The organism is Paenibacillus sp. IHB B 3415, assembly GCF_000802655.2.
Lineage (GTDB): Bacteria > Bacillota > Bacilli > Paenibacillales > Paenibacillaceae > Paenibacillus_AQ > Paenibacillus_AQ phytohabitans.
In genome coordinates, this window is sequence record NZ_JUEI01000007.1 from 115,344 (window position 1) to 173,014 (window position 57,671).

The following is a 57,671-nucleotide window of genomic DNA, read 5'->3' on the forward strand; positions in this document are numbered from 1 at the left end:
CCACCCTGCTGCTGTCCTCCATCGCAACCCCGGTGTTCGCCGACGCAGACCGCACGCCGCCACAGACACAGGCTCCCGCAGTTACCTTAAGCGCTGCCTCCGCACCTATGCAAGGCAGTATCATGATTGCCTCCCGTTTCCCCGACTTGCTGAACCTTGCAGAACGCTACGCGCCGGAAACCGTTCAGGACTGGACCGACACGCTCAGCAGATACAATAAGGCCCTCCGCCTTAATGTACAGGTGCTAACCCTGGATACAACAGGAGAAGTTACCGCTCCAGCCGTGCAACTGGCCACACCTGTAGCCTTGACAGCAGCCATACCTTCCCTTGCCGGTTCAGCACCGGCAGCCGATCTTCAGCTTGTCGGAACAGACGGGACCCTCAGTGTCTTCGCAACAGGAACAGCGGCTTCATCCACTGCAGATTTCACCGTGTTTGCAGCACCTGACAGCCTCTCGTCCGCAGGACTCACAGACTCTGGCTCCATAACAGCTGCTGCAGCCCCGGCTCTGCTCCCGATGACAGAAGATAACGGATTCTTCAAGGCACAGGCTGCACTGGCTGAAGCCGTAGAATCCAAAGATGCCACAGCGGTCAAGCACGCACTGGGCGGGCTGCTGGAACAGTACAAGGACCTTACCAAAAAGCTTGAAGAAGCGAAGTAAGCACGGAATAACGCGTCTATAGCAGCAGGAGATACAAAAAGCAGGCCAAGGGCGGGTACCTTTGGCCTGCTTTTCGTTTAGACAATCTTTCGTCAGGAGAGCGCAGCTACCGATTCAGGGGTAAACGCCTGAAGCTCACTCAGCCGTCCGTCACGGATTTTGACCGCCCAGGCGGGATCTCCGAGCAGCGCCCGTCCCACAGCCACCAGATCAAACTCATTGTTGTTCAGCCGCTCCACTAGTCCCTCCAGTCCCGGATGAGTCTGGCCTTCCCCTTCGGCGGGATCACTGTCCATGCCAACCGCCCCGACCGTAATGGTCGTCTTGCCTGTCAGCTTCTTCACCCAGCCGGCAAAGCTAAGATCCGAGCCGGCAAATTCGGGTTCCCAGAAACGGCGTACTGAGCAGTGGAAGATATCTACTCCGGCGTCCACCAGAACGTTCAGCAGTTCCTTCAGCTGTTCCGGTGTGTCCGCCAGTCTGGCAGCGTAATCGCCCATTTTCCATTGGGACAGACGCATGGCTACCGGATAATCCGGACCTACCGCAGCACGTACAGCTTCGACTATCTGAGCAGCAAACCGGGCGCGCTTCACCAGATCGCCGCCGTAACGGTCTGTCCGCTGATTGGTCTTCGCCCACAAGAACTGGTCAATCAGAAAGCCATGGGCTCCGTGAAGCTCTATGCCATCGAACCCGGCTTCTTTGGCATGAAGCGCTGCAGCCGCGTAAGCCTGAATCACATCTGCTATTTCGTCCTCTGACATCGGCTCGCCTGCCTTGTTCCCCTCCAGATCCAGTCCGGACGGACCGATGGACAGGGCTTCCGGGTTAGGCTGGGAACCATTCGGGCGGATCATGCCCATATGCACGATTTGCGGGAAAATTTTGCCCCCTGCTTCATGCACCTGTCTGACCACTTCCGCCCAGCCGTTCAATGCTGCTTCTCCATAAAGCCTAGGCAATCTGGACTCACTGGTTGCTGAAGGATGGTCAATTATGGCTCCTTCGGTTATCACAAGACCGACACCGTTCTCGGCACGGCGGCGGTAATAAGCAGCTACATCCGGTCCCGGCACACCTTCAGGCGAGAAGGCACGGGCCATCGGCGACATGACAATTCGTGTCGGCAAGGTCAGTTGATGGATCGTATAAGGCTGAAACAAGGCTTGGATGGAATGATTGTTGTTCTGCGGATGACTCATGAACCGCACCTCCAATATTATTTTGGCACCCGCAGTTAAGGGGTACGAATGCAATATTAGCAATGCCACCTGCCTCATTCAACCAACAATCCGCGCCTTCTGTTGCTTAAGCGAAATGCAAAATGTATTGTTGGTTATCAAGGGATAACTTGGTTGGCGCAGCCGCAGATGTTTATAATAGTTAGAGCATTAGTTACCGAAGGGAGCATGGATAGAGGATGCCCAGTATACTTTCACCGAACCCGAACGACCCGCGCGTCATCCGGACACGCCAGTTAATTCTGGACTCATTCGCCGAGCAGTTAAATACCATGGACTTCAATGCAATTACCGTACAGGATATCACGCGAAAAGCCACGATTAACCGGGCCACATTCTATGCTCATTTCCCTGATAAATACGCACTGCTTGAATCGTTCTTATCAGATGCCTTCACGGAGCTTGTCCTCCGCAAAATCGATGACCAGGCAGCCTTGACCGAGGAAACGCTCTATACGCTGGTTGCCGCTCTTTGCGATTATCACGAATCCAGCCATCACTGCCTGAAGAAATATGACTCACTGGCGCTGATTATTGAAGAAAATATTAAGCTGCAGCTGGAGCAGCTGCTGCAAAGGCTGCTGTCCGGAGTAGACAGCACAGCGGATAGCCGCACACTGCAAACGGCTGCAACCCTCCTAAGCTGGTCAATCTACGGGGTTACCTATCGCTGGAATAAGGAGGGCCGGCATGAATCCGCTGCTGCGCTGGCCGGCAGATTAGTGCCATTGATGAATAACGGAGTATCCCTGCTGACTCCCGCTGGGGGAGAGTAAGAAGCACGGTTCCGCTAAAAAACCTTCGGAGATTGTCCCCCGCCCGGCAGGCAGCACATTCTTTCCGGCCCCAGGTCGTCCCGGTGAAATCAAGTGCACTAATTTTTGCTCTTCTTTTCCTCCTTTTGGTAGAATTTAGTGGAATTAGAGGGATTTATCCCCTTGAGTTTTCCATACAGCTCACTTTCGGCGAAATTAAAGGGATTTATCCCTTTGATTTCCGCATACAGCTCACTTTCAGCGGAATTAGAGGGATTTATCCCTTTGATTTCACCATACAGCCTACTTTCAGCGGAATTAGAGGGATTTATCCCTTTGATTTCCGCATACAGCCTACTTTCAGCGGAATTAGAGGGATTTATCCCTTTGATTCCACCATGCTGCCGACTTCTGGAGGATTCAGTGGGATCCCTGATTCAAGGAGAAGTTCTTCCTTCAGTCGGAAACGGATCTGCGCCAATTTCCAAAGAAAAGTATCCGGGGCATTATGCACGTTGTATCCACAACAGACGAATATCATAATTTCCTACATAATCAAAAAGGAGCGCAGCCGTTCTGCGCTCCGCACCTCCACCGCTACTTCCGCTTCCGCTTCTTCCGCTTGCCGCCACCCTTTGTCCCGTTCTGGCTGGAATGCCTGCCGCTCTTATCCGTGCGGTTATGTCGTTCCTCCAACCGTCCCTGATGACGATCCGTCCATTCCTCCGCAGCCTCCATCTGTGCTCTGCCTCCAGGCACCTTAACCTGCAGGGAAGGCTGTCGCCTGCGCCCGGATTCTCTCCCCTTACGCAGTGCTCCCACCGCATAAATGCCTGAGAACACCAGAACAAACATAATTCCTGCGGCCAGACCTCCCCCTTGTCCCGGAATCAGCGGCATGCTGGCGAGTATGGCGACCAGACTTCCCATTGCAATCCATGAGCTGTACGGATAGCCGCGTAACCCGCGCTGGCCCTTGAAGGGTCCTCCGTTGCGCCGGCGCAGCCGGTAGTGGCTGGCCATGATGATGAAGTAGGAGAACAGCAGCGCGAAGCCGCCGGAGCTGACCAGAAACAGGTAGACTCCCTGCGGCAAAAGCATACTCAGTCCAAGCCCGGCCAGCATTGCACCGCCGGAAATGAGGATGCCCCGGTACGGGATATCCGTACGGTCCTGCATCCAGGCCGGAGTATGCCCTTCCTCCGCCAATGAGCGGAGCATCCGGCCCAGGCCGAATACGGAGGCCAGCATCGTTGACAAAATAGCGGACACCAGGACGATATTCATCACCGTCCCAGTCCAGCCGAGGCCATACAGGCTGAGAGCAGACACAAACGGACTGATCTGTTCAGAGACCAGAGTCCGGGGCAGCAGCAGAAACAATGCGGTCATCGCCGCCAGATAGAGGCTGACCAGCAGCAGGATTGTCCGCCGGATCGCTCTGGGGATGGTGACTCCGGGATTGCCTGTCTCCGAGGCTGCCAGTCCCAGTACTTCAAATCCCGCATAGGTAAACATCACCATGAGCATGCTGCCCGCGATACCGGCAATCCCCCCGGGGAACAGGCTCTGGCCGCGCACAACTTGAATACCGGCCGCGCCTTCGCCCCTGGTTCCAAATCCGGCTACTATAGCCACCGCGATCACGATGAAAGCAACAATGGCCAGCAGCTTGAAGGCTGCCAGTCCGATCTCCAGCTTGCCCAGCCGTTCTGCCCCGAGCAGATTGAGCAGTGTTACCAGAACAATGATCCCCGAGCCCACCAGCGCCAGCGGCAGCGCTGGAAACCAGCCCCGCAGCAGAATGGATACTGCCGTCGCTTCACTGGACATCGCGAGCACAAGGCCTGTCCAGTATACCCAGCCGACCGTGAATCCCGCTCCCCGGCCGAACGCCTGCTCGGTGTACGTGCGGAATGAGCCGGGTGCCGGATTCGCCACCGTCATTTCCGACAGCGCGGAGAGGATGAGATAGACCAGAACCCCTCCGATTACATAAGCCAGCAGCACAGACGGGCCTGCCGCCCGGATCGCCACGGAAGACCCCAGGAAGAAAGAGCCGCCGACCACGGTCCCCAGGGCGAGCATCGTCAGCTGCCATACAGATAATCCTTTTTTGCCCGGGTTCCCGGACTTCCGCAGCTTCTCCAGCCTCACCAGCTTCTCCACCTTCTCACGCTTCACCTGACTACCTTGTTTTCCTTCCTCCATAATCCTGCCTCCCGGTTTGAGATAACAGAAGTATCTGCATATTCCGGGGAAATTAGCCAGGCTGCCTGAGGGAGAATGATAATTGGCGAGATTTTGCGGGACTCCCGGTATCCCTTATTAGTGCACTTAGCGGCGCGAATACATCGGATAGGGATAAAAAGCTGCCGCCGCCTGCTGGGCTATGTATGAAGGCATGCCCTTGGCGGCTTTACCCGCATTCATACCTTCCGTCATACCGTTATATGGCATCGCCTGTGCATTGGGATGGAGGGTATTCTCTGCGGCACCGGAAATAACGCATCCCGGAGGCGGACCAAGAATAACCGATTCCTTCAGCGGCGCAACCGCCTTGGCATAATCCTCTTCTTTGATACAATAAGCCCGCTGGATCACCTCTTTGGGAACTGCTCGCATGTATTCGGTTTATCGCGTACATTTAGCTCGTCTACTCTATCACTTGCACATTGTATTCGGTTTATCGCATACATTTAGCTCGTCTACCCTATCACTTGCACATTGTATTCGGTTTTTCGCATACATTTGGCTCGTCTTGCCTATCACTAGCACATTGTATTTGGTTTTTCGCATACATTTGGCTCATCTACTCTATCATCGGCACATTGTATTCGGTTTTTCGCATACATTTGGCTCATCTACCCTATCGTTCTCTTAAGCCCCCAAGCAAGACGTACGAATCAGATCGCACACTGGGCAGGCGGCTCAGAACCGCTTTTTAAAGAATGTAGAGCGCCCCAATTCAGTTTTTGGACATACCGGTCACCGAGTGACAGCCTGCCTTTCGCGTCTAAAGCATGTTCCTTGTAAGAATTGGATTATTAAATCATATTCATCCTTTGGACATATCTGCTCCAAATTTCAATGTATCTTATCCATCACAGATGAATAATATCATTTCCCATTTTAGATAAAACAAATATTCATGCTGAAACCCTCAATCCGAACACAACAAAGGCTGACCCAGGCAGCCATATCATGGCCTACCAGGTCAGCCCAGACTTCATTTCATTACCGCTCGAACAGCGTGACGCAGTTGCGGCCTTCCGCTTTGGATTGATAGAGCGCATCATCGCCCAGCTTGTAGATATCCTCCTCGCGGAGTCCGTCGACAAGAACGGCCGCTACGCCGATGGACACGGTAATTCTTCCGTATTCCGGGCTAAGCTCATGCAGAATCCGCAGCTCCGCGATGCTTCTTCTGATTGCTTCGGCATATTCCCGCGACTGCTGAGGAGTGAACCCGGCCACCACAATGCCGAACTCTTCTCCGCCCAGGCGGAACGCAACACCGTCCGCCCGTTCAGCCAGCTCATTCAGCAGCTGGCCGACTCTCCGCAATACAGTATCGCCCTCGTAATGGCCGTAGGTATCATTGTATTTTTTGAAATAGTCTATGTCGAGCATCAGGTAGGTCAAATGCCGTTTGTCTGCAGCTGCCTTCTCTACCTCGTCCAGGAACAGCTTATTGAAGTATCTGCGGTTATACAGCCCGGTCAGCTCGTCGGTAATCGAGATTTGCTCGATCAGACCGATATATTTGTTCAATTCCTCGTTGTTGAACTCCAATTCCTTGGTCCGTTCCACCACGAGCTCCTCCAGATGCTCCTTATGCCGCCGCAGCTCCTCTTCCGCCTTCTTGCGCTCGGTAATATCCTTCACAGTCCCCTGAATCGCCGGTTTGTCCATATACATGATCCGGATGACCTTGTGGATCACAATGACTTCACGGGTCTTGTCCTTGTGAACAAGCCGGGTCTCATATTCATCAGGCACCTGCTTGCCTTCAACTCTTCTTGCATAATAGTGCGATACTTTGTCCTTCTCGGAGGGGCTGAGGAAGTTCTCGAAGGGCTGATCCAGCATCTCATCCATCTCATACCCCAGCATCTGCGCCAGGGCCTCGTTGACATATTTACACCGCTTGTCCTGGGTAATGAATACCCCGTCCTGCAGATTGTTCACCAGTTCACGGTATTTCTCTTCCGACCGCTCCAGCTCTGTGTAGAGGCTGGCATTCTCCAGGGAGAATACCATTTCTCTGGATAACAGATTAATGATCTTCATCCGTTCCTTGGTGAACACGCCGGTAACCAGGTTATTCTCCAGATAGATAATCGCAATCGTCTTATTCTGGTTGATCAGCGGCATACATACCATGGATTTCGGCTGGTGCTTCACAATATAAGGATCGTTCACAAACATTGTCTCCGAAAAAGCATCATTGTAAATCAGGCTCTCCCGGCTCTCTTCCACCTGCCTGATAATAGAGACCGGCAAATTATCCAGCCGGGACGACTCATGAATAGCGACCGAAATTCTGTCAGTATCGGCTTTATATTCACCCTCCACCAGAAGATTCGCCTGGGAGGTCATCAGAATACAGCCCCGCTGGGCACCGGCATTCTTGATGACAATCTCCATGAGCGCTTCCAGCAGATTGTTCAGCTCAATCTCCTTGGAGATTGCCTGGGAAGCGAGGATCATTGAATTCAGATCAATGCTCTCGGTGTAGTCCGTAACCGTCCGGCCATGGAGGAATTCCTTCGTGTTAATTTTTTTGACAATGGAAGAGTAGCGCTCGTTAATGAACCTGATCTTCTCTTTGGCGCCCCAGACCGAATAATAGTATACAGATTGTCTGAGCAAATAAGCGGCGAACTCATTGAACTCCTTATGATAATAGAACCGGGCTGCCAGCTCATTGCCCAGCGCCTTATAGCGTACAAAGCTTCCTTGCTCACTGGTCTCAATCGCCAAATCATAATAGCGGCTTGCCTGATTATCGTTCCTGCTGATTCTAGCCCATTCGGCCTTCATCAGATATTCATGCTGGCGGAAGGTTCCCGGCGCATTCCTGGCCCATTTGCGGACCCGCCCGTACTCTTTACGCATTCTGGATTTGGCTTTACGTTTGCCGTTCACACTTAAATCCTTATAGGCATAAGCCAGATTCAGGAAAGTATACAGGGCGAATTCCTCCATAAAAGCAGAACCGGCCAGCGTTCCGATGATCGGGTAGGCCTTATCGATATACTCCAGTGCTTCATGATGCTTCTCATAAGTGAACAGCAGTTTCATTTTATAAATATAATAGATCGCAATTCCCGAATAATACCGCGCTTCTTCCAGCTGGCTCAAATAGGCCTCTTCACTAAATGACTCACTGTTGAAGGAAGTCCGGTCCGGCAGCTCGCCTGCAAGACTGCGGAAATACTGGCGGGCCAGCTGCGCTGTGGCAAGCGATTCCTTATATTTCGTATTCTCAATCATAGAGATCGTACGGGTACTCTCCTGAAGCGTAGTCGCGATGTCCATCGACGGGTTCCAGAGATTCACATAGAATGCGGAATGGGCAAGATAGAGCAGATCCCCTGTCCGCAGACTGGCTTCAATCGAGGTGCCGAACCAGTCCTGCAGCGTATCCCAGGGCTCGGTCCAGGCATGGCTGAACAGCGTATACAATACATGTGCCGCGCCTTTCCACTGCAAATCATTGAACCTGTCGTTAATCCTGATCCCGAGCCGCCCGAATTCAAAGGCCCCTCTGGTATCTCCGAAGCCGGACAATAACATGGCATATCCGATAAAAGCAAGCGCCGACTCGGGCGAGTTGCCGTATTTCAGGGTCAGGCCGACCTTTTTGAGCACCACCAGTCCAAACAGCGAAGTTTCCCCTGATATAAAAGATGGCGGGATAAAATTAATCAACAGCCGCATGACCAGCTTCATCTCCGGATCTTTCATTTCCGGCGATGTAAAAATCCCTTCCGGCGTTCTTCCCCGCAGCGCAGCCTTGATCACCAGCAGCTCCTTCAATACGGAGGCCATTCCCACCTTGGCGGGAATCCGGATTCCCAGCGCCTGCAACCCTTGTCTGCCTGAAGCGATCGATTCCGGCATCATACCCAGATACATATAATGATTGGCCTGCATTTCGTAAATTTCCGCGAGTGCGATTCGGTCTGTAGTATGTTTCTGCAAAAGAGTGCAGGCCTGATCCGCCTGTTCTACATGGTGGGTGAGATAGCCGCATTCCGCATACAGTCTGTAGATCTCCGCAGTCTGCTCCCTGTCCGCCAGCCAAGAATTCTCCGGCAGCAGCGTTATTGCCGCCTCCAGCAGGATGAATGCAGAATCATACCCGTAGCCCGCCTTGGCTTTCTGCGCTGCACGGAGATTAAGAGCGATCACATCCTCAATTTCAGAGCGCTCGCTGATAAATTCCAGGCCTTTGTTCATGTGTGCTGCAATGTCAACGATCTTGTCCTCGGCATCCCCGTTGCCACAAATCTTCAGCAGAAGACGCCCGATGCTAAGATGCAGCCTTTTTCCCCGTTCAGCGTCAAGCATCTGATAGAAGGCCTGCTGAATCCGGTCATGGGCAAATTTCAGCCGGATTTCCGTCTGCAGCGGTGCCGCCCCTGCTTCACTCAGCGTCCCGGAGAATATGGCATAGCGGTGGTCCGCAGGAAGAATATACTCCTCGTGTACGGCCCGGCTGATGGCAGCTGCAATTACCTCCGGCGGTTCTTCACCGATCAGGGTAAGCATGCCATAATCGAATACATTGCCGACGGCCGAGCTTAACATTAAGATCCTGCGGACATCTGCCGGCAAATTCTGCAGCTGCCCCACCAGGAAATCAACGACATTCTCATTGACCGGCAGCGCCTCAATCCGCTCCAGGTCCCAGTTCCATTCCCCGCTCAGCTTATCAAAAACAAAAAAACCGCGTTTATGCAGATCCTTCAGAATTTCCGTCAGGAAAAAGGAATTGCCTTTGGACCGCTTGAAGATCAGTCCGGTAAGCTTCTGCACCTTCTCCTTGCTGCTGTACAACGTGTCAGCGATAAGGCTTTGCACATCGTCCTCGTTCAGAGGCTTCAGGTGGATGCGTGAAACCTCACGGCTCTTCTCTATTCTGGCGATGGAGGCAAACAGGGGATGCCCTTCGTGAATTTCATTCTGACGGTAGGAACAGATTACAAACAGCCTCTGCAGATGGTTATCCAGCACCAGCTTCTCCACCAGCTGCAGGCTGGAGTAATCCGCCCACTGGACATCGTCCAGGAACAGGACGAGCGGTTTGTCATTATGGGTGATCCCTTCCACAAACTTGGCAAAGGTCAGGAAGAAGCGGTTCGTCTCCTCGGCAGGATTCAGCGGCTCAACCTCCGGCTGAACGCCGATCCAGGCGGCAAGCTCAGGGATTAACCCGGTAATTACACTGCCGTTTCCGCCCAGCGCCTTGTTCAGCGAACGGCCGATATAACTCTTGTAATCCTCATCCGGGCTCTCCAGCAGCTGGCTGATCAATCTCCGGAAGGCCTGGATCAGCGCGCTGTACGGAATGTTCTTGTTATACTGGTCGAATTTTCCTTCCGCGAACAGCCCTTTCTCCTGGCTGATGGTCTGGTGGAGCTCATGGACCAGTGCCGTTTTGCCGACACCGGCATCACCGGATACCAGCATCAGCTGTGAGCTCGTTTTGAGGCTGCTGCGGAAGGCATCCCCCAGGCGGGACAGCTCCTGCTGCCTGCCTACAATCTTTTGCGGAATGCGGAAGGTATTCAAGAGGTCCTCTGTACCTATCACGAAATCCTCATGCCCGGCCAGACATTTCTTCAAATCCGCCTTGATTCCGTGAGCGCTGCGGTACCGGTCTTCCGAGGACTTCTCCATAAGCTTCATAATAATAGCCGACAAGCCGCTGGATACACGCCCCCCGCTTGCCTTATAGGGAGGAATGGCCTCTTTGGCAATAATGGAATAGATCTGCTCAAGCATTTCCTGTGAATTAAAGGGCTTAATGCCGGTCATCATCTCATAAAGTACGATGCCCAGCGAATAATAATCGCTCCGGTAATCAATATTGCGGTTCATCCGTCCCGTCTGTTCAGGAGAGATGTACAGCAGGCTGCCTTCAAGTACCCCGCTGTTCTGGAATTCCCGTTTCTCTTTGGACAGCTTCACCGCAAGATCGAAATCAATCACCTGCACAATATCCTGTTCCCGGTTCCAGATAATATTGGACGGCTTGATATCCTTATGGATCACATTCTGCTCATGAATGGAAGCCAGAATATCCACAACCTTGACCGCGAGCTTCAGCAGCGCCTCCTGCCCGGGTTTCTCCTCCGCCAGAACCTTCTTGAGCGAACGCCCGTGGATATCCTCCAGCACCATGATATACAAGCCGTTCTGCTCTTCCAGCTTAAGGGGCCGGATGACCCCCTGCACGGTGTGGCTGAGCTCTGTAAGCAGCTTATATTCCTGCTTGAAGCGCATGACCGCCTCGGTCCCGGTAAATTCCGATTTTAATACTTTTAGAATGACTGTTGCTCCGGTTGTAGCTTCGCTGCATCTGTAAACCGCTTTTATGTTATTATCTGAAATGGTTTCCAGTATCTGATAGTTGTCGTTAACAATCATTCCTACTCCACCTTTAGCTCTGTTCTCCCGTGACTTCGATATCGGCATCGAATTTAAACACATACGCTGCAATCAGCCAAATAATCCAGCAATTCAGCCCAAAGAATAAATAACCGAAGTATCCGAGAAGCGGCATCTCGGAGAAAATATGAAACTTGTCCAGATAAGGCACGGAATATTTCCAATAATTCGGATTGGTAGGGGCATCGTTATGGAACCACTCACTGCCAAAGTTCCAGAATTCCCAGAAGAAGCCGTTGAATACGGTAGCCAGACCAATCAGCATGACCTTGGACCAGTCCCCGTTCTTAATCGGTGTAAAAGGCGTCCAGTAGCCGGCAAGCGCCATCGCTGCAGACAGCATGGGAACAAGCGCGACCCACAGCACCCAGAACAGCAGATATGGATAATAACCCATCCCAAATGCCAGGATCAGCCCGAGGACATAATAAATGATCAGGAACACTCCGGACACCTTCAATTTAGGGCCGTTATTATACCGGGTACGGAAAAAGCGGAAGGTCTTCAGGAGCAGATACCATTCGAAGATGGCCGGAAGAACAGTCGTATAGGATAAGGAGAACCAGAACACATTGCCGAAATTGGAGAACACTTCATTATTGGGATAATACCAGTTCTCGAGTACGAAGAAATTGAGATATTCGAAGGCAAACCAGCTGAAGCAGGAGACCACAGCCAGCAGCTGCATTACCTTGGGCTTGCGCGAGATAATCGAGGCCCCATTATTTCTTTTATACACCAGTCCGTCCAGAATCAGGATGAATGACCACCAGAGCGGAACAAACGTGTAATACTCCAAGGAAACATACAGCTTAAGCCGTGCCCACATCAGAAACCAGCTGACCGCGAGGACCGGCAGACTCCACCAGAACCAGACTGGAAAAGGTGTAGCTGCTCCCTTCTGCCGGGGGGCCTCCGGGGTTTTCTTGAAGCCAAACAGCCGGGGGAATACAAAAACCAGCGTAATGATCAGCGCTACAACACAGGCCAGGGAGAAATAAAGCAGGCTGAACCCGGGGTCAGCTTCCACCCTTTGGGCAGGAAAGTCGCCGTAGCCGGGGGGCAATCCGTGCCATTTCGCCAGACTCCCGAATAACGGAAGCAAGAAGATCAATCCAAAAGTAACGATCAGAAATAATGTCTTTTTCCATGTTTTCATTGTGCAATACCCCGCTTATGTATGTAATTGAAAAGTCGAATTTTGTTGATATTCGCTACTATTCGATAACCCTCCAGATTATTCCTGCTGAGGGCATACAAAAAGATGCCCCAACGTCCTCTTCCATGACGTATGGAGCATCCCGTGTGAGATTTCTATATAATTACCCCTCCAGATCGAGCTTCATGCTTAGCGAACGTACCCCACGCTCCTCTTCCTCTTCACCAACCGGCACAAAGCCTTGGGAAGCATAGAAACCAATTGAATTCGGGGATGAATTCACGGTAATTTGCCGGACCCCGTCTGCCTTCATCTTGTCAACCGCATGCTGCAGCAGGATCCGGCCGATCCCGGTTCCTTTGTGTGCATTCTTCACGAACAGCAGCGAGATGTGATTATTGTTACGAAGTTCTATGATTCCTGTAACCCCCGGACCGGACGTGGTGATGAATATCTCATGATCCTGCTGCATGCGCTTACGGATCGCGGCAAGTTCAATATACTTATAGAATTCAATAACGCCCTGCGCCGAATAGTTAACGGAAATATGTATATCAAACGCCTCGCGGATTAATGGGGTGATCAGCTTCTCCTCACCGGGCATCAACTGTCTGATTGCTATAGCTGTCATACGGCAAGTCTCCTTTATTCTGACTGGTTGCTTCAACCCTCTAAGAATAGCATAATTCAGGGAAATTCGCCCAGTAATTAAGAAATAGAAAAGGCAGTCCGCTTCTTCCCGCGGAAACTGCCCATCATACAACACCTTCCACCAAATATAACATTTCCCTCATGATCTAAGCGATAATCCAAAATTGTTGTGCGGGTTAATTGGCTTGCGGCTTAATGATCTGCTCCAGCACAGCAACGATCATCTCATGATCCTCTTCACCGGAAAGCCCGGACACGGATATGGTTCCGGCCGCTCCGGCACCCCGGATCAGAAGCGGGAAGCACCCGCCTTCGGCGGCGTATTCCATCGGATCTACAAAAGCATTATCCTGAATTGTGGTATTCCATGATTTATACAGCACATTCATATAATAAGAGCTGTGTCCGAAATGGTTCACGACATTGATTTTACGGGCGATCCAGCGGTCATTGCCGGGGCCGTTCTCATTCATTTTGGCGTGAAACAGCACGGTTCCGTTCTTCCGGATATCCACCGTAATCTGCTTGTCCATGCTCTGCGCTCTGGCCAGAATTGCGCTGCCCACCTGGATGGCTGTCTGATTGCTGAACGCGCTGAACTGCAGCTCCTGTTCCTGCTTAAGTATCTGCTCCAATAATGGGGTGTAGTCTTCCATAATCAACACTTCCTTAGTCCGGTTATAGTTGGTTGTAGTAGATGGATCTGCTGCAGTTAATCGGGTCATTTGAGATATTCAAGTTTGGTTAAGGGCAGACCCAGGAACAGTGCATAGCGCTCAGCAGCCTGCTGCACTCCTTCTATTCCCTTTTGATCCAAGGGTGCAAAAGGCGTTATGAACAGCTCGACACCTTTTTTCTTAATCGTCCGCTTCCAGGTTCCGGCTACCCTCCCGTCAGTGACTACCGTCGCCAGGAAGATGCCGTTATTGCCCGGCACGATCAGCGGGAACGACTCCGGCTCCAGCACGGCACTCCGGTCTTTATAGCCGAGAATATATTCATCGAACCCGGCCAGCAGATGAACACCGGCAGGCTCTACTGCCGTTACTGCCGCAGGATGAGGCATCCAGTATTCACTGCCGTCAATCACTTCCGGTTGCAGACTGCTCCGCACTGCCTCAAGACCTGCTCTTGCATCCGTTAACGTCAGCCCTGCCCACCAGGCAAAGTCCTGCACAGTTGCAGGCCCATGCGCTGTGAAATACAGCATGGCCAGTTCATTCAGTGACTCCTCAAAAGAAAGCTCACGCGAGTATTCCACCCATTCATCCAGCAGGACGAATGTCTGCTGCTTGCCGCTACGCGGACCAAAGCAGATCAGACCGTTATACGCACTATGCCATAGAATATGATAGCCGCGCTGGCCGGATATGCTGATGCCCTGATCCTCCAGCAGCTTCAGCAGCTCGGGACGTGTGAGCTGGCGTCCGCCCTTCAGTGCATTATAGATGATCTTCCGGCAGCGCTCCAGGATCTTGTCGTCAAGTTCAAGCTGGGTCAGCCTGGCTGCCGCCTGACGCAGAATGCGCGGGGCACAGAGCTGAAGCATCCACTTCGCATTCTCCGGCGGTACGAAGTGAAGCGTCCCGCGCAGCGTCCAGGTCAGCAGCAGCTTCCTGTCCGCGATGGCCTGCTCAACCTCTATTAATACTGCTGATGGTGTTCGCAGCCCAATAGCCCAGACGGCCTGCATATAATCCTGAGCCTGCATGGCACCGAACGCACGCACCACTTCACCAGGCTGAAGGGATGAAGGCTGCTGAATCCGCTGATGAATCAGCCGCTGATCGGCAATACGCTTGTTGGTCACAATCATTCTCCTCTGCTGTCCCTGGCACTTTCCTCCAGTATAGGTATCTGCCTATCCACTGTCCATCCCGATATCGTATGCCGCAAGCAGAGCGTCCGGCAATTCCGAACCGCCGGCATCACTGAATTGCAGGAAAAAACTGTCTCCTGACGAATAATACTTTCTATATAAGAGTCAGGAAGCAGCACTGTAGACATAAATGTTGTACGTTGTGCAACTTTGATTCATTGTTAGGCGGGTGTTCGGGAAGATTGTTGTATAAAATACAGGAATACTCCTGCTAAGCCGCTTGAAAACGGTGAAATCATGCCTTTTATACAACAATTTTGGATATTGGCTGATAGGATGGCGGAAATGTTGTATTATGGGCAGGATTTTACATTTACATAAAGTTACCAGATTTCTGCCACTGAGAGTCACTGAAGCAAGGAGTTCCTGCGGCCCCAGCAGCTGCCCGGAAGTCCGGATATTTCGCTGGGTGAAGAATTAGAAATCACGAAGACATACGGGGTGAATCGTTTGCAGCAATTTATGATTGGTCAATACGGAGGATTCGATTACAGCAAATTCCACAAGGATTTCAAAGCCGGATTCTATGGAATCGAGGCTTGTTCCTTCAAGGCAGAAGAAGATTGCCGGAATCTGATCGCGGAAGCGCAGCAACACCAGTTTCACACCGGAGTCCATTTCCCGCTGCGCGCCGATCCTACGCGGCTGCGGGACGCCCTGTTCCTCTCGCCGGATGAGCAGGAGCGCGCGGCTGCTTTTGGGCATATTCAAGAAGAGCTGGACTATATGGTCACCCTCCGTCCCGGATATGTATTGTTTCATTATCCGAAGCCGGTCATACTGGATGACCGCGTGGACTGGCAGCAGTGGCGGTTCGGTGACCGCCGGGAGTACATCTATGAGAGTGAAACCTCTCTGGAAGATCTGATTCAGCGGAGTGAGTATCTCTTCGAATGGCTGAGCCGGAAAGGGCGTGAGTATCATTTCCAGCCTATTCTGGAATTCGACGGACTGAACAGCTATGTCTATAATCAGGATTTTCTGGAACAGCTGTTAGTTAAATATCCCGGCATTAAGCTGTGCCTGGACACTGCCCGGTTGTATCTGCAGGACAAGCTTGATCCCCGTTTCGATGCCCGCGCACTTCTGAGGAGATACACCAAATACGCAGCACTAATCCATCTGTCGAGTGTTCAGGTCAAGGACACTGTCCGGCTTAGCCATTACCCGGCACTGCCGGAACTGAGTCCCGCAGACGGCTGGGCACCCATTGAAGACTATCTCCGCATCATCCGTGAGGAGAACAGCGGAGTGAAAATCATGTTCGAGCATCGCTCAGATCTCATCACAACAGAACAGCTGGAGCGTTGTTATGCATGGGTGGATGGCATTCTATCCGGAGCTTGATAATGATTTAAAAGAGTCTGACTGCAAGTCCCTCCCGCTCCCTATTCGCCCATTCTTCTTCTGTGGCGAATTGCGGCCGGACAGGCCAGTGTTTCTCCAGATCGTATTTGTAGATACAATACGCGAGCGGTATGCAGGCCATCATAGAATCTCTGGCATGTGGATTGGCCTTCCCTGCCGCATCCAGTGTTCCAAGCGCAGCCTGCGCCGTGATGGTTATCACGAACGTTTCGTCCACCAGCGCTTTGAAGCGGGGGCCGATCTCCGCGGGCGCAGCCGGATCACTGCTTTTCAGCTGCAGGGTCTTCCAGCCATGGCTCGGGTATACCTCATACAGCCGCGAAGCATGATCCCGGACTTCATCGAAGGGGTAAACGGATACCGCCTCCCGCAGATTAAACAGCAGCTTCCGTCCGCCGTACAGCATTCCGTGCATAGCAATCGGTGTCGAAGAGACCGGGCTTTTGGCCTGCAGGGCAATGTCAGTCACCCGCATATCCCGGCTGTTCCTGCCGCTGTGAATGACGCCAAACCGCTGCCTGAAAGACTCCCGGGTATCGTCATAGGCTCCCTCCAGGAAGCTGATCCATGACGAATCATATTGTTCCTGCAAATAATAGTCCGGTATGGAAAAGGGAAAGTCGAGGCCCCAGGGGGCCTGGCTTGAGCGGATATAATACGCCAGATCCAGCCTGTCCTCACAGCTGAACACCCGCTCTACCGTTAATTCCCCCGCCTCCAGGTTCCCTTCAGTCACGTAAATTTTGCCCTCCGGATTCTTCGCTCCGCTGAAATCACAGCCATATATTTTCACAGCATAGTCCTCCTGTAATTCTTGTCTCCACTTGTTTCCCTATCTTAGAGTCTGCCAAGTATATTTGTAAATAGACAGGCACATGATACAATATGACAGTATCGTGCCTGCCTTAATTTAACACTAGAGGAGTGACGCATGTGGCAATTGATATTTACTTGAATTTCAACGGAAATACCCGGGAAGCTGTTGAATATTATGCTGAAGTATTCGGGACCGAACCTCCGCATATTATGACTTTCGGCGAAGCTCCGCCCGATCCTTCCCACCCTCTGCCGGAAGAAGCCAAGCACCTGGTAATGCATGCCAATCTGAGAATTGCCGGCAGCACGGTAATGTTCTCGGATGTATTTCCCGGAATGCCTTTTGTGGAAGGCAATAATATCAACCTGACGCTGATGGATACGGATGAAGATAAGATCAAAGACTGGTTCCATAAGCTCAAGGAAGGCGGCACCGTTACCATGGAATTGCAAAAGACGTTTTGGAGTCAATGTTACGGAAGCCTGAAGGACAAATTCGGCATCTACTGGCAGCTCAGCCACGATAACGGCCAGAACGGCTAACAATTACAGCATTAACATATCTTTTATATACAAAAAACCGGTAAGGATATGTTGAATCTTCCCCTTGGGAGGGCGCCATATCCTTTTATTATTTGCTCTTAGCCCTCTCCCTTACGAAGTTGTAACCCAATTGTTAATGCGCTTACATCATGTTATGTGTTTTAATTGATCTAACGTTTATGTACACATCCTACTGTAAAGGAGACTAACCTATGGAAATATCCTCTTTTTTGCTGCCCAAAGATCAGGTGGCGTTTATCACTTCCTCGATCTCAATGCGGGAAGCGCTGGAGCAGCTGGAGAATCATTATTACTCCGCCATTCCGATTATTGACGAAGAAGGCAAATATGTTGGGACCTTGTCGGAGGGCGATCTGCTATGGAAACTGAAGAACACCGAGGGTCTTAGTTTTGAGAATATGACCGGAGTGACCGTAGGCACCATTCAGCGTCATGTGCATAACGAGAGCGTAGAGATTCACGCACAGATGGAGGATATGCTGACACTGGCCGCAGACCAGAATTTCGTCCCTGTGGTGGATGGCAGCGGGATCTTCCTAGGCATCATCCGCCGCAAGGATATCATCGAGTATTACACCCGGAATATTACCGATTAACCTCATAACGCCGCATTAAGTGATCAGTTATTCATCCGCAGCAAAGGCAAAGGCAGGACTGTCCTCCGAAGGACGGCCCTGCCTTTGTTCAAGTTAGCAAGTCTATATAATCTCAAACACATGAGTCAGCCGGGTCAGCTCAAAAATCTTCCGGACATTGTCATTCATCCCCGTCAGCCTAATGGTGCCGCCTGTCTCTACACATTTCTTGTAGGAGCTGACAATCACCCCAAGTCCGGTGCTGTCAATGAAACGGCAGGTCCCGAAATCAAGCAGGAAGCTTGAATGGCCGTCAAGAATATAATTCCGTACTTCTTCTCTGAAATGTCCGGCTTCATCAACCGAGAACAGCTCCGGCATCTCAATAATAATCTCGCTCAAGCTACTCACCCCTGATTATAAATTTCTCAACAAGAATCTCCAGTTCATTAGCCATAGCACTGATCTCTTGAGCGGAAGCCGCGAAATTATTGACCGTTGCCGCCTGCTCTTCCGTTGCACTGGATACATTCTCTGTATTCGCTGCCGCAAGCTCCGATATCGTGCCCATGGAATCAATCAGCTTAATAATCTGATCAGAGGTTGCTACTTCATCTCTGGTAATATCCAGAATCTCCTGCACATTCTCTGTAATCATCTCAACAGACTGAATGATATGCACGAACGCGCGGTCCGTCTCATTCACAATGCTTACGCCGCTCTCTACCGCCTCTGCAGCGCCTCTCATGGAATCTACGGCCTGGGTAATCCGCGAGACCATCTCACTGACCAGACCTGTAATCTCGCCGGCCTGGGTATGCGTCTCATCCGACAGCTTCCGTACTTCACCGGCTACTACACTGAAACCACGGCCATGCTCACCGGCACGCGCTGCTTCGATGGCAGCATTCAGGGCCAGCAGATTGGTCTGCTGGGCGATCTTGTTAATCGTTCCGATCATTGTGGATACCTTCTCTGACAACCCGCTGACCGTCAGCAATAGCTCTTCCGTCTCTTTGGTGCTGCTGTGGATCGTATCCATCGCCTGTACTGTACTGATAACTCTGGCTCTGCCTTCCTGCGCTGCCTGATTCGTGTTATCGGCATTACCGGAGGTAGCAGACGCTTTACTCTGCGCCAGCTGCACCAGACTGGATAGCTGTACAAGCACTTGGGAAGCATTGACGACCGACTGATTGTTATTCTCTGCTCCGGAAGCAATCTCCTGGGTACTGGAGCTGATTTCTTGAATCGATGCGCTGATCTCCTCTGAAGAAGCTGCCATTTCCTCGGACATGGAGGTTAAGGATACCGAACCTGCTCTTACCTTCTCGATAATGGCCTCCTGCTTGTCAATCATGGTGTTGAATGATTCACTCAGCGTCTGCAGCTCATCTCCGGAGCGGATTGAGGTATGAACGGTCAGATCCCCGTCACCAGCCCGGCCCATGGCTCTCTCCAGCCTCTTGATCGGATTCACAATATTACGTGTGGTAAAGAAATATGCGGCCAGCATGGCAACGACGATAAAGCCCAGAATAATGATCAGCGTAGTATTACGGATTTCGTCCGCCGGAGCCATATAATCCTCTACATTTGCCGTTGTAGCTACTACCCAATTGCCTGCGGGCTGAAAAGAAACATATTTATGCACGCCTTCATAGGTGTAGAAGCCGTGTGCGGTTTCTCCGGCCTTCATCAGCCGGACCAGCTCATTCAGTTCAGCATTGCTGTTGCCGTCCAGATTCTCCTTCAGGACCTTGTCCTGCTCAGGATGCGAGACGATCAGGCCGGTGCGGTCAATCATATATCCGTATCCGTGCTCTCCAATCTTCACCCCGGTTACCGGGGAAGTGATATTCTCAAACAAGGCGGTACCGATTAACACGCCTGTAATCTGATCATTTACCCGCAGCGGTCTGGCGATCGCTACGATGTATTGATTCGTCTCCCGCGACAGAATAACTTCACTGACGGCGTCTTTGCCTTGCAGCGCTTCCTGGAAGTACGCACGGTCCGACACATCAAGCCCGGGCAATTCGGAGCTGCTGGTAATCAGCGCCTTACCGTGTGTATCGGCGATGATCAGCGATTCCAATAGCTTGGCATTGTCTTTCTGAACACCGGATATGTAATTAAATGCTGTGTTTCTTAAGGATGCAGCAGAAGGATTCCCGGCGAAATCGGCCAGCGTGCTGTTCCTGCTGGCGATACCCAGATCATTGCCTACCGCTTCCAGCTCGGCATCCACCGCTCTGGCTGTAGAATTAGTAGTCCCCCTTAATTCCTCTTCAATCGTCTTCTGCAAGGCTCCCGAAGCCAGCTGATAGGATACAGCCCCGGATATGCCCAGCGGTACGCTGATAATCAGAAATAACAGGATACTCATTTTGACTTTCAAACTTAATTTCACCGAATTCTCCCCTTTGTAATTCTATGAGGGACAGATACTCTTGCTGATGTACATCGTATTATGTATCATCTCTGCACTGTCCGAGAAACAGCGGATCAGGTACAATCCTCTTCCCCCTTCTTCCAGTAACTCATCGCTCCCGATAGCCTCCGGGAACACCAATTCGCTGTCCCCGGCCCCCGAATCCTCTATCTGCAGCTCAAGCAGCTGATCCATTAGCAGATACCGGATGGTAATCGGTTTGCTGCAATCGCTGAGGTTCCCGTGGTAATAGGCATTGGTTACCGCTTCGATCAGAATCAGGCGGATATCAAACGCATAGGCTTCTAAGTCAAGCTCCTGAATGATTCCGTCAATAATCATCTGATGACGCTCCAGACCGTGAAGCATCACTTCCTTATGAATAGCTCCCATGACTCACTCCTTATAAGTTCTGAAATCATCGTCCTGCGCATGTACACGCCATGAATCCGCCCTGCAGGCAGCGCCCGTCCGTCACTGGATATTCAGGCCGAGCCAGGTGCAGTCATCCTGCAGCGCTGCTCCGGCAAATCTCTCGAGCAGATACCCGTACTCCCGCCCCAGCTCGTCACTGTTAAACAGCAGCTCCATCCCGTCACTATAAAAGCAAAACCGGTCCCCGGATTCAAACGGGATAGTCTTCTCCTCAAATTCACTGCTCTCAAACATGCCGAGCGGTGCACCCTTAACGGTAATTCTCTCGCAGTCCCTGCCGCGGGGAACATAGAGAAACTCATTAATTCCGGCTCCGGCTGCCTTGAGCAGTCCTGTCCCGAAGTCGAGCAGGAAGCAGCAGCCCGCGATATAATCCTCACCCAGATGCTGCAGCGCTTTGTAATTCAGATCGCGCAGTACCTGTACGGGGTCCTGTGTACATGACAGGCTGTCCATGAACAGCACCCGTAGGGCCGAGATATTCAGCGCTGCAGTAATCCCCTTACCGGTCACATCACCGATAATGCCAATGACCTGTTCTTCGTTGACCTTATGGAAGATGAAGAAATCGCCGCTTAAGGTTCGGGCCGGGATGTAGAGCTTCTCCAGAACCGCCTTGCTGTCCAGCGGAAAGGACACCGCATGCCGGTGCTCCTGAAGCCGGACCGCCCGCTCCACTTCCCTTTTACTCTCGGTAATATCCCTGAACACCAGCTGCAGCGCCTTCGCTTCTTCATATATGACCGGCACCCCGGAAATTTCAAGATCAAAGCTACGGTTGTCCTGCCGCCTGATCAGCCGCTGTTCAATGCGGAAGCGTTCTTTCAACAGACCAGTTGTCTTGAGCTTGTTATGCTCTGCACTCTGGAAGTATACCTCATTGAAGAAATCCTCAATTCTTTTGCCGGTCAGCTCCTGCTTCTTGGCGCCGAACATCCGCTCTGTCTGCTTATTGGCGAACAGGATAGTGCCGCTGCTATAGACCAGAATAGCCTCGGGGCACAGCTCGACCAGATCTCTGTACCGTTCTTCACTTTCTCGAAGCCGCTGCTCGGAACGGACCCGTTCGCTGATGTCGTGAATTACGGTGTACACACAGTTTTTGCCCAGCATCGTCATCATGCCGGTATGAACCTCCACATCAATGGGCTCCCCGCTGGCCAGAACATGCCGGTCAATGAACACACGGTTCTTCTGGTCACCACCCTCAGGCAGCGCCTTCTCTACAAATTCCTGAACCCCTGATTTCGGGTCAGCCGCCAGATCGCAGATCAGAAGCTGCCTGAATTGCCGGATGCTGTAGCCGTAGAACTCGCATGCTGCCCGGTTGGCATCAGCAATTCCGCCGTTCTCCGGGTCCACCAGCAACGTAATGAGATGATTATTCTCATAGATGCAGCCATAATGCTCCATGCACTGCGCCGGACTGGGGGAGCGATGCAGATTCTTACACGGTTTATCTGTTGCCATTTCACAAGCCTCTATTCTATTCAGCTTTAAAGTCTCCCCATTATATTCAATAAAATGGAGATAAGCCGTGAATTCCGACACAGTTAGACAGAAAAACCCGGCCTGCGGCATGAAAACATGACCACAGTCCGGGTTGAAACCTAACATCCTTCATTAAAATAGCAGGCAGCAGCTGATTCTTACAGCTCTGTCAAAATAATGGTGCCCTGCGGAGTTACCGCCAGCGTATGCTCATATTGTGCCGACAATCCGCCGTCAAAGGTACGCGCTGTCCACCCGTCCGCATCAACCTTAGTCCGGTAGCTGCCGGTGTTCAGCATGGGTTCAATGGTGAACACCATACCTTCCTTGATGCGCGGGCCTTTGCCTGCCGGGCCATAGTGAGGCACATCAGGCTTTTCATGCATTTCAGAGCCGATGCCATGCCCGATGAAATCACGGACTACGGAGAAGCCGTTAGCTTCCGCGTATACCTGGATGGCATGAGCGACATCACCAATCCGGTTGCCGGCCACAGCCTGCTCAATGCCTTTGAACATAGCCTCTTTGGTGGTAGCCAGCAATTTGTCCGCCTGCTCGCTAATGGTGCCAACGCCATAGGACCAGGCTGAATCTGCCAGCCACCCGTTCAAGTTGACTACCATATCAATTGTTACAATATCTCCATCCTTCAGCTCCTCGTGCTTGGGGAAGCCGTGGCAGATGACATCATTCACAGATGCGCAGGTCGCATATGGATAGCCATGATAGCCTTTTTGTTCAGGGGTAGCCCCCTGGGAGAGAATGAACTTCTCAGCAAACTGGTCAATCTCCCAGGTCGTAATTCCGGGCTTCAGCATCTGAGCGATTTGCCGGTGGCATTCGGCCAATATTTTGCCGGCCGCACGCATTTTTTCGATCTCTTCCATCGTTTTCATGATGATCATTAAATTCGCCTCTTCTGTACAGAAGCCACAGCTCACAGCAATGGCTCTTGGTTATGATTTTGTAGTGCTACTCTATATTATGTAAGAAAACCGCCGGAAATCCAAATTCATTCTGTGAAAGGATAGAAATTAAAGCTACAGGTAACCGATCAATGCTTATGTTATAAACGGTTTATCCAAATCCCCACGCCTAATAAGTTGCTGGTAGAACCCGAGATGCTTAAGTTTCATATTGTATAGGCTAATGTTGTATATATTACAACTTGGCTTCCTGTAAACCTGGGTGTTTGGACAGATTGTTGTATGAAATACAAGAATTGTACTGTTAAACCGCTTGGAGTAGGAGAATTGTTGCCTTTTATACAACAATTCTGGATTATAGCAGAGATCATGAGGTAAATGTTGTATTCTGTGCAGGATTTACGCAAAACGAACCTGTCCTCCGCGTAAACGCCGGAAAACAGGTTCGTTATATACATTGCCTTGCCAGACAAGTCAGGATGCGTACTGCTTCGTCAAGCCATCTATGGTCAATCGTGGAAGTTAAGTCCCGAAGTAACGGCTTTGACATATCCGCTGCGGATCACAAAGTCTCCGAAATGCTCACCGGTACTGCGTTCTTTGGCATAACGGTGAATGATCGGCCCGAGAGTGTCGAGAATCTCCTTCTCGTCAATGTTCTCCTTGTACAGCTTGTTCAGCCGGTCTCCGGTAAAGCCGGCACCCAGGTACAGATTGTATCTGCCCGGGCCTTTGCCGATGAACGAAATCTCACCAAGCGCAGGCCGGGCGCAGCCATTAGGGCAGCCGGTCATGCGGATGATGATCTCTTCATTGCGCAGGCCGGCTTCATCTATGATGACTTCCATTTTATCGAGCAGAAGCGGCAGATATCGCTCAGCCTCCGCCATCGCAAGACCGCAGGTCGGCAGCGCCACGCAGGACATAGCGCTTCTGCGCAGCGCGGAATGATGGGCTCCGTCGGTCAGCCCGTATTGCTTGGCAAGCTCGGCTACCTTGCGTTTCTTGGCATGGCTGACTCCGGCAATGATCAGATTCTGATTCGGCGTCAGGCGGAAATCCCCGCCATGAATCTTGGCGATCTCCCGCAGGCCTGTCATCAGCGGATACCCCGGGGCATCCTGAATCCGTCCGCTCTGGATATACAGCGTCAAATTCCATTTGCCGTCGAAGCCTTTCACCCAGCCGTAGCGGTCGCCGTTGTGGTCGAAATGATATTCCCGTGCCGGTTCAAGCGTCCAGCCCAGCCGCTCATGCAGCTCGCCCGTGAACCATTCCAGACCGTGGCGGTCGATCGTGTACTTGAAGCGGGCGTTCTTGCGGACCGAACGGTTGCCGTAGTCGCGCTGAATGGTGACGGTTTTCTCCGCCAGATCAATCATCTGCTCCGGACGGCAGAAGCCGATAATCCGCCCCAGCTGAGGATACGTGCTGGTATCACCATGCGTCATCCCCATCCCGCCGCCGACCGAGACATTGAATCCGGCCAGCTTCCCGTCTTCCAGAATAGCAATGAAGCCCAGGTCCTGGGAGAACACATCTACATCGTTGGAGGGCGGCACCGCCAGGCCGATCTTGAATTTGCGGGGCAGGTACACAGGCCCGTAAATCGGCTCAACCACCTTGCTGTCCACTACCTTCTCCCCATCCAGCCAGATTTCATGGTAAGCCGCGGTGCGCGGGGCTAAGTGGTCACTGATTTTTCTGGCCCACTCGTTTACCTCGGCATGAACCTCTGACTGATACGGATTGGGTCCGCTCATGACATTGCGGTTGACGTCACCGCAGGCTGCGAGCGTAGTCATCAGCGTATCATTAATTCCCTTGATCGTCTTTTTCAGATTCCACTTGAGTACGCCATGCATTTGAAAAGCCTGTCTTGTCGTAATACGCAATGTGCCGTTGCCGTATTTCTGGGCCAGATCGTCCATTACGAGCCATTGCGCTGGTGTCGCTACTCCGCCTGGCGCTACAACACGCAGCATGAACTGGTAAGCAGGCTCCAGCTTGGAGCGTTCACGCTCACTGCGCAAATCCCGGTCATCCTGCATATAACTGCCGTGGAATTTCAGCAGACGGTTGTCATCCTCCGGCAGCCCTCCGGTGATCGGGTTGCTGAGGGTTTCGACAAGCGCACCGCGCAGATAATTGCTCTCCAGCTTAATATGTTCAACATCACTCGGGGGTCCGCCAATTGGCTTCACCGCTGGTTCATTGTTTGCCACTATTGATCCTCTCCTTCCGCATTGCCTCGCGCTCTTCAAGAATTGTATCGTAAGCCCAGCGGAGGTTCCTCCGCTGAATATCGTTTAATATACATCACGCTGATAACGCTGCTCCTGCTGCAGATTCTCCAGATAAGCGGCTGCCCCTTCCGGGCTCAGTCCGCCTTCCTGCTGGATTACTGTAATCAGCGCAGCGTGTACATCATGGGCCATATGCTTCTCGTCTCCGCATACATAGACATGTGCACCCTCTTGCAGCCAGGTGTACAGCTCCCGGCTCTTCTCCAGAATGCGGTGCTGTACGTAAACCTTCTCGTCCGTATCGCGTGAGAAGGCAACGTCCAGCCTGCTAAGCACACCGTCCTTCAGCATTCTCTGCCAATCCGTCTGGTAGAGGAAGTCTGTGACGAAATGCCGGTCGCCGTAGAACAGCCATGACTTGCCCTGTGCCCCCTGCTCTTCCCGTTCCTCCAGGAAGGAGCGGAACGGGGCGACACCAGTACCCGGTCCGATCATGATCACCGGCGTATCCGGATTTGCCGGAAGCTTGAAGTTCGGATTGTTCTGGATGTAGACCGGCAGTGTAGCGCCCGGCTCTGCACGTTCCGCACAATGTACGGAGCAGACTCCGTAGCGTTCACGTCCATGCGACTCATAGCGTACAGCCCGTACCGTGAAGTGCACTTCATCCGGGTTGGCATTGTAGCTGCTGGCAATGGAATACAATCTTGCCGGCAGCTTGCGCAGAATCGTCACGAAGCTGCGGGCCGGAACTTCCCATGGTGCGAAATCCTGAATCAAGTCCAGCAGATCACGCCCATGGATGTAATTCTTCAGCTCCTGCTGCCGGTCCGGGGACAGCAGCTCCTGCAGGGCAGGTGCAGAGTTCAGCTTGGCTGCCTGCTCCAGCAGCGGTTTCGTCAGTACGGTAATTTCATAATGCCGCAGCAACGCTTCATGCAGTGTGCCCTCTTCCCCCTTCTTGTTCAGGGGAACGGATTCACCAGCCTCCCAGCCCATGGCAGCAATGATATCCTGCACAAGCTGCGGGTGGTTCTCCGGATATACTCCGAGCGAATCACCGGGCTCAAACGTAATATTCGAACCGGCCAGCGACAGCTCCAGATGGCGGGTCTCACGGTCTGAGCCGCGTCCGTTCAGATTCAGGTTCTCCAGCACCTCGGCATGGAACGGATGATTCCGTGAATATGCCGATTCCAGCGATTCTGCGCTCTCGGCTGCCAGTACAGCCTCATCCGCGATCGCCGCAGCCTGCTGCGAACCGGAACCGCTTAGCGAGCGGATAACATGCTCGAACCATTCGGCTACAGGCTCATCATAATCGAGATCGCAGTCCGCACGCGGTGTTAAGCGCTGTGCGCCCAGCTCTTCCAGCTTCTGATCGAAATCTTTCCCGGTCTGGCAGAAGAATTCATAGGAAGTGTCGCCGAGTGCAAGTACCGAGTAACGCAGCTGTGGAAGCTGCGGGGCTCTTTTACTGTAGAGAAATTCATGGAAGGCACGGGCATTATCCGGCGGTTCGCCTTCACCATGGGTGCTGACCAGCAGCAGCAGATTCTCAATCTTCTTCAGTCCACTCGGCTTGAAGCTGTTCATCGCGGCAACCGTAACCTTGAAGCCCTGCCCTTCCAGCTTGCGCGAGAGGCTCGCCGCCAGCCGCTGGCAGTTGCCGGTCTGGGAGCCGAACAATACGGTCACCTCACGGGATACCTGCGCGAGAGGCTCGCCGCCAGCCGCTGGCAGTTGCCGGTCTGGGAGCCGAACAATACGGTCACCTCACGGGATACCTTCGGCTGTGGCATTGCGTTTGTGGACGTTGACACTCCTGCTGCCGCTTCAGCAGCAAGGGGGAGCACCGCCGGGCCTGCTTGACCGGTGTCTCCCAGCAGAGACAACGCGGATAAATAACCGCTTAGCCATACCTGCTGCGAATGGGTCAGCGTCGGCAGCAGCCGGTTCAGAAGCTCAGCCTGGCTCTCATTAAAGGGACTGTTCGTAACTTGTAATTGCAACAATATCGACCTCTCCTTAACGTGCAATCTTCTATCCTCTTAACATCATGAATTCAGGCTAACACATTAATAAGAAACGATCAACGAAGCAGATAACAGGCATTTTATGGTATAAAAGCTTAATAAAGGTATAAAACACACAAAACCCGCCTAAATCATAGTAAAAAGCTCTGATTTAGGCGGGTTCATTACAAATAATGATAACTTGTATTAGATAAAATGATAAACCGGAATAGCCTTAGGACCGCATTTCTTCTCCTTACCGGGCAGCTTTGTGTCCAAAGTGGTCGACCAGCAGGTAGACTGCAATCAGAATTGCCCCGGCATTAATCGCCAGATCCGCCAGATTGAGAATCCCCCCGCGGTTACCGAACACTAGAAAGTCCGTTACCTGATGGTAGATCACACGGTCAATCGCATTGCCGAGCGCTCCGCCGACCAGAAAACCGCTGGCTGCCTCAAGCAAAGGCCCGCGAATCTTGCCCTGCCGCCGGTAATAGAACACTGCCGCTACAAAAACAACAGCGATTATGGAAAAATACTTTCCGTAGCCCTGAAAGGAGCTGAAGGCTGCCCCGCTATTCTCATAATAGACGAACTGCAGGTGCGGACTCCAGAAGGGAATCCTCTCCCCAAGCTCCATATGGGTGCGGACCAGCCATTTGGCGGCTTGGTCAACCAGCACTACCAATATGGAAATCAGATAAAAAAGCATCTACCTTCACCTCGCCCCCCTGTAATATCACCGGAATGATTTCACTTCTCACCTTCTAGTCTATCACAGGTCGGAGCCGGGATTCATCCTGCCAGCTCCAGCGGACAGGCCGCTGTCCCGGCCAGAAGTTGCCTGTTACATGATATGGGGCATTGGTTAAACACTCTTAGATTCATTCATATCTGGAGGGTGGTAGCCAATGGAGTACGGATCGATATTGGTTAAGCTGATCGCCGGTTTTATCGGATTATGGGCAATGACCCGATTGCTGGGCAAGAAAGAGATTTCCGCCCTGACGCCATTTGACTTCATTTCTGCAGTTATTCTAGGCGATCTGGTCGGTGACACGATTTACGAGAAGGATCATTCGGTGCTGAAGCTGCTGTTTGCGCTAGCCGTCTGGACGGTACTGTCCATCACCTTCGAGAAGATTACCCAACATGTCAGCAAGCTGCGCAAGCCGCTGGAGGGGGAGCCGGAGATTCTCATCCGGGATGGTGCCATTGATCTCCATAAGCTGCGCAAGAACAATCTGGACTTCGAGCAGCTCCGGATGATGCTGCGGGCGAAGGACACCTTTTCTATCAATGAGGTTGCTTATGCGATCTATGAAACGAACGGCTCGCTCAGCATTCTGAAGAAGCCACAATATGAACCGGTAACCCGGGAAGATCTGGATATCGACGTGAAGGGAGTTGGTCTTCCGCAATGCGTCGTTGAATCCGGTATCATTCAGCGTCCGGCGCTTGAGAGTCTCGGCAAACACGAAAGCTGGCTGCTCCGGGAGCTGCGGAAGAAGGGTTATCCTGAGCTAACGTCAGTGGCTTATGCCGAACTGAATGAAGAGGGGGAGCTGTGCGTCATCGAAGCCGCCCCGCATCAGGCAAAACCCGGTGAATTCTGAGCAGCTTAGACCCAAACAGTCGAAGGGCTTAAACAAAAAGGGCCGGACTACCTCCCAAAGGATAGTCTGGCCTTTTTCGTTATAAGAACTTGAATTTGTATTGAATTATGGTAATTACAATTTTACCAGGCGTAGGCTTCCGGTGCCGGCTTGCCCGGTCCGGGGAAAATCTCGTCCAGCTTCTTCAGCACAGCTTCATCCAGTACAATCTCCGTAACACGCAGCGAATCCTCGAACTGCTCTATCGTACGCGGCCCGATAATCGGCGCTGTTACAGCCGGATTGGCGAGTACCCAGGCCAGAGCAACCTGATCCTCATGCTCGCCCAGCTCCTTGCAGAGCGCGGAGAATTGCTCCAGCTGGCTGCGGTGCTGCTCCAGCTTGGCGGAGCGGGCGCTGCGCACACCCGTCTTGGACAAGGCGTTGCGGCCGAGCAAGCCTCCGGCCAGCGGACTCCATGGAATGACGCCCAGCCCCAGCTCCTTGGATGCCGGCAGCACTTCAAGCTCCGGTGTCCGTTCCAGCAGGTTATACAAATGCTGCTCGGACACAAGGCCGAGGAAATGGCGTTCTTTGGCCTTAGCCTGCGCAGCGGCGATATGCCAGCCGGCGAAATTGCTGGAGCCGATATAATCAGCTTTGCCCTGGGAGACAAGAATTTCAAATGCGCCCCACAGCTCTTCCCAGGATACATTCCGGTCAATATGATGCATCTGGTAAAGCTCAATATGATCCGTCTGTAGACGTTTCAATGAGCCTTCGAAATGCCGTCTGATCTTATAAGCGGACAAGCCGGAGCCGGAATTGGGTCCGTCCTGCTCGTCGAACATGTCATTGTATACCTTGGTGGCCAGCACAACCTTCTCGCGCCGTCCGCCCCCCTGCTGAAACCAGCGGCCGATAATTTCCTCGGTCCAGCCGCGGCGGTCCTGGCCGCCGTACACATTGGCCGTATCGAAGAAATTGATTCCCGCATCCAGTGCGGCATCCATAATCCTGAACGCTTCCTTCTCCTCGGTTTCCGGCCCGAAATTCATCGTGCCCAGACATAATTGACTGACCTTCAAACCGGATTTACCCAAATAGCTGTACTTCATCGCATTTCCTCCCATTCATTTCGGTTAGGTTGTCTGCATCGGGTCTAATATAATCCTTAGAGTAGGCTCTAAGGCAAGCCTTTTGTTGAACAAACTTCAAAATGCAGTATTACTGGGCCGGACAAAAAATAAGCCCTCCGCGAAGAAGGACTTGTTCAATGAATATATATAATCAGCAAAAGATTGCATTCACTCTATATAACTATGTTCTCTATTATACGCCTACTGCTCAGTTCCCCCGCTGTCCGGGAAAAGAACCTCACCCGTCTTCAGCTCGATTTGCACAATATCCTGCAAGGTATTCGACAGCTCGCCCGGCGGATACGGTTTGGTCAGATATTTCTGCACTTTATCCATCATGCTCTTATCTTCCTTATCCAGCGCCGAGGAGATGACAATCGGCACATTCTCTGTGCGGGGATCATTCTTCAGCATACGGATCAGATCCCAGCCGTCCAGCTCTTCGCCGAGCATCAGATCCACGACGATAGCTACAAAAGGCGTCTTCACCGCCTGATCAAATGCTTTTTGCGGATGATAGTGGTGAGTGACTCTGAAGCCTTTGCCCTTAAGCTCCTCAGAGAGCAGCAGGGACAAGCTGTAATCGTCCTCGACGATCATCACATTCGGCTTCTGCTCCTTGTCGGCACTCCATTTATGCGGCTCCTCTTCATGACGGCTGCTCTCCGCATGGAGGACCGGCAGGCTAAACCACACCGTGGTGCCTTCGCCTTCAACCGAATCAATTCCGATCATACCCTTCTGCTTCTCAATGATCTCCTTGCAGATCGCAAGTCCGAGACCCGTTCCGCCAATCCGCTTGGATGCACTGTTATCCACCCGGCGGAATTTCTGGAACAGCTGTCCGATCTGATTCTTCGGAATCCCCAGTCCATGATCCTGAACCCGGACCATAACCGAATCCCGCTCATTATGCAGCGTTACCTTAATCTCATTGCTGCCTGGAGAGAACTTGATGGCATTGCTCAGCAGGTTGGTCAGCACCTGGATAATCTTGTCCTTATCCACCTCGACCTCGGCGTTCAGCGCCTCATCCTCCAGAAGGATATGGTGGGTACCGCTAAGCTTGTACTGGTCAATTACACTTAGAACGGTCTCGCTGAGATTGACCGGCTCTGCATTGTACAGCTGTGTGCCGGATTCCATGCGCTGCAGGTCAAGGAAATCATTGATCAGCTCAGTCAGACGTTTGGCTTCCTTATGAATCGTTTCCAGGTATTTCAGCTGCTTCTCCGGCTTCATTGTCTTGGATAACAGCAGCTCGGTGAAGCCCAGAACACTGGACAACGGTGTCCGCAGCTCATGGCTGACGGTACTGACCAGCTCCGACTTCATCAGATCCAGCTCGTATTCACGGGTGATATCCCGGTGTACAAACAATGTTCCCACCCGCGCTTCGCGGCGGAACACCGGAATCGCATAGACGTCGACATGCTTCATCGCTTCCTTGCCCAGGGAATACTTCATCGTGCTGGAATCCACGGAGTGCTCGGACATCGCCTTCTGGTAGAACTGCCCCATCTCTTCCGATTCATTCACGCGAAGGGTGAAGTGATCCATCCATTGCTCTTTGGGGATCAGCATCCCCTCTGCCCACACATCATAGTCGAACAATTGGCTGAGCGCCTTGTTGATATGCTGAATGACGCCTTCCGTGTTGACGAACTGGATGCCTTCGTTGACATTGTTGACAATATCCCGGTTCAGCTTGCGGCCATTCTCGATTTCCTCATACATGAACAAACGCTCGATGGCCAGCGCCACCCGGTTCATCATCCCTTGAATTTCGCTGATTTCCTCTTCGGTGAAGGAATGCCCGATTCGTGTACCGCAGAAGATCGCCAGGATCTCATCCTCGGCATTGACTACAGTTGTATAGAAATCATAGCAGTAAACTTCTTTGGCGGAGATCCCCTGCTCTCTGGGGACTCCGGTCCGTTTCACAATATAGGACTTCTCCGTGCTCATCCGGTATAACATATCTTTGTTGTTTGCATCAATATAGCGTTCCACATTCTCCTGCGGAACCCCTTTGACCACAGATATCTTATCTTTGACCAGCAGGAAAAGACTGCTGTCGAACGAGTACATCCGGTTCATGAACCTGCTGAATTTCTCGGCAAATTCCTGCTTGTCCAGTGTGTAGGTAATTTCATGATTGAGCTGGTTGTTAAGCTCCAGCATGATGGTGGTCTGCTCCGTGCTTTTCAGCGTCTCGGCCAGCTCCTGCTGGACACTCTTCATGGAGGTAATGTTGTTGGCAATCAGAATGTACTGGTAAATCTGACCCTCATCATTCAAATACGGCATGATCGTCAGCTGGAGCCAGACGGCAGAACCATCTTTTGCCACAATTTGTGACTCATCGCTCCATAAACCGCCAGTCGACAGCTTGCGTATAATCTGCTCCAGCTGAGTGTCCGAAATATTATGCAGTTCAAACAAACGGAAGGTGTATCCGATAATCTCGGCATTCTTGTAGCCGGTGTAGACGCTAAGATTATCATTGGCATAGGTGAATACTCCCTTGCTGGACAGAATGCCGACGGCGGAGGTCTGGTTCAGCGCCTTCATCATACTTTCGATTTCACTGAGTGAACGCTCCAGCTTGAACTGCTGATCCTGCAGCTCATCCTGCTGGGCATGCAGCTCTTCATTCTGCATCATCAGCTCTTCTTCTTTATCCTGGATACTCCGGGCCATATTAAGGAAGGCCTCATAGAGGCGGCCGATTTCATCCTGCTTATGCAGCTTGCCGAGCAGAACAGCCTCGCCTGCCGCCAGCGAATTCGTTGCTTCTTCCAGCTTAACAATCGGATCAAGCACCACTCTAAGCATCCGCCAGATCATCAGTGTGAAGAATAACAGCAGTACAGCGCTGAGCCCGAAGGCGATAAATGTGAAGGTATCGGCCTGCTTGATGGACTGAGAAGCCATGGCGTTCAGCTTGCTGTCCGAGCTTGTTTTGAACTCTTTGGTGTAGGCCAGAAATTCATTCAGAGCCTGGGTGCTGCCGCCTTGAGAGAGATTGCGGATGCCCGTATAATCATCGTTCTCCACCAGCCGGATCGCTTCAGGAAGGGTCTTGGTTTTGTACTGCTCATAGAATAACTTCAGATCATCCCGGTATTGCGCTTCTTCAGGCGACAGATTCAGAGCCGAATATTGCTCCAGAATTCCGTCAAGGCCCGTGAGTGCAGCATTCAGCAGCTTAAGCTCACCGTCACTTTTGAGGGCAACATAACCTCTGGCCCGGAAAAAGACATCATTCAGCGTCGCCGCCAGCTCATTGATGGTCTCAGTCTTATGCTGCAGTACACCGCGGTCATGCTTCAGCTTGTCCTGCTGGTTATTGATGTAGAAGAACAGGCCGATACCAGATAACATAATCGCCAGGAACAAGATGAAGATAATCCGGAAATACTTGGTTTTGATGCTCACATCAGCAAGTTTATTGTTTATCACTAAGGATGCCCTCCACGATCTGCAGCAGCTCCATCGGGCTGAACGGTTTAGGCATGAAATAACGTGCTCCGGCTTCCCTTGCCCTGTTCCGGTCCATTTCTTGTGCTTTGGCTGTCAGCATCATAATAGGCGTCTTATTCTTCAGCTCTTCATTCAGCTCACCGAGCACTTCAATTCCGGTCATTTCCGGCATCATATAGTCCAGAATCACGAGATCATAGGGGTCCGAAGTAAGCCGTGTTAGCGCCTCAACCCCATTTTCGGCGGTATGGATCTCAACGTTCTCCAGATCCTCCAGCGTATCCTCAATCAGCATGCGCAGTACATCTTCGTCGTCCACAATCAGTATTTTTTGCATAAACACTCACTCTCACTTTCAGTTCATCCACGGCTGGATACATTGCTATTAGAACAAGAATCTGTGGGCCAGGCGCTCAATCCGGGACAGCAGCTCCGGCACATGAAACGGCTTAATCACATAATCGTCCGCCCCCAGCTGCAGGGCATGGATAATATCGCGCTGATTATTGCGGCCTGTCAGCATAATTACCAGGATGTTCACTTCAGGGTAGCTGCTGCGGATCTTCTCCAGAACCTCAAGCCCGTCGAGGCCGGGCATTACCCCGTCCAGCAGAATAATGTACTTCTCCTCCGGAACATACCAGTCCGATTTCAGAAAAAGCTCGCCGTCGGCATAACTGTTCACTTTCATTCCGGCGATATTCCCCGGCTCCCAGGAGGCGAAATTGCCGGTAATAATTCTGCGGATCAGCGGATCATCATCAACAATAATTACATTGAGTATCGTTTCCCTCTGGCCCGTTAACAGTCCTTCGCTGTACAAGGTTGTCTGGTTGCGTCCGCTATACTTGCTGGAATACAAAGCCTGGTCTGCCTCGTCAATTAGTATATCGGTATCCTGCTGCCGTTCGCTTATCTCTGTAATGCCGCAGGAGAAGGTAACATGGAAGCTTTCCCGTTTGGCACAGAATTCCCTGGAGGCGAATTTCTCCTGAATCCGTTCAATGACAAGCAGCGCTGAGTCCGCAGAGGTATTTGGCATGAACAGGGCGAATTCCTCTCCCCCGTAGCGGCACAGTGTATCCTCCGTACGAATTGAATCTCTGACCAGCTCCGAAAAAGTCTGCAGGACCTCGTCTCCCACAAGATGACCATAAGTATCGTTGACATGCTTAAAGTAATCCAGATCCAGCAGCGCGAGCGAGAACGTCCGGCCCGTCCGTCTGAAGTCCGATGAGAGCAGCTTCAGGGTCTGATTGAAATATTTACGGTTAAAAGCACCCGTCAGCTCATCTACAATGATGGACTCCTGCCATTCTTTTTTCAGTTCAAACCGGTTCTTGATCAGCACCAGGAACAGATCGATATCGACCGGCTTCTGGATGTAATCCATCACACCGAGCGAATAGGCATATTTCTGGACTTCCTTGGAGTGTTCACCGCTGATGATAATGATCGGAATCCGCTCTTTTTTGGCTTTGCCGATAATCTGGTTGAGCACATCAATCCCGCTGCGGTCCGGCAGCAGAATATCCAGCAGAATTAAATCCGGCTTGGTCTCATAAAAAATCTTAAGTCCGCGTTCAGCAGACAGGGCAATGCTTACATAGTATGACTGCTTCTCCAGCGACTCGCGCAAAAAAGCCACCAGCTCCACATCATCGTCAATGACCAGAATTTCGTACTGCTGGTGGGTGCTGCCATGGGACAACGCAATTCCCGGAATCTGGGGAGGCACTGCACCTGTAATTTCAGGCTCATCAAACAGCTCCAGCAGCGGATATAAATAATCCCCCCACTCGGCTTCCGTCCAGCTTCTATGGTTATCATCCGAGAAATAGAGCAGAGAGTTGCCGGAGAACGCCTCCACCGCGTCAAGGCCCACTGTACCGGAAGTGCCTTTTAAATTATGCAGAAAGCGATAGATATCCCTTTCCTCAACTGCCGGCTGCTGCGACCACTTCTGCAAGGTTTGTCTGGTGCGCTGTTCAACCAGCTCTTTATATTTTCTCGTTGTCATAATAGCTCCTTCAGTTCGTTCCTTCATATCAATAGGTCATTCAAACCTTCAATTAATCATATTTTTAAGGCGGTGTCAATTTTAATCTGTTTTTGTCGAATTGCAAGCTCAAATCTCTGATCAGCCCTACAAAAAAGCTTTGGTTGATAACCTTCTATTCATTTGACATAATAATTGAAACCGTTCATTCCGTTAAAGCGGCAGTGGGCGGAGAAAACAGAGTAATCTATAATAGGAGGCTTTCAATTGAAGGGGATTATTACGGTACTGGGAAAAGACAAAGTCGGAATTATTGCCAAAGTATGTACATACCTCGCAGAACACAATCTGAATATTCTGGATATTTCCCAGACGATTGTGCAGGACTATTTCAATATGATGATGATTGTGGACATTTCCGCCCCAAGCAAATCCTTTGAAGAAATCGCACGGGATCTGCAGCATGTCGGTGAAGACATCGGTGTGGAAATCAAGCTTCAGCATGAAGATATCTTCAATATTATGCACCGGATCTAGCCGGGCGGCAAAGAGAGGAACAACCATACTATGATCTCAATTGGAGAAGTGCAGGAAACCAATAAAATGATCCGGGAAATGAACCTGGACGTGCGTACGATTACCATGGGCATCAGTCTGATGGACTGCGCGCATTCGGATATGAAGATCTTTAACCGCAATGTATATGACAAAATTACCCGATCCGCCGAGAAGCTCGTGAAGACGGGTGAGGATCTGGAGCGTCAATTCGGCGTGCCGATCGTGAACAAGCGTATTTCCGTAACTCCGATCTCAATCGCTGCCGGCGCCGTACATACCGATACTTATGTTCCTGTAGCACAGATTCTCGACAAGGCGGCCAAGGAGGTTGGCGTCAACTTTATCGGCGGATACTCCGCACTGGTTCAGAAAGGCTGCACCAAAGGTGACCGGATTCTGATCGACAGCATCCCGGAAGCGCTGGCGGTGACGGAACGTGTCTGCTCCTCCGTGAATGTCGGCTCCTCACGCAGCGGCATCAACATGGACGCCGTGAAGCTGATGGGCGATATCATCATCCAGACTGCACAACGCACCAAAGACCGCGATTCCATCGGCTGCGCCAAGCTGGTCGTCTTCTGTAACGCCGTTGAGGATAACCCGTTCATGGCCGGAGCCTTCCACGGTGTCGGCGAACGGGAATGTGTCATTAATGTAGGCGTCAGCGGACCCGGCGTAATCAAGCGGGCGCTGGAAGAGGTGAAGGGACAGGACTTCGAAACGCTGTGCGAGACCATTAAGCGTACCGCCTTCAAGGTTACCCGTGTCGGGCAGCTCGTTGCCCAGGAAGCCTCCAAGCGGCTGAATGTGCCCTTCGGCATCATCGATTTGTCGCTGGCTCCTACACCTGAAATTGGCGACTCCATCGCCGAGATCTTCCAGGTCATGGGTCTTGAAGAAGCAGGAGCTCCCGGCACCACAGCCGCGCTGGCTATTCTTAACGATAATGTCAAAAAAGGCGGGGTCATGGCCTCCTCCTATGTCGGCGGCTTAAGCGGCGCTTTCATCCCGGTCAGTGAAGACCACGGCATGATCCAGGCTGTTCAGCGCGGTGCACTGACGCTGGAGAAGCTCGAAGCAATGACTTGCGTATGCTCCGTCGGCCTCGACATGATTGCCATTCCGGGCAGCACCAGCAAGGAGACCATCTCGGGTATCATCGCCGATGAAGCGGCGATCGGCATGGTCAATAACAAGACAACCGCGGTCCGCGTCATTCCGGTTATTGGCAAGGAAGTCGGCGAAATGGTTGAGTTCGGCGGCCTGCTGGGTTATGCACCGGTCATGGCGGTCAACCCGTTCAATTGTGCAGGCTTCGTTAACCGCGGCGGACGTATTCCGGCGCCGATCCACAGCTTCAAGAACTAGGACACCCTGATAGAGACAGGACGGCCGGTTGAGCACCGCCCTTAAGAACATAAAGACCCGTTACCTCTCCCGGCAGGGATTGGTAACGGGTCTTTGGGTTATGCCCCGAGATTAACTCCGCGGCGTATCCGGATTAACTGTAATATGGCTCATTTTGGCCGGGTCCATCATTAGGTAGATGTTCTGGATCTGCTCGCCGCTCCGGTCGGGAATCAGACAGATCACTCCTTTGATCTCACCCTGGTGGGTGAAGATCAGGCCTGGCTCACCATTGACTATTCCATAGTGCTGCTCCCATTCCCGCAGATAATGCATCACCCTGCGTGAGGTCAGCAGTGCCAGCACGCCTTTGCGGCCGGTCATCGGCCGGAGAATTGTATGCACTTCCTGTCCGCCGCCGTCAGCAACCAGCACAGGATGTTCCCCCAGCAGCTTCAGCATGCCGCCGACATCATAAGAGGTGAACGCGGCAGTGAAGCGCCGCAGCAGATTCTCTTTGACGGCTCCGTAACCGGGAGAAGGGGAAGGCGATGTAGCCGCACGCTCCGCCTGCAGTGTGCGCTTCGCCCGGCTGAAGATTTGCCGGCAGTTGCTCTCCGTCTTGCCCACCATCCCGGCAATTTCCTCGTAGTCGTACTGGAATGCTTCACGCAGTACAAATACGGCCCGCTCCGTTGGCGCCAGACGTTCCAGCAGCACCAGAAAAGCATACGATAGGCTATCCTTCCGCTCTGCCTCCGCTTCCGGACCATCATACCCTGTGCTGACCGGCTCCGGCAGCCACTCTCCGATATAGGTCTCTCTCCGGCTCCGAGCAGAATTCAGCATATTCAGGCAGCGGTTGGTTACGCCCTTGGCCACATAGGCTTTGATATTCTGGATACCGCCCCGGTCCCGGCGCTGAAGCTCAGCGAATGTATCCTGAACAGCATCCTCCGCATCCGCAACCACACCTAACATCCGGTAGGCAATGGAGAATGCATAGCCTTTATAGTTCTGATACAGCTCCTCCATACCTAAACTCCCTGCAGACGGACTCTCAGCCTCTAAGCCTTCTTTATCCCGGACCTCCACGCGCTGCCCCTCCTTCACCCTTACGGCTATCTTAATTCAAGCTCAGTTGAAGCATCCGGGGAACATCCCCGTGGTAATGGCAATCCGGTTCCAGCTGTTGATCGTATTGATCGCCACAATCCAGTCTACCAGTTCCTCTTCGCTGAAATGCTCCAGTACCTTGTGATACAGCTCCGGCGGAACACCTGCCTGGCTGATCAGGGTTACATGCTCGGCGAATTCCAGCAGCACCCGTTCTTTATCAGTGAATATCGGCGCTTCACGCCAGACACTCAGCAGCAGAATATGATCGGCATAGTTGCCCAGCTTCATCAGATCCTTGGCATGCATATCCAGACAGAACGCACAGCCGTTGATTTGGGAGACCCGTATTTTGACCAGTTCATACAGTACTTTATCCTTGCTGCGGCTTCCTGCATGCTGCTCCAGTGTCATCATTGCCCGGAAAGCCGGCGCGTTAACCTCACGATAATTCATTCTCAGACTCATGTCCAATCGCCTCCATTAATGTTCTACATTACTGTAGACAAGATGGGGCTGTGGTTTGTGACAGATATCTAGCATTAATGTTGTACATATTGCAACTTAGACACCTAGAAATCTGTGTGTTTGGTAGGATTGTTGCAGAAAATACAGGAATTTTCGCGCTAAGCAGTTTGGAAGAAGAAAATTGCTGCCATTTGTACAACAATTATGGATTATGGCTGAGATCATGAGGGAAATGTTGTATTTTGTGCAGGATTCTAAAAAGGAGTAGTCAGCTTCACGCGCTCAATCTCTTAGCCCTGCGGGACGAGAACAACCGCCAGCCGGTCAGCAGAGCCGATAACAGGCAAATGCTGGACGAGGTCATGAAGACAACATGCATCCCCGAGAGGAAAATGTCCGGTCGTCCTTCGATCAGTCCGGTCACCCGGTAGCCTGCCCTGCTGCTCATCACGTTGAACAGTATGGTCGTAGCAACAGTGATTCCCACGACCATCCCTACATTGCGGACCAGCGAATTCACACTGCCTGCGGAGCCAAGCTGGGTACGCGGCACGGTCGACATCACCAGTGAATTATTCGGCGAGCCGAACAAACCGCTGCCGATTCCGAGCATGGCAATCCATACACCGACCAGCAGAACCGGACTGCCTTCATGCAGCCGGGCCAGCCCGAACTGGGCAATGACCATAACAATCAGCCCGGCAAAGGTCAGCAGCTCTGAACCAATCTTATCGGACAACGCCCCGCTAAGCGGCGCGACAATGACCATGGAGATCGGAAAGAGCATCAGCAGGAAGCCTGCACTGAAGGGTGACATATTCAGCATATTCTGCGCATAGAACGGTGCGATAATGTTGAAGCAGAAGTTGGAGACAAATACCAGAAAAGCACAGAAAATACTCAGCGAAAACAGCGGATTCTTAAACAGCGACAGCTGGAGCAGCGGCTGCTTGCGGCGCAGCTCCACCATCAGAAAAGCAATAAAGGTTATAGCAGCCGCGATCAGGGAGGCCAGAATCCGGTTATCCCTATACCCAAGCTGCTGGCCAAGCAGCAGTCCGGCGAATAAAGTAACAATAAAGACAGCAAACAGCATGCTGCCGGGAAGATCGATTCTGGACTTCACCCGGACCAGATCCTTCGGCAGCACCTTCCAGCCGAGCACAATCGCAATCAGTCCAATCGGGACATTTACCCAGAAAATATATTCCCAGCCCATGGTGGAAACTATGATTCCCCCGAGACTTGGTCCGGCTATACTGCCCAGTGACACGAAGGTCCCGATCAGTCCCAATGCCTTGCCGCGTTCGGTGGACGGGAAAATATCCGTAACAATCCCCTGGCTGTTCGCCATAGTCATCGAAGCGCCGATCGCCTGAACCACGCGCGCCGCAATCAGCAGCGGCAGACTGTGGCTTAGACCGCAGAGCAGCGAGCCGGCGGTGAATATAATCATGCCTAATTTAAAAATCCTGATCTTCCCGGCAATATCGCCAAGCTTCCCGAAGAACAGGATGACAGTGCAGATGGCCATCAAATATCCGGTAGTCACCCATTCTACTTGAGCAACCGGCAGCTGCAGCTCCTTCACCAGCACCGGCAGCGCAATATTCACAATACTTCCGTCCAGCGTAGACATAAATGTAAATAAATTCAGGACGATCAGAATAATCCAGCGTTTCTTCTGAATCACTGCATCCTCCTGGTATGTAGCACCTATACTGCTCATTTGCAAACACCCTCTTGCGTCATATTTCAAAACTAGTTGCATGCGCAACAAAACAGCCAATCCCAGTGTACTGCAAATTAGTTGCGCACGCAACCATATTGTTGTAGTATTTGAGGCAGACGGTATTCCAGGTATCCGGAACGCCGTCATTATCCCCTGAAGAGGTGTCCGCCTGTGACTTCAAACAAAGAACCGATCGGCAAGCTGATCTCCCATCTGCACCGCCAGAATCAAAAAATTCTGGCCAAAGAGCTGTTGCCCTATGGTATCGGCAGCGGAGGGCAGCATAGCTTCCTTAAGCTGATTCTGAGCCACCCGGGGATCACACAGGATCAGATGACCAGTGAAATAAAATGTGATAAAGCCACCACCGCCCGCTCCGTGAAACATCTGGAGGCCTCGGGATATATCGAACGCCGGACCGATCCCAAGGACCGCCGCTCCTCCCTGCTGTATCCGACGGCCAAAGCGCTTGAATTCGCCCCGGTATTCCAGTCGCTGTTAAATGATTTCAACCGCAAGCTGTCTGCAGATCTAACCGGGGAAGAAATCGACACTCTGATTACTTTGCTCCATAAGGTCACACGGAATTCAGAGCTGCTGAACGGGCAGAATTGACAGCAGCTTCTCCAGTGGCTGTACAAGTTATCCAGTTCAAGTTAAATAGGATGTTAAAATCCGTAAAACACAGCAGAGCAGAGGTTCTCCCGCCTTCCAGGGAGCCGCTGCTCTGTTGTTCGCTTATATTACAGTCTGCTTATAATCCCTACAGCAGATATATACCGTCCAGAATATAATCCCAGCTCCCCGCATCCCCCGCACGGTTCGGAATTCCCAGAGACACAATACCGGGCAGCGGCCAGTCACGGTCGAGCACGGACTCCAGTCCATCGACACCGTTTACAATCAGAATATGGAAATCCCCGCCGGTTAAGGTGCGCAGCACTGTCTGAAGCTCACAGGCTTCCTCATACGTACTCCCCCAGCGGATAAACAGCGCCTTCCGGCTCATCAGCAGGGTGTCCAGCAGGCGCTGGGAACGCATATTGATTTTTTGCTTGAAATCCGGGTAAACGTGGCTCCACTCCAGCCCCTCCAGCACCGGAAAGTCATGCACTGAAATTACATTATAATGAAAGTCCTTCACAAAATAGGATTTGACCGGCTGGACGACTTCATTGTCCACAAACACATCATTGCCATCGATCACACCCATATTCGGGAGCTCCATATACCCCGAGAAACGCTGGCCCAGCAGCCGGTTCACATCCGTAAGCGATAACGACACCACCCAGTCCAGCGGCGATGAAAATACCCGGAGGCCTCTGCGGCGCAAATGGGCCGCAGGCTCGCATGAGCTTCCCAGACTGACAATGCAATCATATCCTCCCCTGATTTCCTCAAATTTCATCCGCGCTCACCTCTCACCCTTATTTCTATATTAAATGCCGCCGGTAATTGAAACGTTTGGATCATAGATGAGGAATGTTTTGCAGAGTCTGGTGAAACAGGTTAGAATGTAACCCAATATGAAAACCATGTAATTTCAGAAAGGATGCCAAGATCATGTCGATTGCCAATGTTAAAGAACATTTCCGTAAATTCTCCCGCGAGCAGGATGTACAGGAGTTTGCTGCCTCCAGCGCTACTGTAGAGATGGCAGCCGCTGTGATTGGCGTCATTCCGGCCAGAATTGCCAAAACCCTCTCCTTCCGCGGTGCACATGAAGATGCCATACTCATCGTTGCGGCTGGAGATGCCAAGATTGACAACAAGAAATTCCGCGAGACCTTCGGGTTCAAGGCACGGATGCTAAGTCCGGATGAAGTCCTGGAACAGACTGGACATGAGATCGGCGGGGTTTGTCCCTTCGGGCTGGCCCGTCCGCTGGATGTATATCTGGATGAGTCCATGAAGCGGTTCAGCACGCTTTTCCCGGCCTGCGGCAGCACCAATTCCGCCATTGAACTAACCTGCGCTGAACTTGCCGAATACTCCGGAAGCCGGGCATGGGTCGATGTCTGCAAAGGCTGGAAGGAAGAACCTACAACATCTCAGATCGGAGACAACACCTGATTATGAAACACGCTGTAACTAAATCTGTACCTTCACCCGGCAAGGAACGTTTCCCGTTATCCCTGCTGGTCCTTACACTTGGCGCCTTCGCCATCGGCATGACCGAATTCATCATCATGGGGCTGCTGCCCAATGTCGCCAGTGATCTCGGCGTAACCATCTCCCAGGCCGGCCAGCTGATTACAAGCTACGCTCTGGGCGTAGCCATCGGAGCTCCTGTGCTGACTGTCTTTACCCACCGGCTACCGCAGAAAAAACTCCTCGTCATCCTCATGGGTATTTTCATCTTCGGCAACGCCGTATCCGTTATAGCGCCTACCTACCCGCTGCTGATTATTGCCCGGGTATTGACCGCCTTCGCCCACGGAACCTTCCTCGGAGTCGGGACGATTATCGCTTCCCGGCTGGTCCGGCCGGAGAAACGGGCAGGCGCCGTGTCTATTGTTCTGGCCGGGCTTACCGTCGCCAATATCATTGGTGTACCGTTCGGAACCTTCATCGGACAGCAGCTCGGCTGGAGGGCTTCCTTCGGCGCCATCACCGTGCTGGGCATTATCTCCCTCTTTGGGATTATCCGCTTCATTCCTGTCATTGTTCAGGAGCAGACAGCCAATCTTGCCGAGCAGGTGCGCGGGCTGATGAATCCCAAGGTACTGCTGATTCTGCTTACGGGAGCGCTGGGCTGCGGAAGCCTGTTCGCTTTGTTCACCTATATCACGCCAATTCTTGAAGACATCACCGGCTTCGCCGAGCATAGTGTCACCTGGATTCTGGTATTGTTCGGAGTTGGCGTTACCCTTGGCAATATCGCCGGCGGCAAGCTGGCCGACTGGAAGCTGATGCCTTCCCTGATCGTCAACTTCGCCGTGCTGGCCGGCATTATCGCATTATTCCCGCTGACGCTGCATCATCCAGTCCTTGCCGTTGCCAACGTCTTTCTCTGGGGAATCGCCGCATTCGGGATTATGCCCGGCATTCAGCTGCGGATCATGAATCTGGCACATAAAGCACCGCTGCTGGCCACCACCTCCAGCCACTCGGCGCTGAATTTGGGTAATGCCGCCGGAGCTTATCTCGGCGGGATGACCATTAACACACTGGGAATTGCCTCGATTCCGTGGCTGGCCTCAGGACTTGCCGTTCTGGCTCTGTGCGGAGCATGGCTCAGCTATCTGTCCACCCGCAACGATAAGGCGGAGCATAGACTTGCAGCCGAAATCGGCAAATCTGCCTGAGGAAGCCGCGGCTTTGCCATGATAAAGTCTGCCTGAACATTGCCAAGGCCGGAGTCCTGTGAAGGGCTCCGGCCTTATTTCTGCTGCCTGCACTTTTGCGGATATGCTGATACCTGTTCACCGTTTCCTGTTTACGATTCTTGTTCACTGGCTGCTGCTGCCAGCCTGCTTACCCTCGGCATCCCGGATGTTCACAATTTGCGTGACCTCCCGCGTGATTAGTCCGCCGCCCATGCTCATCCATTTCACGGTGAATTCGTCAAAAGAGCTCAGCGGCGCATCGCCGACGATAATGTTCAGAAACGTCTCACTCTCCAGCTTCTGCAGCGCCGGCCACTTCGCCGCCATATGCAGCGTACTTCCGTAATACACGCTGCGCACTCCCTCAACGGCTGTTGTGGACAATACGGCTACCCCGTATTTGTAGGCGTTGGCCGCCTTCCAGCCCTCCGGATTCTTCTTCGGCTGCTCTTCCTCCGCCAGCCAGCGGTCATAGATCAGCCGGGTATCAGGGTCGAGCGCATCCGGGTCGATCTTGCCGTGTAGCGCCTGCTGGATATCCGCATAATGCTTCTCGATGGCATCGCTATAATCAATCAGCAGATCGAACGGGTAATAGGCCCGCGGCTGAATACCGGTCTGTGCTGCGAAATCATCCAGCTTGCTGACCTCCTCCACGTTCGGATCACGTCTTCTCTCCAGCCGGGTGAACACATTCAGCAGCTTCACTACAGCCTCGGGATGCGCGTATCCTTTGCGGACAACCAGATACCGGTCCGTGACCGGGGCTATATGGGCCACGAATTTGCCGGACTCATCCAGCGGTGCGGCGTAGGCCCGCCATTCGGCTTTGGTATCCTGGGCAACCGCTTCCGACAACGGATAGAAGGGCATCCACCAGGGCCCGAAGAAGATTCCGGCTTTGCCGGCAATAATCGGCTCCTGGGTTTCTTTGTACAGCGCAAACTCAGGATCAATTAATCCCTGTTTGTACCATGCGGCGAGCTGGCCCAGCGCTTTGCGTGTCTCCGGGGTAACCGAGCCATAGACTACGTTACCGCTGCTGTCCTTAATCCAGTTGGTCGGGAAGGAATGAAAGGCGCTGAACACTGCGTCCAGACCGTTCACATACGGCTTGGTCCCGTACACAATATTCTTGTAGGCGCTAATGCCCACGGTATCACGCTTGCCGTTGCCGTCAGGGTCCTTGTCGATAAAAGCTCTGGCGATCGCCTCAATATCCTCAAGCGTTCGCGGAGCCGGCAGCTCCAGCCGGTCCAGCCAGTCCTGGCGGACCCACAGCAGGGAGGTCGAATCTGCATGAATGGCTACATTCGGCAGTCCGTACAATCTTCCGCCCCGCTGCGCGTCGGCGAGGGCTTCGCCATGAGTCGAATCGTACATATCCTTGATCAGTCCGGAGCCGTACTGCTCATACGTATCGGTCAGATCCTCAATCATATCGCTTGATATCAGCTTGCTGAGCTGATCCCGGTCCACCACCATCGCATCCGGCAGATCATTGCTGTCTATGGCCAGCTGCGCCTTTTGTGTAAACGGCTCTTCGCCTTTCGCTTCCCAGGAATGAATGACTCTGATGTTCGTCAGGCTCTCCAGATAGCGGGAGATCGGATTATTATCATTGCTGTCGCCTGTAGTCAGCCGGGAATCCGGTACCTTGAAGCCGATCCGCATCACGACCGGCTCCTCATACCGGCCGTAAGCAGCGGCATCGGCAGCATTAGCGGCAGGCGCTGTCCGTTCCGCAGCTTCCTCCCCACCGCTGCTGCGGCAGGCGGACAGACTAAGCAGCAGCAATACAGGCAGGCAATATCTCATGGCCCGGTTCACCGCTCCCCCATCCCTTCTGCACGGTATTCACTGGGCAGCTTGCCTACATGCTCACGGAACAGCCTGCTGAAATAGCGGTCATCCTCAAAGCCGGACCGGCAGGCAATTTCGCAGACCGGCGCATGGGTATCGCGCAGCAGGGATTTGGCCAGCTCAAGCCGCATGCTGCGCAGGCTGTCCCCGAAGGTCTCCCCGGCAAAGCGGGCAAAGCACTGGCTGAAATAACCGCGGCTCATATTAATGGCGGCGGCTACATCGCCCTGATTGATTTTATCCCCGGCATGGCTCTTCATATAGTTCACAGCGCTAATCAGGCAGAACATCACTTCTTTGCTCATGCCCAGCTCAATCATCCGCTGCTGAACCTGACCGGAGAACTGGCGCAGCCAGCTTTTCCACTGGCACCAGTTCCGGTTGCGGTGTGCCGATAGTGCAAGCTCCGCCTCCTCCTCCGGCTTCATCAGCAGCCCGCTCCAGTTGCGCAGCAGCTCCCTTCCAAACTCAGCAACCGCCTCCTGGCGCGGCTGCCGGGACAGAACGGCTGCATTGAAGTCTTCCCAGGCTCCCCGCTCAAGCGTCCACCGGAGATTCAGTGCACGCACCAGCGGCTCCGGTTCCTCTGCAGTGGCAGCGGGACGATGCCTTCCGGCAACCCTTTTGAGTTCGCCGTAGTTCAGCTTCGGCAGCTCAGATTCACCGGTATAATAGAACAGTGCCTGCGGAACCGTCCGTTCCAGAACATCCTCCAGCTCCTTCAGCGGCTGATCACGCACGCCTTCCACAAGTACAGCTGCCCAGCCTGCTCCAAGCACAGCCTCCAGCTCACGGCGGATTTCTTCCACGGCCACACGGCAGGGAAGCGGGCTCATCCACAGGTTCTGGAATGAGATCAGCGGATGGTTCTTGACCAGTGACAGTTCAAACAGCTCCGCTTCCTTCCCTTCAGGCTCCAGGGGCAGATAGAGCAGAGCCTTGTCTGCAGACATAACCTTCAGTTCGCCGGATACCAGGGAACCCCGGTTGCCGTCCTCCCACCTGATCCGCTCCACCAGCCTGCGGATGGTTTCGTCGGCATTCTCCACCTCCAGCAACGTTTTAACAATATAATCGACTGCTCCCAGCCGCAGTGCCTCCTGCACATAATCGAATTCATGGTGGCAGGTAAGCACCACACAGCGGACAGCCGGAAACCGTAGCCTGACCTGGCGGATCAGCTCGAACCCGGTCATGCCCGGCATTGTAAGATCCACGAACAGCAGATCCGTCTCCTGCTGGCGGAGCAGCTCCAGTGCAGCATTGCCGTCCCCGGCTTCACCGGTAATCACCACCCCGAAGGACGGCCAGTCAATCAGCGAGATGAAGCCTTTGCGCACCAGCCGCTCGTCATCCACGACCACAGCTTTAATCATTGAAGTCCTCCTTGCTCATAATGGGTATGATGATGGATACCGTTGTCCCGCCGCTCTCCCCGCTGAGAATATCCAGACTCATCTGCTCCCCGTAATACATGCGCAGCATCCGCATCACATAAGCGAAGCCGATGCCAAGCCCCCGTCTCCGTACGGTCTCCTCGGCAAGCAGCTCCTCAATCTTCGCCTGATCCATTCCCGCACCGTTGTCCTTTACGATGAGCTGCACTTCATTCGTACCCTGCGCGGTAATGATTACATCGACCTTGCCGTTGTCACTCAGTCCGTGATAGATGGAATTCTCGACCAGCGGCTGCAGCAGGAACCGGGGAACCGCAGCGGACAGCACCTCCGGATCGGCCTCTACATTGAATTCGAATTCATAATCGTAACGGATGCGCTGCAGCTCCATATAATTACGGATCGCTTCAATCTCCTCCCCGATGGTGACGATGATGCTCTGCTTGCCGAGGTTATAATGCAGCACCTTCACCAGCAGGGTAACCAGCTTGTCAATCTCCTTCTGTCCGTTCAGCCGGGCGAGCCACTGCACCGTATTGAGCGTATTATGCAGGAAATGCGGATTGATCTGGCTGAGCAGCTTCTCAATTTCGAACTGGCTTTTCTGCTTCTCATTGCGGGCCACAGCCAGAATCAGCTCATTCACCTGATCCTTCATCTGCTGGAAGTTGCTCAGGACAGAATCGAATTCCTCCACATTCGTGAATGCTACCGGCGTGGTGACATTCTCCGCCATGCGGATAATTTCGAGATTGACCTTGCGCAGCGGTCCATACACCCTTCTCCAGATCAGCCAGGCCAGAAATCCCGCGAACAGGAGGGTGAACAGCGCCAGCAGAATCATTTTGTAGATCCAGGTGTAAATCTCGCTGTTGAACACCGACCGTTTGACCACGGCTACAAGCTTCCAGCCCTGCGGACTCTCATAGCGGAACAAATGATAGCCATTTAGCACCTCATGCGCAGATCCGCCGCTCCGGCCGGCCTGTTTCACGATCCTTTCCGGCAATTCACCGTCAATGACATGAGTAAAGGTACCGCTCTGATTCACCAGAAGATGATTGACCTTCATCCCGTAGGCTTCCTGATTGAAAATTTTGCGCAGCAGACTGTAATTGGTCTCCAGATAGATATACAGCTCATGCTGGCCGTTCACCCGCACAATCCGCCGCTCCGAGAAGACGACATTATCGCCGACAGCATACATCGTGCCATGCGGACCGTAATAATCAGCCCCGTTATAGCGCATGAACGAAGGCAGGCTGCTGATATCGAAGCCCCTTCGCGTACTCATGTTGGTGAACAGCACCGGATCATCACTTTCAGGCATGATATAGGCGGTCAGCCCTATATAGGGATTGGTGAAGTTGACCAGGTTTATCTTCTGATTGATCGAATTCATCATTTGCGACTTGCGGTAGATCTGCTTCTCCTGCAGAAAAGAAGACATCTCCTCCACAATCTGTCCGTCCAGCGCAAACTGCTTGGAGGCGAAATCCAGATTGTCGATGGCATTCTCCAGGCTCAGCGCTTCCTGGCGCAGACTGGCGCTGATGCCGCTGCCGATTTTGCCGGACAGAATGGAATAGATGGAAGTGTAGGATATGAAGCCGACAATCAGCAGCGGCAGCAGCGTACCGATCAGCAAATAAATCACCAAAGTAGTCCGCAGGGACTTCCCCTTCGGCGGATGGCCTGCTTGCTTATTTCCAGGCATGGGGCCTGACCTCACCTCTTAATGAAAGCGTTTTAATATATAGAATCAGAATACCAGATTTTTCTTGTTCTGAAAATAAGAAGGCAGAACAGCCCGGTCGCTGCCCTGCCTATTCCCTATCCGCTTCCGCTTACTTCACACTTTTGCGGGCTTCGAACAGCTCTTCCGCTTTCTTCACCGAGAAGTCCATCACGTCCTGATAGCCGAGTCCGTTAACTTTGTCATGCATTTCTTTGTTCAGCTTATCGAATTCCGCCTGATTTTTGGCAAAGACCATCTTCCAGGAGATCTGCTGGATCACAGTACCGATCTGCTTGTTCTTCTGCTCCAGCGTTTTGTCCATCGTCAGCGGCTCTTTGCCGGTGAAGCCCTGCGGAGCTACGGCGAGCAGATTATTTTTCTCAAAATATTCCTTGGCCGTAAGCACGCCCATCTTCGCTCTCCAGTCACTGTCGAGCTTCGACGGATTGCGTTCCAGTGTGGTCTGCCACAGATTGTGGTCATACGGCTCATTCGTAGCCGGATTCACCATCGCCGGAACCACGAAGGAGAAGTTCATCTGATTCGAGCCGTAATAGTAGTCCCCGCCGCCGTATTCCTCGGGAACCTGAGTGTTCTGCTGATCGGCATAAGCCTTCCAGCCGAAGTCGGTCACGACCGGCTTGCCGCTGCTGTCAATATCCCAGGCCAGTCCCTGCGGTCCATTGGAGACTGCCGTTCCACTGCCTGCCGAGATCATTGCGCCTTCCGGTGTGTACATCCAGTTGATGAACTCCATGATGCGGGCCGGCTCTTTGGCCTTGGCGCCGATGGCGATAATTCCGTTGCCGCCGTATACGTTGAAGCCTGTGGAGTACATCAGCTCATCCTTGAACGGTACAAGCGCGAACCCTTTGCCTTCTGCGGTTCTCTCCGGTGTATTGTAGTTGGCTGCGCCCAGCCACGGGAACCAGGAGAAGAGCAGGCGGCCGTCCTTGTATTTCGCAACCACATCATCGAACTTCTGGGTAAGCGAGTCCGGGTCAAGCAGGCCCATCTGATTCGCTTCGAAGTAGAGCTTGAGCGATTTCATATACCAGCTGTCCTCGGAGAGGAAGTCATAGTACTTCTCTTCATCCGCCTTGACATACAGAGCGGTATCCGCGATTTCGTCATAGCCCATCATGTTGGCGAACTGCTTCGCCAGCGTCATTTTATAGTTGCCGTCCCAGTCGGACCACAGTGAGAACGCATAGGTTTTCTTTCCCTGATCATTCTTCGGCTCCAGCTCCTGCATCTGCTTCAGCACCGGGAGATAATCCTCAATCTTGCTGATTTCAGGCGCACCGAGCTGCTGATACAGGTCCCAGCGCAGGTCGGGTCCCCAGGTCATATCCTTGCCCTCGGAAGGTCCTGACGGGTTGGTTGCCACGTTGTTGCCGATACCGAAGACAGAGGTTCCGCCGCCAAAGGCCACTTTAGCCTTCTCGACCGCTTTGGGGAACTGCTTCACGATATCCGCGCCGTATTTGTCCAGCAGGCCGTCCTGCGTCCAGTCCAGGAGCAGCTTGCCTTTGATCGCGTTCGGATAATGATTCTTATCATCCCCGAAGATGATGACATCGCCGAGGTCACCGGAGGCCATCATGGCTGAGATTTTGGTGTCCCCGCCGGTCAGGTTGGAGGCGACAATATCCAGCTCAATGTTGAATTTGTCCTTGATGACTTTGGCGAACCAGCCGATTTGCGGGCCGGCGTAATTGGCCGTTGTCGAGAATACGGTCAGCTTGAGCGGCTTGGAATGGTCCAGCGCCCCGTCTGCCGGAGCCGCTGTCGCCTCTGTGCCGGCGGCTGGCGTGGCTTCGGCCGCCGGCTTATCCGTGCTGGCCGCCGTGCCCGAATTGCCTGAATTTCCGTTTCCTCCGCCGCAGGCTGCCAGAACCAGCACCATTATCATGCTTAGCAGAAGTAGCGATACTTGTCTAAATCTGAATCTCATTGCTTCATACCCCCTGATATATTAGTTCGGTCAGCCTTTGACGGCGCCGATCATGATGCCTTTGACGAAGAAACGCTGAAAGAACGGATACACAATCAGAATCGGCATGACTACGATCATCGTTACCGTCATCCGCACCGACGTCGGAGTCTGCATATTCTGGATGCTGGCTGCCATATCCGGTGAATTGCGGATCAGCGCGGCGAGCGAGCTGGACTCGTTCAAATACCGCCAGAGCAGGAACTGCAGCGTGTAATATTTCGTGTCGGTCATCAGGAACGCCGTATCAATGAAGGAGTTCCACTGGTTGACCGCCGAGAAAATCGTAATCGTCGCCAGAATCGGCGTGGTCAGCGGCACAATGATGCTCCAGAATACCCGCAGGTACCCTGCACCATCCATCGCTGCCGATTCCTCCAGGGAAGGCGGGATCGCCTCCACGAAGGTTTTGACCAGAATAATGTTGAACGGGGTAATAATCGTCGGCAGAATATAGGCCAGATAATTGTTGGTCAGATGCAGATTGTGCATCGTGATGTACCAGGGGATCAGCCCCGCGCTGAAATACATCGTGACCACAATGCTGCGGTACCAGATCTGCCGGCCCCACATTTCTTTCTTGGTAAACAGATAGCCGAGAAAAGCCGATGCCCCAACCGTCAGAAAAGTGCCGACTACTGTTCTGTAGACCGAGACCAGTGCCGCGTGGCTTAGCCCGCTGATCCGCAGGACCTTGAAGTAGTTGTCGAAATGAATCTGCCGCGGATAAAACTTGATATACCCTCCGGCGCTTAGATCATTGGAGCTAATCGTGTTAATGAACAAATAATAGAACGGATAAATACAGCTCAGGGTGAATAATCCGAAGAGCAGATAGATGATTCCCTGAAAGAGGGCATTGCCCGGTTTAAGCTTGTTCCGCATGTGGAATCACCGCCCTTAAATAATGGATTCGTCACGCACAATCTTCGAGAGGGTATTGGCCGCGAACAGCAGGATAACGCTGACCACCGACTTCAGCATGCTGACCGCCGTTGCGAACGGGAAGTTGTTGGCAAAAGCGATATTGTACACGTAGAGGTCCAGTACCTCGATCGTGTCCTTGTTCATCGCATTCTGGAAGGCAAAATACTGCTCCATTCCGTTATTCACAAAATTGCCGATCGAGAGCAGCAGCAGGACAAAGAAGGTAGGAATGATGCCGGGAACCGTGATATGCCAGATCTTGCGGAACCGGCTCGCTCCATCCACTTCCGCCGCCTCATACAGCTCCTGGTCAATTCCGGCAATGGCCGCAAGGTACAGGATCGCTCCCCAGCCCAGCGACTTCCACCAGTACCAGGCGATCATCGTAATCCAGACATGAGAGCTGGAGGCCAGGAAGTTGAAGCCTTCATCCGCGAAGCCGAACTGGACCAGCAGGTGATTCACTACGCCGCTGTCCACGGAGAACAGTGAGAAGGCCAGCGCATAGACGAGAATCCAGCTGATGAAATTCGGAATCGTGGTCAGTGTCTGCACCAGCTTGCGGTACCAGCCGGACCGGACTTCGGTCAGCAGAATTGCAAAGATCACGGGAAACACCGAGGTCACCAGCCCGAGCGAGCTCATCGCGACCGTATTCTTCAGCACCCGCAGCACCTCAGCCGTCTGAGTCGGATTAGCAACAATGGTCCTGAACCACTTCAGGCCGACAAAGGGCGTGTCCGACAGGGGAATGCCGGGAATGAAATCATAGAAGGCGTAAATCCATCCGCTTATCGGCAAATAGTAGAAAATAAAAGTCACCGCCAGAAACGGAAGCGCCATGAAAAACAGCTTGTATTTGTTCTGCAGCTTCCTGCGGGGCGGCGGGGCCGGCTCCACACCATGCAGCAGTTCACCAGAGGGTACTCCCATATCGAAATCTCCTATATCCAGATTTTGTTTGCGCTTTCAGTCTAGCAGAAAGCAACCTGCTATCAGGAGAGAGGAACGGCGCCCGGCGCGTGACAGCGGTAGGAGGCTATCGGACCATTTTCACAGCGCAGCGGACCATTTTCACAAACCAGCAGCAAAAAAAGATGTTGTCCATCAGCAGCAATCCTGACAATAGACAACACCTGACCATACCTGAATTGAATGGAGATATTCATGATATCCATATACTACTAGCACAACATCAGAACCAGAGATGTGAGTTGATTCAATATCGCAGCATGTGATAGTTGTAAAATGTGCAATTAAAAACAGCGAAAAAGCTTGCTGGCAACTTATAACTGTATTCTGTACAACTAAATCTCCCGTATGGGTGAGAACCGCTCTACATATGGCAGTTTAATTGCACGAAATACAACTAAACCAATAATCGGTTGTAAATCAGATGTTTTAGTTGTACAAAGTGCAGTTAAGCCTACCGGAACTACCGTAATCAGGGTCACTGCAACCCCTCAGCAAGCGATTTACCTAAATGTTCTCACAAGTTTAAATCTGATGTTATACTATCCGCATTAACTGCACAGCGGTTCCCCGCCACGCCCTTCACACCTGGCTTGATCTTGAATAATCCGCCGGCCAGCGGCCAGCACTCCAGCTCCTCCGGGCTCATGCCGCCGCATGCCGTGGTGATGTACAGCTCGTCCAGATGTTCACCGCCGAACGTGCAGGAGGTCACATAAGGAGCCGGAACTTCAATCTTCCGGAGCTGCTCCCCGGTATGCGGATTCCAGCGGGAGACGCAGCTCCCGCGCCAGTGGGCAATCCAAAGCATACCTTCACTGTCAATCGTCATCCCGTCCGGCCAGCCTTCCCCTTCGGCGAACCGGATCACCGTTCTGCGGCCGCTTACCGAGCCATCCTGAAGCGAATAGTCCATCGCATCGACCGTGAAGGTCAGTGTATCTATGTAATACATTAGTCCGCGGCTGTCATCCCAGGCCAGACCATTGGAGATGCCGATGCCGGACAAGACCTTCCGCACCTCTCCCTCTAAATCCATAACATACAGGCTGCCGTCTTTCCCTGCATGCTTCCGGTTCATCGAGCCAAACCATAGTCTGCCGCGGCTGTCGCATTTGGCATCATTCAGCCGGTTTGAGGAAATCTCAGCTTCCACAGAAGCAAGTAGCACCAGAGGCTGATCCTCCATGAATCTGTATATCCCGTCCTCCATAGCCAAGACCCAGCCGCCGCCAGCCGCCGGTACTGCTGCCCCTACTCTTTGATCAAAGGAATGGATGTCTTCCGTACCCGCAGCGGGGTCATATACCCGCAATTCCCTACCGTCAATATCCACCCAATACAGCCTGCCTTCTACCTGATCCCAATGCGGTCCTTCACCAAGCGCAGCCTTGGCATCGATAACTAATTCAATTTGTCCGTTCAACGGAAACCCTCCTAAGCTCATCATGAATTTAATATGAATCTGCATGAATACTCTGCCTGATTATTCTACTTCCCAGCTCTTGCCTCCGCAGCGCTATTTGTACTACCGGCTTCCTGCCAACATGACATACACCTGTCCAGTTCAGCATGGTATCCTTCATATAGCAGAATAATAATGAATGAGGTGATCCGGTTGAAAGTTGAATGGAGAAAACAAGACAAATCTCTTTACCTGCCCGCTGCCGAACCCGCGCTGATTCAAGTGCCCGCCTATAATTATTTCATACTGCGGGGTGAAGGCAATCCGAATGCTGCGCCTTTCGCTGAAGCCGTCGGCGTACTGTACTCCCTCTCTTATGCCATTAAGATGCTGCCCAAAAAAGGGCCGGAACCGGATGGGTATTACGACTATACGGTCTTCCCGCTGGAAGGCGTGTGGGATCTCAGCGAAGCCGGCCGTAAGAAAGCAGTCCTTGATAAAGACGAATTGGTGTACACCCTGATGATCCGGCAGCCGGACTTTGTAACCCCGGAGCTTGCCGCTGAAGTTCTGGAGAAGGTCAAGCGCAGCAAGCCGCATCCGCTGCTGCACAAAGCCGCCTTCGATAGCTTCGAAGACGGCCTCAGTGTACAAATGATGCATACCGGCCCCTACGATGATGAGCCGCACAGCTTCGCAAGAATGGAGCAATATTGCGCAGACCGGGAGCTGCGGCGGATATCTCATCTTCACCGGGAAATCTATATTTCGGATGCCCGCCGGGTCCACCAGGAGAAGCTGAGAACGGTGCTGAGGTTCAAGGTATCGCGCCAGAATTAACGCAGTAATTTCACCGGATTCCGTACCGTTGCGCTCTTATGAATCTCTAGGGTATCACGGTATTCCACTGTATCGATCTCGCAGCCTATGCCGATTATAACCCTTCCTCCACGCACAGTCTGCGCCTGCGTACTCTGCAGCTCAATCTGGTCCCCTTCAATCAGCCGGGCCTGAAAGCTCATTTTCTTGCCTTGTCCGGGCCTCAGCAAGGCTCCGGTCCGGCTGCGTTTGATAGAAATGCTGCTGCCGCCGACCGCATCCGCTCTGCAGGGGCCAAACAATCCCAGTTCGAGCTTTCCCGCATTAAGCAGTCCGCTCACCTCAATGATTCCGGTAAGCTGCAGCTCCTCTGCCTCGCAATCTCCGGTAACCATAATCCCGCCAGTTAGTTTGATATCTTCTATCCGCAGCCCGCCGCCTGCCGTAAGCTGACCTTGTCCGCGCAGACTGGCTCCGTCGATCCGCCCCTTAACCTCACACTCTCCGGTAATCTTCATATGCTGCAGCCGCAGATTGCCGTCCACTTTGATCTCTCCGGTCTGGCTGAACTTCAGGCAATCCACATCCCCGGTAAATTTACATTCTCCGGTCACTTTGACATCCTTGAAATACCCGCCAACAGAACTGGATGTCCCCAATATCTTCAGATCATTGCGCGTTACGGAATCATGCACCATTCTTCTCCTCCTTCTCCACACGGGCTCCGGGATGTACTGTCAGTCCCGTTCTATATTCGACCCGGCCGATGCTGCAGCCTTCCCCGATAATGACGGTGCCGCCCCGGACCACATCCGCCGTTGTATATTCCAGATCAATATAATCGCCTTCAATGAGCTTGGCCCGCAGCTCCAGTTTGAACTTGGGAATGATCCCTCCTAACAGCCTGCCCCATGCTGCGGAGCCGGTTTTGCGGATAATCAGGCTCTCCACCCCAATTTCGCCGGCCTCTGCCAAACCATGAAGCCCGAATTCTATCCGCCCTGCACTTAGCAGCCCGCCTACAGTAAATACCCCTTCACCAATCAGCTCCTCAACCTCACAATTGCCTTTTAGCTTCAGCATGCCGTCCAGCTCACAGCGCTCTCCCCGCAGATTGCCGTCTCCGGTCAGCACACCGTTCAGCTTCATTACACCAGCCTGGAGGTTGCCCTTCAGTCTAAAATTACCGTTAATCTCCATCTCTTCCGCGGCAAGATCACCGTTCATCTTCATTACGCCGTCACATTTATAGGTATGCGCGCTCAGCGCTCCGTTAATCTTGCTTACGCCGTTGATATTCACCTTGTTATATTTGCCTCCGGCGGCTGTATTGACCCCATCCATCTGCAAATCCGGCAGCTCCTTCTTCTCCATTGCCAGTCCTCCCATTAGCTTAATCTTACTTTCAATTGTTCTGTCAGGTCGGCAAGACTAAGCCTGCTGACTACCCGGACTCCTTCATCGAAGGCCAGCTCTGCCCCGGACAGCGCCATCAGATAGAAACTGACCCCCATCTTCCGTACAAAAAACAGCTCCCAGTTCTTTCCCGCAAATCCCGGGGTATGCACTCCAAGTGTCAGATAGAGCCGGTCTGCTTCCTCCAGATTCAGCTCTCCCTTGCTCAGCAGCAAATCTACAGTGAATAGATTCAGAATCTGCTCAAAGGTTAGCTGCATCCCTTCACTGTCCGGCCTGCCGAACCGCTCCAGGCTACTGTTCGAAACAATGTTACGTTCCCTTAGCTGTGCTACTGTTAATATGAGCTGGTGCTGAGACAACGGCTCTGACAGCTTTCCGGCCAGTTCATCGAGAGAAAGATCATCTTTCTTCTGCAAAATATGCTGCACCCGTCCCAGTATTCGTTCCCGCGGGAAAAA

46 protein-coding genes and 1 pseudogene (2 of these 47 cut by a window edge) are annotated in these 57,671 nt (G+C 52.6%); 12 read left to right on the forward strand and 35 right to left on the reverse strand.

What is annotated here, in order from left to right; genetic code table 11:
* On the forward strand, positions 1 to 668 hold the 3' portion of the coding sequence (locus QW71_RS04650; protein WP_039293931.1) for a hypothetical protein. It extends 34 nt beyond the left edge of the window; 668 of the gene's 702 nt are visible here — the last part of the coding sequence; its start codon lies beyond the left edge, outside the window; its stop codon occupies positions 666 to 668.
* A gap of 92 nt (positions 669 to 760) precedes the next feature.
* Here QW71_RS04650 and QW71_RS04655 read toward each other — a convergent pair whose 3' ends face one another.
* Entirely contained in the window at positions 761 to 1,873 is a 1,113-nt protein-coding gene (locus QW71_RS04655) for an NADH:flavin oxidoreductase (RefSeq protein ID WP_039293933.1), read from the reverse strand.
* A 218-nt stretch (positions 1,874 to 2,091) separates the two neighbouring features.
* Between QW71_RS04655 and QW71_RS04660 the strand changes: the two genes are divergently transcribed.
* The gene (locus tag QW71_RS04660; protein WP_039293935.1) at positions 2,092 to 2,688 is read left to right on the forward strand and encodes a TetR/AcrR family transcriptional regulator; all 597 of its coding nucleotides are present in this window, start codon (positions 2,092 to 2,094) and stop codon (positions 2,686 to 2,688) included.
* 576 nt (positions 2,689 to 3,264) lie between these two features.
* Here QW71_RS04660 and QW71_RS04665 read toward each other — a convergent pair.
* The 7 genes from QW71_RS04665 to QW71_RS04695 form a co-directional block, all read right to left on the reverse strand.
* Complete coding sequence (locus tag QW71_RS04665; RefSeq protein ID WP_083442431.1) at positions 3,265 to 4,878, reverse strand: amino acid permease; 1,614 nt, start codon at positions 4,876 to 4,878, stop codon at positions 3,265 to 3,267.
* A gap of 126 nt (positions 4,879 to 5,004) precedes the next feature.
* Complete coding sequence (locus tag QW71_RS04670; RefSeq protein ID WP_039293938.1) at positions 5,005 to 5,271, reverse strand: hypothetical protein; 267 nt, start codon at positions 5,269 to 5,271, stop codon at positions 5,005 to 5,007.
* A 633-nt stretch (positions 5,272 to 5,904) separates the two neighbouring features.
* The gene (locus tag QW71_RS04675; protein ID WP_039293941.1) at positions 5,905 to 11,328 is read right to left on the reverse strand and encodes a diguanylate cyclase; all 5,424 of its coding nucleotides are present in this window, start codon (positions 11,326 to 11,328) and stop codon (positions 5,905 to 5,907) included.
* 13 nt (positions 11,329 to 11,341) lie between these two features.
* Positions 11,342 to 12,508: a hypothetical protein gene (locus QW71_RS04680; RefSeq protein WP_039293943.1), complete on the reverse strand. Its 1,167-nt coding sequence runs from the start codon at positions 12,506 to 12,508 to the stop codon at positions 11,342 to 11,344.
* 163 nt (positions 12,509 to 12,671) lie between these two features.
* Complete coding sequence (locus QW71_RS37760) at positions 12,672 to 13,139, reverse strand: GNAT family N-acetyltransferase (RefSeq protein ID WP_052769893.1); 468 nt, start codon at positions 13,137 to 13,139, stop codon at positions 12,672 to 12,674.
* 196 nt (positions 13,140 to 13,335) lie between these two features.
* Positions 13,336 to 13,815 (reverse strand): heme-degrading domain-containing protein, encoded by a 480-nt coding sequence (locus QW71_RS04690; RefSeq protein ID WP_039293946.1) that lies wholly within the window; start codon positions 13,813 to 13,815, stop codon positions 13,336 to 13,338.
* A 65-nt stretch (positions 13,816 to 13,880) separates the two neighbouring features.
* Positions 13,881 to 14,975: a winged helix DNA-binding domain-containing protein gene (locus QW71_RS04695; RefSeq protein WP_039293949.1), complete on the reverse strand. Its 1,095-nt coding sequence runs from the start codon at positions 14,973 to 14,975 to the stop codon at positions 13,881 to 13,883.
* Between the two features lie 513 nt (positions 14,976 to 15,488).
* Between QW71_RS04695 and QW71_RS04700 the strand changes: the two genes are divergently transcribed.
* Positions 15,489 to 16,385, forward strand: coding sequence for a TIM barrel protein (locus QW71_RS04700; protein WP_039293950.1), 897 nt, complete (start codon positions 15,489 to 15,491; stop codon positions 16,383 to 16,385).
* A 7-nt stretch (positions 16,386 to 16,392) separates the two neighbouring features.
* On the opposite strand, the gene QW71_RS04705 is transcribed toward QW71_RS04700, so the two are convergent.
* Positions 16,393 to 17,199 carry a hypothetical protein gene (locus QW71_RS04705; protein ID WP_039293953.1) on the reverse strand — a complete coding sequence of 269 codons (807 nt, stop codon included), beginning with the start codon at positions 17,197 to 17,199 and terminating at the stop codon, positions 16,393 to 16,395.
* A gap of 140 nt (positions 17,200 to 17,339) precedes the next feature.
* Between QW71_RS04705 and QW71_RS04710 the strand changes: the two genes are divergently transcribed.
* Both QW71_RS04710 and QW71_RS04715 read left to right on the forward strand, forming a co-directional pair.
* The gene (locus tag QW71_RS04710; protein ID WP_039293956.1) at positions 17,340 to 17,765 is read left to right on the forward strand and encodes a VOC family protein; all 426 of its coding nucleotides are present in this window, start codon (positions 17,340 to 17,342) and stop codon (positions 17,763 to 17,765) included.
* A gap of 212 nt (positions 17,766 to 17,977) precedes the next feature.
* Positions 17,978 to 18,382, forward strand: coding sequence for a CBS domain-containing protein (locus tag QW71_RS04715; RefSeq protein WP_039293958.1), 405 nt, complete (start codon positions 17,978 to 17,980; stop codon positions 18,380 to 18,382).
* A 102-nt stretch (positions 18,383 to 18,484) separates the two neighbouring features.
* Here the strand turns inward: QW71_RS04715 and QW71_RS04720 are convergent, their stop codons facing one another.
* The 8 genes and pseudogenes from QW71_RS04720 to lspA form a co-directional block, all read right to left on the reverse strand.
* Positions 18,485 to 18,763, reverse strand: a complete 279-nt coding sequence (locus tag QW71_RS04720; protein WP_200905887.1) for an STAS domain-containing protein — start codon at positions 18,761 to 18,763, stop codon at positions 18,485 to 18,487.
* Between the two features lies 1 nt (position 18,764).
* Positions 18,765 to 20,774 carry a methyl-accepting chemotaxis protein gene (locus QW71_RS04725; protein WP_039293960.1) on the reverse strand — a complete coding sequence of 670 codons (2,010 nt, stop codon included), beginning with the start codon at positions 20,772 to 20,774 and terminating at the stop codon, positions 18,765 to 18,767.
* A 21-nt stretch (positions 20,775 to 20,795) separates the two neighbouring features.
* Entirely contained in the window at positions 20,796 to 21,188 is a 393-nt protein-coding gene (locus QW71_RS04730; protein ID WP_047013622.1) for an ATP-binding protein, read from the reverse strand.
* An 81-nt stretch (positions 21,189 to 21,269) separates the two neighbouring features.
* Positions 21,270 to 22,700, reverse strand: a complete 1,431-nt coding sequence (locus tag QW71_RS04735; protein ID WP_160311775.1) for a PAS domain S-box protein — start codon at positions 22,698 to 22,700, stop codon at positions 21,270 to 21,272.
* Between the two features lie 179 nt (positions 22,701 to 22,879).
* On the reverse strand, positions 22,880 to 23,626 hold the full coding sequence (map, locus tag QW71_RS04740) for a type I methionyl aminopeptidase (RefSeq protein WP_039293962.1): 747 nt from the start codon (positions 23,624 to 23,626) through the stop codon (positions 22,880 to 22,882).
* Positions 23,627 to 24,156: 530 nt separating this feature from the next.
* On the reverse strand, positions 24,157 to 25,872 hold the full coding sequence (cysI, locus tag QW71_RS04745) for an assimilatory sulfite reductase (NADPH) hemoprotein subunit (RefSeq protein ID WP_047013623.1): 1,716 nt from the start codon (positions 25,870 to 25,872) through the stop codon (positions 24,157 to 24,159).
* An 84-nt stretch (positions 25,873 to 25,956) separates the two neighbouring features.
* Positions 25,957 to 27,905 (reverse strand): annotated as a pseudogene (locus QW71_RS36910) (assimilatory sulfite reductase (NADPH) flavoprotein subunit).
* A gap of 259 nt (positions 27,906 to 28,164) precedes the next feature.
* Positions 28,165 to 28,620, reverse strand: a complete 456-nt coding sequence (lspA, locus tag QW71_RS04755) for a signal peptidase II (protein WP_039293964.1) — start codon at positions 28,618 to 28,620, stop codon at positions 28,165 to 28,167.
* Between the two features lie 199 nt (positions 28,621 to 28,819).
* Here lspA and QW71_RS04760 point away from each other — a divergent pair, with 199 nt between their 5' ends.
* Complete coding sequence (locus tag QW71_RS04760; protein WP_047013624.1) at positions 28,820 to 29,524, forward strand: DUF421 domain-containing protein; 705 nt, start codon at positions 28,820 to 28,822, stop codon at positions 29,522 to 29,524.
* A gap of 122 nt (positions 29,525 to 29,646) precedes the next feature.
* Here the strand turns inward: QW71_RS04760 and QW71_RS04765 are convergent, their stop codons facing one another.
* The 4 genes from QW71_RS04765 to QW71_RS04780 all read right to left on the reverse strand — a co-directional run bounded on the left by QW71_RS04765 (position 29,647) and on the right by QW71_RS04780 (position 36,148).
* Positions 29,647 to 30,621, reverse strand: a complete 975-nt coding sequence (locus QW71_RS04765; protein ID WP_039293966.1) for an aldo/keto reductase — start codon at positions 30,619 to 30,621, stop codon at positions 29,647 to 29,649.
* Positions 30,622 to 30,843: 222 nt separating this feature from the next.
* Entirely contained in the window at positions 30,844 to 34,107 is a 3,264-nt protein-coding gene (locus tag QW71_RS37765) for an ATP-binding protein (protein ID WP_052769895.1), read from the reverse strand.
* Positions 34,094 to 34,465 carry a response regulator gene (locus QW71_RS04775; RefSeq protein WP_039293968.1) on the reverse strand — a complete coding sequence of 124 codons (372 nt, stop codon included), beginning with the start codon at positions 34,463 to 34,465 and terminating at the stop codon, positions 34,094 to 34,096. Before QW71_RS04775 ends, QW71_RS37765 begins: the two co-directional genes overlap by 14 nt.
* A 48-nt stretch (positions 34,466 to 34,513) precedes the next feature.
* A complete protein-coding gene (locus QW71_RS04780) occupies positions 34,514 to 36,148 on the reverse strand; it encodes a diguanylate cyclase (RefSeq protein WP_039293971.1) in 1,635 nt (544 codons plus the stop codon).
* Positions 36,149 to 36,394: 246 nt separating this feature from the next.
* On the opposite strand from QW71_RS04780, the gene QW71_RS04785 reads away from it, so the two are divergent.
* On the forward strand, positions 36,395 to 36,664 hold the full coding sequence (locus QW71_RS04785) for an ACT domain-containing protein (protein WP_039293974.1): 270 nt from the start codon (positions 36,395 to 36,397) through the stop codon (positions 36,662 to 36,664).
* Between the two features lie 30 nt (positions 36,665 to 36,694).
* Positions 36,695 to 38,053 (forward strand): PFL family protein, encoded by a 1,359-nt coding sequence (locus tag QW71_RS04790; protein WP_039293977.1) that lies wholly within the window; start codon positions 36,695 to 36,697, stop codon positions 38,051 to 38,053.
* Between the two features lie 111 nt (positions 38,054 to 38,164).
* Here the strand turns inward: QW71_RS04790 and QW71_RS04795 are convergent, their stop codons facing one another.
* From QW71_RS04795 to QW71_RS04805, 3 genes are all read right to left on the reverse strand, one after another.
* Positions 38,165 to 39,067: a sigma-70 family RNA polymerase sigma factor gene (locus tag QW71_RS04795; RefSeq protein WP_047013633.1), complete on the reverse strand. Its 903-nt coding sequence runs from the start codon at positions 39,065 to 39,067 to the stop codon at positions 38,165 to 38,167.
* Between the two features lie 102 nt (positions 39,068 to 39,169).
* Positions 39,170 to 39,616: a carboxymuconolactone decarboxylase family protein gene (locus QW71_RS04800; RefSeq protein ID WP_039293980.1), complete on the reverse strand. Its 447-nt coding sequence runs from the start codon at positions 39,614 to 39,616 to the stop codon at positions 39,170 to 39,172.
* A gap of 274 nt (positions 39,617 to 39,890) precedes the next feature.
* Positions 39,891 to 41,345, reverse strand: coding sequence for an MFS transporter (locus QW71_RS04805; protein ID WP_039293982.1), 1,455 nt, complete (start codon positions 41,343 to 41,345; stop codon positions 39,891 to 39,893).
* A 174-nt stretch (positions 41,346 to 41,519) separates the two neighbouring features.
* On the opposite strand from QW71_RS04805, the gene QW71_RS04810 reads away from it, so the two are divergent.
* Positions 41,520 to 41,963: a MarR family winged helix-turn-helix transcriptional regulator gene (locus QW71_RS04810; RefSeq protein ID WP_039293985.1), complete on the forward strand. Its 444-nt coding sequence runs from the start codon at positions 41,520 to 41,522 to the stop codon at positions 41,961 to 41,963.
* A 148-nt stretch (positions 41,964 to 42,111) separates the two neighbouring features.
* On the opposite strand, the gene QW71_RS04815 is transcribed toward QW71_RS04810, so the two are convergent.
* A complete protein-coding gene (locus QW71_RS04815) occupies positions 42,112 to 42,756 on the reverse strand; it encodes a DUF1796 family putative cysteine peptidase (RefSeq protein WP_039293990.1) in 645 nt (214 codons plus the stop codon).
* Positions 42,757 to 42,911: 155 nt separating this feature from the next.
* Between QW71_RS04815 and QW71_RS04820 the strand changes: the two genes are divergently transcribed.
* Together QW71_RS04820 and QW71_RS04825 are read left to right on the forward strand one after the other, a co-directional pair.
* Positions 42,912 to 43,421, forward strand: a complete 510-nt coding sequence (locus QW71_RS04820; RefSeq protein ID WP_039293993.1) for a YbaK/EbsC family protein — start codon at positions 42,912 to 42,914, stop codon at positions 43,419 to 43,421.
* A 2-nt stretch (positions 43,422 to 43,423) separates the two neighbouring features.
* Positions 43,424 to 44,656, forward strand: a complete 1,233-nt coding sequence (locus QW71_RS04825; RefSeq protein ID WP_047013625.1) for an MFS transporter — start codon at positions 43,424 to 43,426, stop codon at positions 44,654 to 44,656.
* 144 nt (positions 44,657 to 44,800) lie between these two features.
* Here the strand turns inward: QW71_RS04825 and QW71_RS04830 are convergent, their stop codons facing one another.
* From QW71_RS04830 to QW71_RS04860, 7 genes are all read right to left on the reverse strand, one after another.
* A complete protein-coding gene (locus QW71_RS04830) occupies positions 44,801 to 46,507 on the reverse strand; it encodes an extracellular solute-binding protein (RefSeq protein ID WP_052769896.1) in 1,707 nt (568 codons plus the stop codon).
* A complete protein-coding gene (locus tag QW71_RS04835) occupies positions 46,504 to 47,916 on the reverse strand; it encodes a response regulator (RefSeq protein ID WP_039293995.1) in 1,413 nt (470 codons plus the stop codon). Before QW71_RS04835 ends, QW71_RS04830 begins: the two co-directional genes overlap by 4 nt.
* On the reverse strand, positions 47,909 to 49,654 hold the full coding sequence (locus QW71_RS04840; protein ID WP_047013626.1) for a sensor histidine kinase: 1,746 nt from the start codon (positions 49,652 to 49,654) through the stop codon (positions 47,909 to 47,911). Before QW71_RS04840 ends, QW71_RS04835 begins: the two co-directional genes overlap by 8 nt.
* Before the next feature lie 130 nt (positions 49,655 to 49,784).
* Positions 49,785 to 51,632 (reverse strand): ABC transporter substrate-binding protein, encoded by a 1,848-nt coding sequence (locus QW71_RS04845; protein ID WP_039293998.1) that lies wholly within the window; start codon positions 51,630 to 51,632, stop codon positions 49,785 to 49,787.
* 30 nt (positions 51,633 to 51,662) lie between these two features.
* On the reverse strand, positions 51,663 to 52,556 hold the full coding sequence (locus QW71_RS04850) for a carbohydrate ABC transporter permease (protein WP_039293999.1): 894 nt from the start codon (positions 52,554 to 52,556) through the stop codon (positions 51,663 to 51,665).
* A 15-nt stretch (positions 52,557 to 52,571) separates the two neighbouring features.
* Complete coding sequence (locus QW71_RS04855) at positions 52,572 to 53,531, reverse strand: sugar ABC transporter permease (protein WP_042138501.1); 960 nt, start codon at positions 53,529 to 53,531, stop codon at positions 52,572 to 52,574.
* 556 nt (positions 53,532 to 54,087) lie between these two features.
* Positions 54,088 to 54,996: an SMP-30/gluconolactonase/LRE family protein gene (locus QW71_RS04860; protein WP_235441392.1), complete on the reverse strand. Its 909-nt coding sequence runs from the start codon at positions 54,994 to 54,996 to the stop codon at positions 54,088 to 54,090.
* Positions 54,997 to 55,188: 192 nt separating this feature from the next.
* Here QW71_RS04860 and QW71_RS04865 point away from each other — a divergent pair, with 192 nt between their 5' ends.
* Positions 55,189 to 55,815, forward strand: a complete 627-nt coding sequence (locus QW71_RS04865; RefSeq protein WP_039294100.1) for a GyrI-like domain-containing protein — start codon at positions 55,189 to 55,191, stop codon at positions 55,813 to 55,815.
* Here QW71_RS04865 and QW71_RS04870 read toward each other — a convergent pair.
* The 3 genes in view from QW71_RS04870 to QW71_RS04880 are tightly spaced (at most 14 nt apart) and all read right to left on the reverse strand, a layout consistent with a single transcriptional unit that may run on beyond the window.
* Positions 55,812 to 56,492: a hypothetical protein gene (locus QW71_RS04870; RefSeq protein ID WP_039294000.1), complete on the reverse strand. Its 681-nt coding sequence runs from the start codon at positions 56,490 to 56,492 to the stop codon at positions 55,812 to 55,814. The genes QW71_RS04865 and QW71_RS04870 overlap by 4 nt on opposite strands.
* On the reverse strand, positions 56,482 to 57,168 hold the full coding sequence (locus tag QW71_RS04875) for a hypothetical protein (protein WP_039294002.1): 687 nt from the start codon (positions 57,166 to 57,168) through the stop codon (positions 56,482 to 56,484). Before QW71_RS04875 ends, QW71_RS04870 begins: the two co-directional genes overlap by 11 nt.
* Positions 57,169 to 57,182: 14 nt before the next feature.
* Positions 57,183 to 57,671 carry the 3' portion of a YhbD family protein gene (locus QW71_RS04880; RefSeq protein ID WP_039294004.1) on the reverse strand. The gene runs 141 nt beyond the window's last position, so only the last 489 of its 630 coding nucleotides appear in the window; its start codon lies beyond the right edge, outside the window — the gene reads right to left on this strand; its stop codon occupies positions 57,183 to 57,185.

Bases quoted from the DNA above. Each gene is read 5' to 3' on its own strand.
- QW71_RS04655 (WP_039293933.1), bottom strand. From the start codon at position 1,873: ATGAGTCATCCGCAGAACAACAATCATTCCATCCAAGCCTTGTTTCAG.
- QW71_RS04660 (WP_039293935.1), top strand. From the start codon at position 2,092: ATGCCCAGTATACTTTCACCGAACCCGAACGACCCGCGCGTCATCCGG.
- QW71_RS04665 (WP_083442431.1), bottom strand. From the start codon at position 4,878: ATGGAGGAAGGAAAACAAGGTAGTCAGGTGAAGCGTGAGAAGGTGGAG.
- QW71_RS04675 (WP_039293941.1), bottom strand. From the start codon at position 11,328: ATGATTGTTAACGACAACTATCAGATACTGGAAACCATTTCAGATAAT.
- QW71_RS04680 (WP_039293943.1), bottom strand. From the start codon at position 12,508: ATGAAAACATGGAAAAAGACATTATTTCTGATCGTTACTTTTGGATTG.
- QW71_RS37760 (WP_052769893.1), bottom strand. From the start codon at position 13,139: ATGACAGCTATAGCAATCAGACAGTTGATGCCCGGTGAGGAGAAGCTG.
- QW71_RS04690 (WP_039293946.1), bottom strand. From the start codon at position 13,815: ATGGAAGACTACACCCCATTATTGGAGCAGATACTTAAGCAGGAACAG.
- QW71_RS04695 (WP_039293949.1), bottom strand. From the start codon at position 14,975: ATGATTGTGACCAACAAGCGTATTGCCGATCAGCGGCTGATTCATCAG.
- QW71_RS04715 (WP_039293958.1), top strand. From the start codon at position 17,978: ATGGAAATATCCTCTTTTTTGCTGCCCAAAGATCAGGTGGCGTTTATC.
- QW71_RS04730 (WP_047013622.1), bottom strand. From the start codon at position 21,188: ATGGGAGCTATTCATAAGGAAGTGATGCTTCACGGTCTGGAGCGTCAT.
- QW71_RS04735 (WP_160311775.1), bottom strand. From the start codon at position 22,700: ATGGCAACAGATAAACCGTGTAAGAATCTGCATCGCTCCCCCAGTCCG.
- map (WP_039293962.1), bottom strand. From the start codon at position 23,626: ATGATCATCATGAAAACGATGGAAGAGATCGAAAAAATGCGTGCGGCC.
- lspA (WP_039293964.1), bottom strand. From the start codon at position 28,620: ATGCTTTTTTATCTGATTTCCATATTGGTAGTGCTGGTTGACCAAGCC.
- QW71_RS04760 (WP_047013624.1), top strand. From the start codon at position 28,820: ATGGAGTACGGATCGATATTGGTTAAGCTGATCGCCGGTTTTATCGGA.
- QW71_RS04765 (WP_039293966.1), bottom strand. From the start codon at position 30,621: ATGAAGTACAGCTATTTGGGTAAATCCGGTTTGAAGGTCAGTCAATTA.
- QW71_RS04775 (WP_039293968.1), bottom strand. From the start codon at position 34,465: ATGCAAAAAATACTGATTGTGGACGACGAAGATGTACTGCGCATGCTG.
- QW71_RS04780 (WP_039293971.1), bottom strand. From the start codon at position 36,148: ATGACAACGAGAAAATATAAAGAGCTGGTTGAACAGCGCACCAGACAA.
- QW71_RS04790 (WP_039293977.1), top strand. From the start codon at position 36,695: ATGATCTCAATTGGAGAAGTGCAGGAAACCAATAAAATGATCCGGGAA.
- QW71_RS04795 (WP_047013633.1), bottom strand. From the start codon at position 39,067: ATGGAGGAGCTGTATCAGAACTATAAAGGCTATGCATTCTCCATTGCC.
- QW71_RS04800 (WP_039293980.1), bottom strand. From the start codon at position 39,616: ATGAGTCTGAGAATGAATTATCGTGAGGTTAACGCGCCGGCTTTCCGG.
- QW71_RS04805 (WP_039293982.1), bottom strand. From the start codon at position 41,345: ATGAGCAGTATAGGTGCTACATACCAGGAGGATGCAGTGATTCAGAAG.
- QW71_RS04815 (WP_039293990.1), bottom strand. From the start codon at position 42,756: ATGAAATTTGAGGAAATCAGGGGAGGATATGATTGCATTGTCAGTCTG.
- QW71_RS04820 (WP_039293993.1), top strand. From the start codon at position 42,912: ATGTCGATTGCCAATGTTAAAGAACATTTCCGTAAATTCTCCCGCGAG.
- QW71_RS04825 (WP_047013625.1), top strand. From the start codon at position 43,424: ATGAAACACGCTGTAACTAAATCTGTACCTTCACCCGGCAAGGAACGT.
- QW71_RS04835 (WP_039293995.1), bottom strand. From the start codon at position 47,916: ATGATTAAAGCTGTGGTCGTGGATGACGAGCGGCTGGTGCGCAAAGGC.
- QW71_RS04840 (WP_047013626.1), bottom strand. From the start codon at position 49,654: ATGCCTGGAAATAAGCAAGCAGGCCATCCGCCGAAGGGGAAGTCCCTG.
- QW71_RS04845 (WP_039293998.1), bottom strand. From the start codon at position 51,632: ATGAGATTCAGATTTAGACAAGTATCGCTACTTCTGCTAAGCATGATA.
- QW71_RS04850 (WP_039293999.1), bottom strand. From the start codon at position 52,556: ATGCGGAACAAGCTTAAACCGGGCAATGCCCTCTTTCAGGGAATCATC.
- QW71_RS04855 (WP_042138501.1), bottom strand. From the start codon at position 53,531: ATGGGAGTACCCTCTGGTGAACTGCTGCATGGTGTGGAGCCGGCCCCG.
- QW71_RS04870 (WP_039294000.1), bottom strand. From the start codon at position 56,492: ATGGTGCATGATTCCGTAACGCGCAATGATCTGAAGATATTGGGGACA.
- QW71_RS04875 (WP_039294002.1), bottom strand. From the start codon at position 57,168: ATGGAGAAGAAGGAGCTGCCGGATTTGCAGATGGATGGGGTCAATACA.